The sequence below is a fragment of the Bacteroides sp. OM05-10AA genome (genome assembly GCF_003439055.1).
In the GTDB taxonomy this organism is placed as follows: domain Bacteria; phylum Bacteroidota; class Bacteroidia; order Bacteroidales; family Bacteroidaceae; genus Bacteroides; species Bacteroides intestinigallinarum.
In genome coordinates this window covers 1-57,671 of record NZ_QSUR01000003.1, presented here as the reverse complement: position 1 = coordinate 57,671, position 57,671 = coordinate 1, and the positions used below count along the sequence as shown (strand labels likewise).

At 43.6% G+C, this 57,671-nt stretch carries 47 protein-coding genes (1 of these 47 running past the window's edge); 14 read left to right on the top strand and 33 right to left on the bottom strand.

Annotation, left to right across the window (positions count from 1 at the left end):
* A protein-coding gene (locus tag DXB58_RS02915) for an Rne/Rng family ribonuclease (protein ID WP_099147022.1) crosses the window boundary here: on the top strand, nt 1–889 show its 3' portion. Its footprint begins 686 nt before the window's first position; the window shows 889 of its 1,575 coding nt (coding positions 687–1,575); its start codon lies off the left edge, out of view; its stop codon occupies nt 887–889.
* Nucleotides 890–940: 51 nt separating this feature from the next.
* On the opposite strand, the gene DXB58_RS02910 is transcribed toward DXB58_RS02915, so the two are convergent.
* From DXB58_RS02910 to DXB58_RS02895, 4 genes are all read right to left on the bottom strand, one after another.
* Nucleotides 941–1,483, bottom strand: a complete 543-nt coding sequence (locus tag DXB58_RS02910; RefSeq protein WP_122135861.1) for a GNAT family N-acetyltransferase — start codon at nt 1,481–1,483, stop codon at nt 941–943.
* A 7-nt stretch (nt 1,484–1,490) separates the two neighbouring features.
* Entirely contained in the window at nt 1,491–1,718 is a 228-nt protein-coding gene (locus DXB58_RS02905; RefSeq protein WP_122135860.1) for a hypothetical protein, read from the bottom strand.
* A gap of 422 nt (nt 1,719–2,140) precedes the next feature.
* Nucleotides 2,141–5,191 carry a hypothetical protein gene (locus DXB58_RS02900; RefSeq protein WP_147338714.1) on the bottom strand — a complete coding sequence of 1,017 codons (3,051 nt, stop codon included), beginning with the start codon at nt 5,189–5,191 and terminating at the stop codon, nt 2,141–2,143.
* A gap of 372 nt (nt 5,192–5,563) precedes the next feature.
* Nucleotides 5,564–6,508: a site-specific integrase gene (locus DXB58_RS02895; RefSeq protein WP_122135858.1), complete on the bottom strand. Its 945-nt coding sequence runs from the start codon at nt 6,506–6,508 to the stop codon at nt 5,564–5,566.
* 202 nt (nt 6,509–6,710) lie between these two features.
* On the opposite strand from DXB58_RS02895, the gene DXB58_RS02890 reads away from it, so the two are divergent.
* The 6 genes from DXB58_RS02890 (at nt 6,711) to DXB58_RS02865 (ending at nt 11,028) form a co-directional block, all read left to right on the top strand.
* Complete coding sequence (locus tag DXB58_RS02890) at nt 6,711–6,980, top strand: DUF4248 domain-containing protein (protein ID WP_004304199.1); 270 nt, start codon at nt 6,711–6,713, stop codon at nt 6,978–6,980.
* 462 nt (nt 6,981–7,442) lie between these two features.
* A complete protein-coding gene (locus DXB58_RS02885) occupies nt 7,443–8,066 on the top strand; it encodes a hypothetical protein (RefSeq protein ID WP_122135857.1) in 624 nt (207 codons plus the stop codon).
* A gap of 4 nt (nt 8,067–8,070) precedes the next feature.
* On the top strand, nt 8,071–9,450 hold the full coding sequence (gene dnaB, locus DXB58_RS02880) for a replicative DNA helicase (protein WP_122135856.1): 1,380 nt from the start codon (nt 8,071–8,073) through the stop codon (nt 9,448–9,450).
* A 188-nt stretch (nt 9,451–9,638) separates the two neighbouring features.
* Nucleotides 9,639–10,145: an HU family DNA-binding protein gene (locus DXB58_RS02875; protein ID WP_004304202.1), complete on the top strand. Its 507-nt coding sequence runs from the start codon at nt 9,639–9,641 to the stop codon at nt 10,143–10,145.
* A 121-nt stretch (nt 10,146–10,266) separates the two neighbouring features.
* A complete protein-coding gene (locus DXB58_RS02870) occupies nt 10,267–10,566 on the top strand; it encodes a hypothetical protein (RefSeq protein ID WP_122135855.1) in 300 nt (99 codons plus the stop codon).
* Between the two features lie 12 nt (nt 10,567–10,578).
* Entirely contained in the window at nt 10,579–11,028 is a 450-nt protein-coding gene (locus tag DXB58_RS02865) for an N-acetylmuramoyl-L-alanine amidase (protein ID WP_122135854.1), read from the top strand.
* Nucleotides 11,029–11,248: 220 nt separating this feature from the next.
* On the opposite strand, the gene DXB58_RS02860 is transcribed toward DXB58_RS02865, so the two are convergent.
* The 28 genes from DXB58_RS02860 to DXB58_RS02725 all read right to left on the bottom strand — a co-directional run bounded on the left by DXB58_RS02860 (nt 11,249) and on the right by DXB58_RS02725 (nt 49,589).
* Nucleotides 11,249–11,491, bottom strand: a complete 243-nt coding sequence (locus DXB58_RS02860; protein WP_122135853.1) for a hypothetical protein — start codon at nt 11,489–11,491, stop codon at nt 11,249–11,251.
* Between the two features lie 281 nt (nt 11,492–11,772).
* Nucleotides 11,773–14,340: a zinc-dependent metalloprotease gene (locus tag DXB58_RS02855; protein WP_122135973.1), complete on the bottom strand. Its 2,568-nt coding sequence runs from the start codon at nt 14,338–14,340 to the stop codon at nt 11,773–11,775.
* A 42-nt stretch (nt 14,341–14,382) separates the two neighbouring features.
* Nucleotides 14,383–15,357 carry a fimbrillin family protein gene (locus tag DXB58_RS02850; RefSeq protein WP_122135852.1) on the bottom strand — a complete coding sequence of 325 codons (975 nt, stop codon included), beginning with the start codon at nt 15,355–15,357 and terminating at the stop codon, nt 14,383–14,385.
* Nucleotides 15,358–15,409: 52 nt separating this feature from the next.
* Nucleotides 15,410–17,050, bottom strand: a complete 1,641-nt coding sequence (locus DXB58_RS02845; RefSeq protein WP_122135851.1) for a PKD-like family lipoprotein — start codon at nt 17,048–17,050, stop codon at nt 15,410–15,412.
* A 9-nt stretch (nt 17,051–17,059) separates the two neighbouring features.
* Nucleotides 17,060–17,785 (bottom strand): DUF4843 domain-containing protein, encoded by a 726-nt coding sequence (locus DXB58_RS02840; RefSeq protein WP_120079802.1) that lies wholly within the window; start codon nt 17,783–17,785, stop codon nt 17,060–17,062.
* Nucleotides 17,786–17,797: 12 nt separating this feature from the next.
* Nucleotides 17,798–19,357: a RagB/SusD family nutrient uptake outer membrane protein gene (locus tag DXB58_RS02835; RefSeq protein WP_122135850.1), complete on the bottom strand. Its 1,560-nt coding sequence runs from the start codon at nt 19,355–19,357 to the stop codon at nt 17,798–17,800.
* An 8-nt stretch (nt 19,358–19,365) separates the two neighbouring features.
* A complete protein-coding gene (locus DXB58_RS02830; protein ID WP_008999924.1) occupies nt 19,366–22,503 on the bottom strand; it encodes a SusC/RagA family TonB-linked outer membrane protein in 3,138 nt (1,045 codons plus the stop codon).
* A 219-nt stretch (nt 22,504–22,722) separates the two neighbouring features.
* Entirely contained in the window at nt 22,723–23,895 is a 1,173-nt protein-coding gene (locus DXB58_RS02825; RefSeq protein WP_122135849.1) for an iron-containing alcohol dehydrogenase, read from the bottom strand.
* Between the two features lie 62 nt (nt 23,896–23,957).
* Complete coding sequence (locus DXB58_RS02820; RefSeq protein ID WP_122135848.1) at nt 23,958–24,968, bottom strand: lysylphosphatidylglycerol synthase transmembrane domain-containing protein; 1,011 nt, start codon at nt 24,966–24,968, stop codon at nt 23,958–23,960.
* A 108-nt stretch (nt 24,969–25,076) separates the two neighbouring features.
* Nucleotides 25,077–25,994: a phosphatase PAP2 family protein gene (locus DXB58_RS02815; protein WP_122135972.1), complete on the bottom strand. Its 918-nt coding sequence runs from the start codon at nt 25,992–25,994 to the stop codon at nt 25,077–25,079.
* Nucleotides 25,995–26,117: 123 nt separating this feature from the next.
* A complete protein-coding gene (locus tag DXB58_RS02810) occupies nt 26,118–26,768 on the bottom strand; it encodes a CDP-alcohol phosphatidyltransferase family protein (RefSeq protein ID WP_004304216.1) in 651 nt (216 codons plus the stop codon).
* Nucleotides 26,769–26,855: 87 nt separating this feature from the next.
* On the bottom strand, nt 26,856–27,323 hold the full coding sequence (locus tag DXB58_RS02805; protein WP_008999919.1) for a GtrA family protein: 468 nt from the start codon (nt 27,321–27,323) through the stop codon (nt 26,856–26,858).
* A 14-nt stretch (nt 27,324–27,337) separates the two neighbouring features.
* The gene (locus DXB58_RS02800; protein WP_122135847.1) at nt 27,338–27,817 is read right to left on the bottom strand and encodes a phosphatidylglycerophosphatase A; all 480 of its coding nucleotides are present in this window, start codon (nt 27,815–27,817) and stop codon (nt 27,338–27,340) included.
* 162 nt (nt 27,818–27,979) lie between these two features.
* Entirely contained in the window at nt 27,980–29,269 is a 1,290-nt protein-coding gene (locus DXB58_RS02795; protein ID WP_008999917.1) for an inositol-3-phosphate synthase, read from the bottom strand.
* A gap of 108 nt (nt 29,270–29,377) precedes the next feature.
* A complete protein-coding gene (locus tag DXB58_RS02790) occupies nt 29,378–31,930 on the bottom strand; it encodes a DUF5686 and carboxypeptidase-like regulatory domain-containing protein (protein ID WP_122135846.1) in 2,553 nt (850 codons plus the stop codon).
* A gap of 97 nt (nt 31,931–32,027) precedes the next feature.
* Nucleotides 32,028–33,320: a PAS domain-containing sensor histidine kinase gene (locus DXB58_RS02785; RefSeq protein WP_117933962.1), complete on the bottom strand. Its 1,293-nt coding sequence runs from the start codon at nt 33,318–33,320 to the stop codon at nt 32,028–32,030.
* A 26-nt stretch (nt 33,321–33,346) separates the two neighbouring features.
* A complete protein-coding gene (locus DXB58_RS02780; protein ID WP_122135845.1) occupies nt 33,347–34,696 on the bottom strand; it encodes a sigma-54 dependent transcriptional regulator in 1,350 nt (449 codons plus the stop codon).
* A gap of 93 nt (nt 34,697–34,789) precedes the next feature.
* A complete protein-coding gene (locus tag DXB58_RS02775; protein ID WP_122135844.1) occupies nt 34,790–36,268 on the bottom strand; it encodes a TolC family protein in 1,479 nt (492 codons plus the stop codon).
* A gap of 129 nt (nt 36,269–36,397) precedes the next feature.
* A complete protein-coding gene (locus tag DXB58_RS02770) occupies nt 36,398–39,007 on the bottom strand; it encodes a PAS domain-containing sensor histidine kinase (RefSeq protein ID WP_122135843.1) in 2,610 nt (869 codons plus the stop codon).
* Nucleotides 39,008–39,091: 84 nt separating this feature from the next.
* A complete protein-coding gene (locus DXB58_RS02765; RefSeq protein WP_117933970.1) occupies nt 39,092–40,345 on the bottom strand; it encodes an ABC transporter permease in 1,254 nt (417 codons plus the stop codon).
* Between the two features lie 34 nt (nt 40,346–40,379).
* Nucleotides 40,380–41,669: an ABC transporter permease gene (locus DXB58_RS02760; protein ID WP_117934145.1), complete on the bottom strand. Its 1,290-nt coding sequence runs from the start codon at nt 41,667–41,669 to the stop codon at nt 40,380–40,382.
* A gap of 31 nt (nt 41,670–41,700) precedes the next feature.
* Nucleotides 41,701–42,969 carry an FtsX-like permease family protein gene (locus tag DXB58_RS02755; protein WP_122135842.1) on the bottom strand — a complete coding sequence of 423 codons (1,269 nt, stop codon included), beginning with the start codon at nt 42,967–42,969 and terminating at the stop codon, nt 41,701–41,703.
* Nucleotide 42,970: 1 nt separating this feature from the next.
* Nucleotides 42,971–44,248, bottom strand: a complete 1,278-nt coding sequence (locus DXB58_RS02750) for an ABC transporter permease (protein ID WP_117933974.1) — start codon at nt 44,246–44,248, stop codon at nt 42,971–42,973.
* Between the two features lie 56 nt (nt 44,249–44,304).
* The gene (locus tag DXB58_RS02745) at nt 44,305–44,931 is read right to left on the bottom strand and encodes a GIN domain-containing protein (protein ID WP_122135841.1); all 627 of its coding nucleotides are present in this window, start codon (nt 44,929–44,931) and stop codon (nt 44,305–44,307) included.
* A 67-nt stretch (nt 44,932–44,998) separates the two neighbouring features.
* Nucleotides 44,999–45,664, bottom strand: coding sequence for an ABC transporter ATP-binding protein (locus DXB58_RS02740; protein ID WP_008999908.1), 666 nt, complete (start codon nt 45,662–45,664; stop codon nt 44,999–45,001).
* A gap of 17 nt (nt 45,665–45,681) precedes the next feature.
* Nucleotides 45,682–46,929, bottom strand: a complete 1,248-nt coding sequence (locus DXB58_RS02735) for an efflux RND transporter periplasmic adaptor subunit (RefSeq protein ID WP_122135840.1) — start codon at nt 46,927–46,929, stop codon at nt 45,682–45,684.
* A 181-nt stretch (nt 46,930–47,110) separates the two neighbouring features.
* A complete protein-coding gene (locus tag DXB58_RS02730) occupies nt 47,111–48,487 on the bottom strand; it encodes an NAD(P)/FAD-dependent oxidoreductase (protein WP_008999907.1) in 1,377 nt (458 codons plus the stop codon).
* Between the two features lie 196 nt (nt 48,488–48,683).
* Nucleotides 48,684–49,589 (bottom strand): glucosaminidase domain-containing protein, encoded by a 906-nt coding sequence (locus DXB58_RS02725; RefSeq protein WP_122135839.1) that lies wholly within the window; start codon nt 49,587–49,589, stop codon nt 48,684–48,686.
* 110 nt (nt 49,590–49,699) lie between these two features.
* On the opposite strand from DXB58_RS02725, the gene cdd reads away from it, so the two are divergent.
* The 7 genes from cdd to DXB58_RS02690 all read left to right on the top strand — a co-directional run bounded on the left by cdd (nt 49,700) and on the right by DXB58_RS02690 (nt 57,364).
* Nucleotides 49,700–50,182 carry a cytidine deaminase gene (gene cdd, locus DXB58_RS02720; RefSeq protein ID WP_004300713.1) on the top strand — a complete coding sequence of 161 codons (483 nt, stop codon included), beginning with the start codon at nt 49,700–49,702 and terminating at the stop codon, nt 50,180–50,182.
* A gap of 2 nt (nt 50,183–50,184) precedes the next feature.
* Nucleotides 50,185–51,024, top strand: coding sequence for an AraC family transcriptional regulator (locus DXB58_RS02715; protein ID WP_004300715.1), 840 nt, complete (start codon nt 50,185–50,187; stop codon nt 51,022–51,024).
* A gap of 88 nt (nt 51,025–51,112) precedes the next feature.
* Nucleotides 51,113–51,694 (top strand): DUF417 family protein, encoded by a 582-nt coding sequence (locus DXB58_RS02710; protein WP_122135838.1) that lies wholly within the window; start codon nt 51,113–51,115, stop codon nt 51,692–51,694.
* A 100-nt stretch (nt 51,695–51,794) separates the two neighbouring features.
* Complete coding sequence (locus DXB58_RS02705) at nt 51,795–53,168, top strand: FAD-dependent oxidoreductase (RefSeq protein WP_122135837.1); 1,374 nt, start codon at nt 51,795–51,797, stop codon at nt 53,166–53,168.
* Nucleotides 53,169–53,585: 417 nt separating this feature from the next.
* Nucleotides 53,586–55,286 carry an ABC-F family ATP-binding cassette domain-containing protein gene (locus DXB58_RS02700; RefSeq protein ID WP_122135836.1) on the top strand — a complete coding sequence of 567 codons (1,701 nt, stop codon included), beginning with the start codon at nt 53,586–53,588 and terminating at the stop codon, nt 55,284–55,286.
* Nucleotides 55,287–55,333: 47 nt separating this feature from the next.
* The gene (gene nudC, locus DXB58_RS02695) at nt 55,334–56,170 is read left to right on the top strand and encodes an NAD(+) diphosphatase (RefSeq protein WP_255421130.1); all 837 of its coding nucleotides are present in this window, start codon (nt 55,334–55,336) and stop codon (nt 56,168–56,170) included.
* Between the two features lie 18 nt (nt 56,171–56,188).
* Nucleotides 56,189–57,364, top strand: a complete 1,176-nt coding sequence (locus DXB58_RS02690) for a DUF418 domain-containing protein (RefSeq protein WP_122135834.1) — start codon at nt 56,189–56,191, stop codon at nt 57,362–57,364.
* A 76-nt stretch (nt 57,365–57,440) separates the two neighbouring features.
* Here the strand turns inward: DXB58_RS02690 and DXB58_RS28085 are convergent.
* On the bottom strand, nt 57,441–57,671 hold a 231-nt coding region (locus DXB58_RS28085; RefSeq protein WP_233527222.1), incomplete at its 5' end, for a hypothetical protein.

The following is a 57,671-nucleotide window of genomic DNA, read 5'->3' as shown; positions in this document are numbered from 1 at the left end:
TTATGAAGAAACCAGCCGCGCCGTAGGTTTGTTGCGCGACCTCTTCAACCCATCATTTGAGAATATTCACGTCAACGACGAGGCTGTGTACAATGAAATTAGGGATTACGTATCACTGATTGCGCCCGACCGGGCTAATATCGTGAAACTGTACAAAGGCCAACTTCCCATTTACGACAATTTCGGTATCACCAAGCAGATTAAATCATCGTTTGGTAAAACAGTCTCTTACAAGAGTGGTGCCTATCTGATTATTGAGCACACTGAGGCGCTTCACGTAGTAGACGTGAACAGCGGTAACCGCACCAAGAATGCCAACGGGCAGGAAGGTAACGCACTCGAAGTAAATCTGGGAGCCGCCGACGAGCTGGCCCGCCAACTGCGATTAAGAGACATGGGTGGTATCATTGTCGTCGACTTCATCGATATGAATGAAGCCGAAAACCGTCAAAAGCTTTATGAACGAATGTGTGCCAATATGCAGAAAGACAGGGCACGGCATAATATTCTGCCGCTTAGCAAATTTGGGCTAATGCAGATTACACGCCAACGTGTGCGTCCGGCAATGGACGTCAACACGACCGAAATCTGTCCTACTTGCTTCGGCAAAGGCACTATCAAATCGTCCATTCTCTTTACGGACACTTTGGAGAGTAAAATTGATTACCTGGTCAATAAACTGAAGGTTAAGAAATTCTCGTTACACGTCCATCCGTATGTTGCCGCCTACATCAATCAGGGACTCGTTTCCCTGAAACGGAAGTGGCAAATGAAATATGGATTCGGTATTAAGATTATTCCAAGTCAGAAACTCGCATTCCTGCAATATGTGTTCTATGATACACATGGAGAGGAAATCGATATGAAGGAAGAAATCGAAATCAAATAGACAGAAAAGGCGGCTTGTTAGGTACGGGTCGCCTTTTTGTTTGATTATTGTCTATTCTTCTTTCAAATCATAATACAACAAACGAGTATGTTTATCATCATCATTTGGAAGCAGTAGACTAAAATTATTTTTCTCATAAAATGGAATAGCGTTTAAATATGCATCCACAGTAATGAAACGACATCCAGTTTTATTGTTCTCGATAAAATAGTCTTTTATAAAATCCATCAATACTGTACCGATACCTGTACCAGAATAAGCAATATCAACAGCAAAACGGCATATTTTCACAGCGGGATAACTTTTCAAACGCTTATCATTAACAAAACGATGCTTACGAAACCTATTAAATTCTGTCTTATTCTCAAAATCCCCTAACGAAACACGATCATTAGCCAAACTGAAATATGCTATTATTCTATCATCAACTTTAGCGATGTAAGACACTGCCAGTAATGCCTCCCGATAAAACGGAGCCTCATGCAAAATAAAATCGTTCAAGTCGGCATCACCGCAATTGAACGATTCTTCTATTTTTTCACCTTCTTCCATCCGACTAATGCGGAATTTAGAAAAGTCTATTTGTACACCCATTATCCAATTATTTAAAATTAGTTGCCGCTTTCATAACGAGCTCATAATTTTTGCGTCTACGTTCCCGCTCCTCTTTCGACACTTTACGTGGATTTTTCATCTTTTCTTCAAACCGACGAGCATCCTCTCCAAACAATATTGGGGTTTCTCTTATTGGTCTTGCCATCTTATTCCCTCCTTTCATTAATTGTAGATACAAAGGTAACACAATTTCTCCTCTATAGCAAATCATCATACATTTTCTTCTTCAGGAAGGATATGTCGATATTTTCATGGTGGTATGTGAGGAAGTAAAATAACAAGAATGGATATTAGGAAATTATCGTGCGATAATCTACAACTAAGATTTCTTCTTAAAGATTAAAAAGCCCAGACTTTCGCAAGCCCGGGCTTTCTGTATTCTCTCAAAGCATCTCCTTAATCTATAGGGAAATGGGGTACTAGTATTAAAGATTTTAGCATACTAGCATAATGTAAAGAGATACATTCAGAGTAAAGATAAAAGGGATGCCAGTGGGAAATTAGGGCGGCATCCCTTTCTAAAAGAAGTACAGATAGGGAAAGATTGACTTTCACAAGCTAATGCCTTCCATCTGTTGCTTCTCGGCATATTCTTCACCATAATGGTGAAGAAGGGTTTATCTTCAATCTCTATTATTATTTTGCACCTGCCTTAAAGGTTACCGTAAACTCTGTTGCATCACCAACTACAGCTCCCCATTTAGAAGTTGCTTGCAATTTAATCTTAGCAACAAGATCAGTACCGATAATTTCTTGTCCGGCAGTTGTAGTATTCAGTTTTACTTTATTATTAGTAAGAGTAAAATACTTGTCAAATTCTGCTTTATTACTAGGTACAAACTTAAGAGATAGACCATACATACTAAGAGCTTTTGCTGGAGTCATACCAGTACCAAAATGTTCAATAGCATTAGTCGCGTTAACTTCAAGCGTCGGCCACATTATAAAGCCTCTCTTGTCTTTCCAAACGAAGTTCTTAGCTGCTGGTTGACCTGCTGCTGGAATTGCAGGATTGAAAGCGGTAGACAAATCTATCTGATCATTTTTTTTGTCTGTTTCTACAGCTCTCTTATCAGGAAGAATCAATGTACCATTCAAGTCTGCTACAGGAATAAGAATATTCACTGTACTCTTATCAGCAGGGAATATTTCGACCTTATTAGATTTTGCAGAGAATTTCACTGAAATCGGATTTGGTTTACCTTCTTTCAGATAAGAATAGCTAACAGTACCGGCAGCAATGCTATATGTATAAGCATTATCAGTGGACATAGTTCCTGTAGTAGTCGGAGTTATTGTAGATCCCAATTCAAGTTCTCCAGCACTCTTCTTACTATTGAGCCACTCAAAAACAGTAGCATCATAAGCCTGTGTCAACTTTCTACTCAATGTTACTGTAGTTGGCTTATCATCATTATCCAACTTCATAAGCATCATTTCGTTACCAGGATTACTATTCAATGAATTCCAGTTCCAAGTATTGAAATCACCAGTCACAGTAGCAGTTACTGTAATAGCGACATTCACTGTTACGGTTTTGTTATTCAGCGTCAAAGCTATAGACAAGTTTTCAGCACCTGTTGTCACATAATCTGCCGGTACTACAATTTTAACGGCACTACTTTCTAGTTTCATGTAAGGTTTATCAGCACTTTGTGCAGGGTTAGCCACAGCAGTAGCACCTGTCAAGGCAGTTGCAGGTGTTGTTCCGTCACCAAGTGCTGCCAAGATTGCAGTCAGACCTTTCAACTCACCAGCATTGAGAGTAGCAGGAGCAACAGGATCAACAACGAGCGTATATGTCTTTTCACCAGTATTCCATTTCAAATCAGAGAATGCCAAGTTCACATCGCTACCCTTAGTTGCAAGAGTTACTGTAGCATAATCAGTACCTGTAATTGTTACAGTAGTTGGAGTACTACCATATTTTATTGTCACAGTAGGTTTAACACTACACTTGTTACCTTTTGCTGCTGCCTCCTTAGCAGACAATACACCGGCTTTACATTCGAAATTGTCCGGAGTAGCACCACCAGCAGTAGAACTATTTATTGCAAACGCCACATCAAATTGAGCCAGGTTAATGCCCAATTCATTCGGAGTCTTATCCTCTGTAACAGTAGCATTCTGCTTATCAGCTGCAACTTTAATTACATAAGCTCCATTTGCTTTATAATCAATAGTAGAGCTTTTGCCATCAGCTTCTCTTATAATACTAGTAGGTGCATTTCCCTCTTTCCAACTATATTCTACACCACGAATATAACTTATTGTTTTAGTAATAGCCAGATAATCAGAAGATATATCAGACAATTCTTTCTTTTCATCTTTGCCTTTCACAGTCAAAGCTACAGCATAACCATTAACACCGGTAGCAAAAGCATTTGCTTTAAGAGTTACTTCAATCAAATTGGAGTCATCACCGGGAGCTTTTGTTATCCCAGCAACAGTAAAGATACTAGCCGAACGAGTTAACGCCTGTGCATCTGCTGTAATCTCATACTTGCTGTTTGCTTTTATCAGTTCTTCTATTACTGAAGCCGGAGATACACGGAATTTTACTTTTCTCTCAAGAGTATTACCCATTTCAGCCCAAGTAGCAGAAGAAGGAGAAGTAACCGGATAAGAAGATGCTATATACAATGATGTAAATTCTACAGTTCTGTCTGCTGATTCCGGCACATACACGATGCTCTGAATCATACCTTTGATAGCGTCGATTTCTTTCTGAAGAGCATCTTGCATCTTCTTCAATTCGCTATCTGTTGCTTTCAACTCATCAGCAATAATGCTCTGCACCTTTTTAGTCAGAGAATTATCACCAGTGGGTGCAAGCAATGCAGCCAAGTCGTTCTTTGTATCATTAATTTGCTTGATAATGGCATCATAGTCTGCATATTTACCGTCTCCGGCGCCAACATAAGCATCAATAGCTTCCAGCAATTCGTCCAACTTGCCAAAGTTAGTTGCTACAGCATCACGGTCTTTATATATATCATTATATATGATAGTAATGATAGTCTCCAACGATTGTTCTGTACCGAACGGGAATTTGACAGTCTTAACCGTTGTGGCGATCTGTGACTTGATAGTTTCCGATACATACGTAGCTAACTCGCTCGGCGTACCCTCTGTACTGAAAACATCTCTTATCTGTTGGTTTACCAACTTTACCAAACCCGTCTCTTCATAACCGGCTAGTGACCCGTTTGCTGCAAATTGTTTTTCTGCAGTAATCAAATGATCCAATGTTGATTTAGCAGTTTCGAGGGCAGTAATCTTATCTTTCAGTCCTTTAATATAATCATCCCCTCCCAAAGCCTTTTTCAAAGCGGCCAAATCATTTTGAGCTGTAGCCAGTTGACCAGCCAAATCTTTTGCATTCTCGCCTACCGCATTTTTCAAAGCTTCCTGCAAATCAGCAATCTGCTGTGTCAACGAAGTTTCAGACGAAGGATCATTCACCAGTTTTTCCAGTTTAGCCAATTGATCTTTCAATTCCTTGCTCGCCTTATCAACAGCTGCATTCATGTCTTCCGTGCTTACAGGACTAGCAGATGTGATCTTATCAACCTGCTCCTGCAAGCCTTTAATGTCATCATCATAATCCTTACAGCTCGTTACTGCTGTACTGACTGTAAGCGTCAATGCCCCAAAAAGCATTACCCTAACAAATTTTTTCTTCATAACTACTTAAAAATTACATTAATAATATATTATTAAACACTAAGTTTCAATAATAGCCGCCCGTTACTTCGTAGGTAACGGATAAACCTTTGTACCTGCTCTTTTGGAGTAGTCAATACTGAAAAATAAGACGATAAGCAATGAAACATTTTTACCCCTGCTTCTGAAAGGCAGTAGAGGGAGGGAAATCTTTTGCAAAATTTAGAAGTTAACAAAGTCCTAATACAAAGAATCCGTGTGTTTTATTTGTTTAATTCCTCTTTTGAGTAGTTTATTAGAAAAAATGTATGATTTCGTTTGGTTGTTTTAAGAAATATGCTCATATTTGCACCGATATTTCAACCCGTTACCTACGAAGTAACAGAGTAAGAATCAAGCACTTGCACCCATCACCGAGCGTTTTACAAAGTCGAGCACCTGTTTATTTGCTTCATCAATTTTCTTACTTCGAAAAGGTTTCAAATAAGTTTCCGTTACAGTGATAGACGAATGTCCCATTGCTTCGGAAATAATGCCCGGATGAATTTCGCAATAATACGCAGTGGTCGCCCAAGTATGACGTGCGGTATATGAGCTCAACCGGTCTTTGAGTCCCAGCAGCTTTCCCACCAGTTCCAACTGATAGTTAAAATTGCGCAGAGCCAGTTGATATTCCTTATACGCCATTGGCGAACCTTCGTCACTGTGAAGAATCGGGAATAAATAGGGAGACTGCTCCTCGCGACTCATATACTTCCGTAAAAGAAACATTGCTTCCGAGGTCAACGTCACCGACAGCGGACGCCCCGTTTTACGACGACGATAACTAATCACATTCCCCCGGAGATCACTCTTACGCAAATAAGCCAAATCGACAAAAGGCAGCCCCCGGAGCAAGAACATAAGAATGAACAACTCCTGCGCACTCCTCATGGCAGGAGTAACCGCATCCGACTGCAACAGACGGGCAAATACCTTCTTCATATCCTCCGCATCCAATGCCCGACGACGGTCCGCCCGCGTACCTGTATATACGGAGCGAAACAAATGCGGCACATAAGGCGCTTTCCGAAGATCGACAGCACGATTGTAAACCGCGCGCAACGTGCGAAGATACGTAGACACCGTGTTCCAGCTACACCCACGAGCACGAAGGCTACCCTCAAAATGCTTCAACCACTCCGGAGTTATTTCCCGGAACGACAAACAACCGGAACCCTGAAAAGTAAGAATCGCATTCAAACTACTTCTATATACATGAGCAGTCCCTAAATTCCCACTCTGCTGCAAATCAACAGCCACTTGCTTCATAAACGAAGTAAAACTTTCCTTTTTCATTAAAAAATAATTTAATAATTAATATTTACTAATCTCACAATTTACTTTAGTAAAATACGAAAATATATATACAAAGATTTACATATATAAAATTATAATATTAAAAACTGAAATATTCACATTATCTATCAAATTTATTTTCATACATTTGCGCAGTTTTTTAAACAAATAATCATTTTAATTACTAAAAAACAACAAAGTTATGAACAACAATGAACCAGCTGCCGAACACTACAGCATCAATGGATTCAAGTATTTCTCCGAGTTGGCGAAAGAATATTTTCCAGATCTGGCAAACGCCTCTTCCGCCAGCAAAAAAATGCGCAAACGCATCAAAGCAGACAAGACGTTGAACGAACAACTGGCTGCCGCGTATTACACCTGTCAAACAATCGACATCAGTCCCGAAATGCAACTAATCCTTTACCGCCATTGGGGACCTCCCCACATCGACCTGCCGACAAACGTTTAATTACGTAGTAGAAAACGAAAACATCGACAAGGAATAAAAGGAAAATCGAACTATATATTTTTAAATATATCATTTATCTTTTTATTGTTTATTATGTATTCCACTTTGCGTTCACCACTTTTTTCAGAAAAGAAGATAACTATCATTTATACAGCTATTTACCGAAAGAAAAAAGCGTTCCACAAAGCGTTCGGCAAAATGACCGTTTTTTTCATTCCAAACAGAGCCTCCGAATCCCCCTAACGAAGGCTCTGTTTATCTCCGGCAGAAGCTCTATCAAACACAAACGGAGCATCTGTTTCATCTCCCGATCCTCTCTTCACTTCATGAAAGAAAACAAAAAACACAACAACTTACGTACCACAGCTATTCTTCTTCGTCCACACCCGTCCACAAACAGACACACCCCTTGCAAACCGCACGGGAATAGCGTACTTTTACAGAAAATTTAAATAACACTCAATGAAAAATTTCAATTTTCAAGCCATGCTGAAACATGGTTTTCTCATTATCCCTAAAGCCTTACTACAGCAGCAGATAGAAGACCGGCACATGCAAGAAGGAGAAATAGAAGCTCTCCTGAAAATTCTGATGAAAGTCAATTATTCGGATACACTCTACAACGACCGCCAAAATAAAAACTGCCTGTGTAAAAGAGGCGAAAGCCTGTTTAGTTATCGCGACTGGAGCCACATCTTCCACTGGTCTGTCGGAAAAGCCTTCAGGTTCATACACGAGCTTGCCACGCTGGGGATTATAGAAATCATCTCTCACCCCAACAATTCCTCCCTGCATATTCGTGTCGTCGAATACGATAAATGGATGGGAGTTCCCGATAGCGACAAGCAGAAAAAGAAAGTCGTCAACGAACAGTTTCACCTGTTCTGGAATGAATTCCACAGCATCACGCAGCTCCCCAAAGAGAATATCGCCAAAGCACAACGCGAATGGAAAAAGTTGAGCGACAAGGAACAACAACTCGCCATCGACAGGATAGAGGAATATTATTTCCACCAAACGAACATCAATTTCCTTCTCCATGCCGCCAGCTATTTATCCAACAAAGCTTTTCTTAACGAATACTGATAATATGAATACCGAAAACAGAGTTTCGCCACAGGCTCCCGAAATAGAAGAAGCCATCATCGGCGCCTGCCTGATAGAGCAGGGAGCCATACCACTGGTAGCCGACAAGCTGCGTCCCGAAATGTTCTATGTCCTGCGGCATCAGGTTATCTATGCCGCCATACTGGCCATGTACCACGCAGGAATGAAGATAGACATCCTCACCGTAAAAGAAGAGCTTTCCCACCGTGGAAAGCTCGAAGAGGCGGGCGGACCGTTCGGCATCACCCAATTGAGCAGCAAGGTGGCAACCTCCGCCCATCTTGAATATCATGCGCAGATCGTGCACGAGAAATACCTGCGACGCGAAATGATTCTGGGGTTCAACAAACTCCTCGCCTGTTCGCTAGACGAAACGATGGATATCGACGACTCACTGGTAGACGCACATAACCTGCTCGACCGTCTGGAAGGCGAATTCGGCCATAACAACCACATGCGCGACATGGATGAACTAATGACCGCCACCATGGTAGAAGCCGAAGGACGTATCGCCAACAACAAAAACGGAGTGACCGGCCTCCCTACCGGACTGGCGGATCTGGACCACATGACGTCCGGACTACAGAAAGGCGAGTTGGTGGTGGTCGCCGCCCGTCCCGGCGTAGGAAAAACGGCATTCGCACTACACATGGCACGAAGCGCAGCAATGGCAGGGTATGCCGTAGCTGTCTACAGCCTCGAGATGCAAGGGGAACGACTAGCAGACCGATGGCTGACAGCGGTCAGCGAAATCAGTGCCCGCCATTGGCGATCGGGAACCGTCAGCCAACAGGAACTCGTAGAGGCACGCACAACAGCCGCTGACCTCAAACGCCTGCCGATACACGTAGACGACAGCACATCGGTCAACATGGAACATATACGTTCCAGCGCGCGACTGCTGCAAAGCCAACATGCGTGCGATGCTATTATTATCGACTACCTGCAACTCTGCGACATGACGACCGGTCAAAACAACCGCAACCGCGAACAGGAAGTGGCACAAGCCACCCGCAAGGCAAAATTGCTAGCCAAAGAACTGAATGTACCAGTCGTATTGCTTAGCCAGCTAAACCGCGAATCGGAAAACCGCCCTGCCGGCCGTCCCGAACTGGCTCATCTCCGCGAGAGCGGAGCTATTGAACAGGATGCAGACGTCGTCATGCTGCTCTACCGTCCCGCCCTTGCAAGGGTGACGACCGACCGGGAAAGTGGTTATCCCACCGAAGGCCTGGGAGTAGTCATCATAGCCAAGCAACGCAACGGAGAGACAGGAAACGTCTATTTCAGACATAATCCGGAAATGACCAAGATCACCGAATATGTCCCTCCGTTAGAGTATATGCTGAAACATGCCAAATAAGAAACAGTTACACTAATAATATACAATTTTATATTACAATATATAGCATAAATCATTTTCTTATTTTATTTCATTATACATACAAAATATATAGCAAAATACTTGACTTTCCCTCTCATATTTCGTATATTTGTAATGTCGTAAGGACAGAGAAAATTTTATTACTTAAACCTTAACTTTTTAATTGTATGAATGTATTAGTGGAGCGCTATCAGCGCAGAAAGTATGTGAATCAACCGGATTCACAGATGTTGTATTATGTACGCCAGAAATCGGGCACAGTGAGAGTGATGGACATCAACAAGCTGGCGGATGCCATCGAAGCGAACTCCTCGCTCACTGCAGGAGACGTGAAGCATGCCATTGAGGCTTTTGTCGAGCAGTTACGCCTATCGCTTACCCAGGGCGACAAGGTGAAGGTTGACGGATTGGGTACGTTCCATATCACATTGAGCAGCGAAGGAGCAGAAAAGGAGAAAGATTGCACGGTGCGCAGCATCCGCAAAGTAAATGTCCGTTTCGTGGCGGACAAGGCGCTTCAATTGGTCAACACGAGCCATGCCACTACCCGAGGCGAAAATAATGTCGATTTTATCCTGGCAGCAAAGGGCGACGGAGAAGGTGACGATGACGGAAATAGCGGTAGCGGTGGAAACAGCGGCGGAAGCGGAGAAGCTCCGGATCCGGCAGCCTAATCTTTAAAAACAGTGCCGCATGGATATTACGGAATGATTTCTACAGTTATTCTCCATGCGGTTTCTGTTTTTTTCTACATTTATTTTTTAATTCTCAATTCTCAATTTTCAATTTATTAAAATGCTCGATAAAATCATAGAGATCATTATGACAATCCTGCCCTTTCTGGGCAGTAACCGCAAAAAGCGCAAAGTAATGGCGCAAGAAGTAAAAGAGTTCAGCGAACTAGTGAAAGACCAATATACTTTTCTGATGCAGCAGTTGGAAAAAGTGTTGAAGGATTATTTCGACCTTAGCTCGAAAGTAAAAGAGATGCATACGGAGATATTCTCATTAAGAGGTCAGCTGGCGCAGTCTGCCACCTTACAATGCATCCATAAAGAGTGCTCGCAACGTAGCGTGGCGGAAACCAGACAATGAACGGTCTTATCCATGAGAACTATCAATCTAATAGTAATCCATTGCTCCGCCACGCGCGAGGACAAGAGCTTCACGGAATATGATCTGGATATCTGCCACCGCAGGCGTGGATTCAACGGAACGGGGTATCATTTTTATATCCGCAAGAACGGGGATATAAAGTCTACCCGTCCGATAGAAAAGGTCGGTGCGCATTGTCGCGGTTTCAACAAGGAAAGTATAGGTATCTGCTACGAAGGAGGGCTCGACTGCATGGGACAACCGAAGGACACACGCACCTGTTGGCAAAAACACTCTCTGCGTGTATTAATTCTCACTTTATTGAAAGAGTATCCCGATTGCCGGATATGTGGACACCGGGATCTTAGCCCCGACCTGAACGGAAATGGCGAGATTGAACCGGAAGAATGGATCAAAGCCTGTCCTTGCTTTAATGCTGAAAAGGATTGGGATAAAGTCTAAAAAAAATTAGCTTTATTACAATTTAGGCACGGATAACACGGATTTCACGGTTGCTTTGGTAAGCATAACACTAACCGTGTAATCTGTGTAATCCGTGCCTAATCTTTATTTAATCTTTAACTTATAATTTTGCAAGACTACTCGTTATTAAAGGTTGTTATATTTTCCACGTAGAAGAAAGACGCAAATATTTGTATCAAGCAAATACTTCTGTACCATTTCAAAAAGCTTCTATATCATTCTTAAACTTACGAGAGGCCTTTATTTCTTCATTCAAGCAATCAACGTCTCCTTCATCTTCCCATACTCCATAAAAGCTACTGGCCGAGGTCTTTTTTTCTTCTTCCTTATTAAGCAACGAATTACTAAGACGGGCAATTAACTCTAATTTAGCTTCATTGCTCAAATCCTTCAACACATTCCAATAGCTGTTCGCATTGGGCAAATTTAATGCATTATCCATATTACCTCCAATCTTTATATAACACAAAGATATGCTTTTCCATTCAAAAAACACAAAGACTTATAGAAAAGTTCATAGCAAATAAGTTTAGAACCGGCGTAATATGTTGTCTAATTTTCCAACGAGGTAAAAGCTGCCTCCCGTTTCTCCAAATTCAAATACAGGTGAATGTATATATTTACAATCAGTAATCTACAAATTAGACGACTTACCATGTACTAACTCCAATCGTACATCGTAAATCGTCTAATCGTAAATGAACTTAGTCGTAAATTATTTTTCTACTTCACCTCAAATGCAGCGTCAATCAATGCTTTCAAGTTCAGATAATGGCTTTTGTATATTCCGCTGGAAGCATTTGCAGCATTGGTCAACTCTCTTTTAAGATCAGTCAGCTGTCCGCGTGCTATTGTCGGTGCTTCGGAAGGAAAATCGAAAGCTACCAGAGAATAACCACCCAGACTTCCGAGCGAACCGGAGCTGTTCTTCGGTTTATCAAGCATTCCGATCAGCGCATTAACATAAGTTTTCTGCAAACTACGCTGGGAAGCATTCGGTTTCTTTCCTCCCTGCATATCGCTCCAGATACTCTTTTTCAAATCACGGAACAGATCATTGGCCGTATATGCTTTCGCACCGTTGACCAGTTCGTTATCCATCATCTTATCGAGCGTGCGGCTGCTAAGCAGCTGTTTCAATGTACTGCTCTGCACACGATAGATCGAATTGAAAGTATTGATACCTGTTCTTTCGGACAATTTATCATCCATCAGCCAAGTCGGTGTAGTAAACAGTTCCTTGTTCAGGAAGTCGACTGCTTTCTTCTGAATATCTTTCGGAACATATTCCACCGCTTTCATGTCTGTCTGTTCCACAGAAATCGGATTGTGGTAGATACCGGCCACATTGGTAGCCACATGCCCCATGTACAAGTCGAATTGTCCCACCACATTCTGATACAAACGGACAGCTTTCATATAACCTTCGTTCGGTTCATAAGTCCAGTTCATGATTTCAGGCATCACGCGTTTCAGGTTTTTGATACCATACGAACTTGCCAGCATGGCATCGTCTCCCAAATCCTCACTCTGATTGCGGGGATCGTTTCTGTCGAGTTCCGTTCCGAACGTATAGCGTTTGTCCTCCCGCAGCTTCTCAATGATCCACTTATTCAAATGAGGTATTTCGGCTTCCGCCGTTTCATATTCAGGCATCCAACGATAGCCCCATTCAATCGCCCATTTATCATACATACCGATACGGGGGAATATTCCCGAACGTGAAACGTTGTCTTCCGGCTGTGCCACATAGTTGAAACGTGCATAGTCCATGATAGACGGTGTATGACCGTTGGCTTCCACCCAAGCTTTGTCTCTAAGTTTCTCTACCGGGACGGTATTGGAAGAACCGAAGTTATGACGTAATCCTAATGTATGTCCCACCTCATGGGAAGATACAAAGCGCACCAGTTCGCCCATCAGCTCATCGTCAAACATCGGTTTGCGTGCTCCCGGATCAATGGCTCCCGCCTGCACGATGTACCAGTTGTAAAGCAGGCTCATCACATTGTGATACCAGTTGATATGCGTTTCAAGAATTTCACCGCTGCGAGGGTCGTGCACGTGAGGTCCGCTTGCGTTCGGAATATCGGAAGGCTTATACACGATAGCCGAATGGCGGGCGTCTTCCAAGCTCCAGGTAGGATCGTCCGTCGGTGCTTCTTTGCCGAAGATTGCATTTTTGAATCCTGCTTTCTCAAAAGCGGCTTGCCAGTCGTTCACTCCCTGAATAAGGTACGGAACCCATTTCTTCGGAGTGGCAGGGTCGATATAAATGATAATCGGTTTCTTGGGTTCCACCAATTCGCCACGCAGGTATTTCTCGCGGTCTTCGTCTTTGGGTTCGAGACGCCAGCGGGTGATATTCGCTTTATACTTCACTCCTTGCGGATTCTCGTCAAAGTCCTTATAGCTCACAGCAAAGTAACCTACCCGGTCGTCGTGCAATCTCGGTTTCATCGGTTCCTTGGGAAGTAATAGCATAGAGCTGTTCAGTTCGTAAGTCAACGGAGTGGTAGAGGTGGCAAAGAAAGCTGCCAGCAGTTTCTCAAGTCCACTGCCTCCTCCTTTCTTCCGCTGGAAGGTACGCACGGTACGTATTTCGATGTTTTGCGGGAAGGCTTTCAGTGTGTCGATATAACTGGCGTCGTCTACCATGCTGCTCGCTCCGATGTTGTCTTTCACCCGGCTGGTGAATGAAAACATTTCGTTGTCCTTACGGATATAGTCGGTCATGTCGATCACATAGTTGGTAGTTTCTCCTTCTTTACGGACAGTTTTCAGCGGGAAGGTGGCCACAATGGGTTGAACATTGGAGTTCAATACGGCCTGATACATACCCAGTGTGTCAGCAGAATGTTCGAGATAAGAGATTTCACGCACGAACAGTTTGTCGCCGCGTCCTTTCTCGAAACGGATCACTTCGTCGCTGATGTAATCTCCCGGATAGCCTACTTTACGTTTCTGCGCGTCTACCGGTGCTTTCACAACTCTGTTCACAATCAAAATATCACGTCCGAAAAGAGAATCGGCTATTTCGAAGAAATATTTACCATCTACGTAATGCACTTTGAAAAAGCCGTCCATTGTTTTGGCTTTGCCGGTGATTACTTTTGCGTAAGGTTGCAGAGCATCTTTCTTACTCTTGGCAATGGAGTCAGCCTTGGCTTTATCCACCGCTTCCGTCTTGCTCTTCTTTTTCTTCTTTTTCTTGAAGATGTCCGTCGATTGTGCTCCGGCCAATGGGATAATCATTGCCAGAATCATCAGAATTGAAACTAATTTCTTCATGCTTTCTTTTTTAATATTTATATACAGATACAAAGATAATAATTATTCGATACCGGCAATATCTTTCATATTCAGGTTATTATCCGTCGACCAGAAACCTGTTTTAGGTTTGCCTGAAGTCGTATATTCCTGTCCGCCGATTGTCAGCGTAAATTTATAGGTATAATTCATTCCCTCTTCAAAGGGAACGGCAACCATCATGTAAGCAGTTTCCAGTGAGGCCGGAAGCCCGAAAGCCGGAAATCCGGCATTTACCACCAGTCCGTCGGGAATGTTATAAGTGACGCTGTTCAAAGGAGTACCACTGATTTCACCGGTAGCCAGATTAACGGTAGCTCCGTCTGCATAAGACAGGGGATGTTCGTCGCAGGTTACCACAATTTTAGTGCAGGTTTTTCCAGCTAAAGCATCGGGACATTCCAGTGCGGGCAAGGTGAGCTGTGAAAACAGAGATTTGAATTCTCCCAAAGCAACCGTAGCTGCCGAATAACTGGAAGTGGTGGCCGAAGCGTATGCAAAGCTATATTTACGATTAGGCATAAATTCGGATGCATAGTATTCCTGCACTGAAATGTTTGGCAAGGCTACCGTTTTGTAATCTTGTGAAGCTGCACTATAAGGGGTATATGCATAAATCGTGTGATCGCCACTTTTAAATCCTGCAGACAGTTCGGAAGAAGGATTCAAAGTCACTTCATCAGTTACATAATCCTCTTTGTCATAGGTGATGTAAGTCTTGCCCTCATATTCCATTATAGTAGCTTTGGCTACTTCCGACGGAGCATACGGCAAGTTTTCCTGCGGCTTGCCGTCAGACAATACGTATATTCCTATCTTGTCCGCTTCAATCCATCCCTGGCTTCCATGAGAGTACACATTATAGGCACCGGAAACAGCTATTTTTCCTACTACAGGAATGTCTATATCTTCTTCTTCACCATCATCATCGCTGCTGCAACTTACTGAAGACAACGCCAAAGCCACACAAGTGGCAAAATAAAACAGTCTATTTTTCATACTTTTCTCGTTTTAAATGATTAATTATTTACTGATAGGTTATTTTCTTTTTCTAATATTCTCCTTCATAGTTCGTGCACCACACCATCCCTTTCACATCGCCAAAACCGGTGAAAGTCTGTAACTTCAGATCGGGTGAGAAACCTTCGAAAAGGCGTACCATCTGACTCTTGTTTACGTCAATGACGGTGATATTTCCATTTTCTTGCGAAAGCGCCAGCCGGAAGTTAGGATCAGTGCTATTCCCTCCGTAGCCATAGAACTCGCAAACAACGGGGCTTCCGCTGATGCCGGTGATACGGCTGTCCGCTGTGTAAGCCAATACGTGATTGCGCATCTGCATACTGTACACATAGAGGTTCTTATCTCCATCGGTAAAGTAGAAATAGGGATTCTTCTCAAAGTTGGAGGACATCTTGATTATGCTTTGCGGAGTCAACAAAGAGCCGCCACTGAATCCGTATTGGTCTGTACCGGTGATAAGGTGGGAGTTATTATCCATTCCTTTCACGGCAAACTCATGCAGATTATAATTCCCGGTTCCCTGCACGTCGATCAATGACACATAGTTTGCCCAAAAAGTCAATCCGCCATTGGAGGCAACATCTATTTTTTCGTAAGCACCTATGGCAAGGCAGCGGGTTCCCGCTCCCATATCGTTCACCCGCAACACTCCGGAGGGTACTTCCAAATCCTGATCGTATGTTTTGAAGTAGACAATGGCGGGAGTATAAACTGCGCCCCATTGTGAATAATGTGCAATACCGATGAAACGGGCATTCTGCTCATCATACAAGATGCAACGTTCTTCATCGGCACACCAATAAGTGACATTGTGGAACGGTGCGAAGCAAGTGATGCGGCTGCCTCCCTCAAACTCATACGGCATGGCACCGTACTTCCCGTAATAAGGAATCGCTTTATTGTCACTGCCTACGGTACGGATATATACTTCTCCCTGTTCGGAACAAATCACGTAATATTCTTCTTTGAAAGCGAAGTCCATTATCTTCAAGTCATCCGGTTCTTTACGGTTCTCGAATTCGTCGGCAAGCCACATATCCTTTTGCAACGAATTACCGTCCAGCGTGACACTTCCACTGCCCTGATTTATCAGGACTTTCGGTAAGCCCGAAACGTAGGAACCGGAGATAGAGCCTAATACATAATAGTAGTAGATTCCCCGCGGATCCGTACCTAAACCGCCTTCGATGGTGCTCTCCACATTGTGCGTCACCCGAAAGGCCGGATTGATGAAAGACAAGGCAGATTTTCCGTCTCCCTTATCAGAGAGAATCATCCAGCCCCAGTCGAAACTATTCTTTCCCGTCAGGGTGTATTTATTGCTGATATACGTTTCATTCGTTTCCTTATTGATTACTTTCAGTATCAGTTCGTATGTTCCGCCTTTCTCGAACTGGTATTTCAGATGATAGCCAGTGTAGATCAGTTCACGGTTCAAGTACCATTGGACGGTGAAAAGTTCGTCTACGTTTCCGATGTCGGTTGAGAAGTTGATGGGAGCATCCATCTCGAAAAGGTCGCCTACCATAAATGTGTAGTCCGACGAAGCGGAGTTCACAAAAGAGACTTTGGTAGAGTTTGTATAGTCATAGTTTCCCAAATCGTCATAACAGCCGGTTATCACGAGAAGCTGCAGGATTGAAATGAATAGTATTGTTTTTCGCTTCATAGTTTATTGTCAGTTATCGAGAATGGTTTCATACAGCGGTGTCACTCCATCTGTATCATAATATTGGTAATTGCCTTGCTGCCACTGGTCTTTCCACCAAGCCTTGAAGTCGGCTATCAGATTGACAAACTCAATGCCGGTGTATTTATCCAATGATTCGAGTATCTCGCCATCCATGAAAATGATAAAAACACGGTATTTCATATCCGAGTATACTCCCAGATTGGCCGCTGAACTCTGGCTCCACCACACAGGGCAGGAAATCCGGTCGGTCACTTGAATCGTGACGTATTGATATTCTGCTGGGCCTACCAGACAGTTTTCCACTGCATCCAGCGAAAGGGTAAGTGTATATTCTGTGTTGAGCAGTGCTTCATTACGATAGACGGTGACTTCGTAGGTGTCTTCTGCCAGTCCTCTATGGAAGATGCCGGAAGTCAAAGGGGCATAATCGATGCCGGAACGGGCGGTGCTCTTCTCTCCCACTGCGGAAATATCACAGGTAGCATTTTCTTCGAGCAGGTAGCCAAGAAGTGTCATTTTCACTTTCACGGTTCCTTCCCGAAGCAAGGGTGCATCCGTAGCAAAATTGAATGTTATTTTCTGGGGAGACTTATCGTTCATGTAAGTAAAATAGACGTAGTTGTCTCCATGATAAACTTCCAGTTGCTCTTCGCTGCAGGAGGCGAAAACAAGCAGCAGGCAGAAGGTGGTATATGTCAATATTCGTTTCATCTTATCCGGGCATTAGTTGGTTGTTTCACTGGTAGGCAATGGAAGTACATAAGAACCTGTCATGTTGATTTCTCCTTCCTCGTCGGAATCGGGCACGGTGGAGAGGTTCATCCGTTTGTAGGTGTAGAAGGTTCCACCTTCGCCTATCATTTCTTTCCGTATATCGAGCAGTATTTCGGCATCCAGTTGTTCACGGGTGCTGACTGTCAGACTAAGGGTACGTTCAGCTCCACGGGCTTTTCGAACTGTTTCGAGGTAGTTGATTCCTTCGGTTATCTTGCCATTATAGCTACTGATCTCCGCCAGGATATGACAGATTTCACTGAACCGGATCACTGGTATCATCGGATTCTCCATTGCTTCTACTACTGATTCTACGGAAGGGTTATACTTCAGTGTGTAATACTTCGACTGGGTTTCATTGGTAGTCCCGATCAGGTAGGTGAGCCGATAGTCGGTATATACACCCGTGTTGTCCGAAGCAAACAGGGAAGGGATATTTGCCAACGGCAAACGGGTGGTTGACGAAGAAGAGGAAGAGCCCCATACGGCCTGTTCATAATCCGTAGCCAGCTGTTTCTTGTACAAGCCGAACAATATGTCGTGGGAGACTTTTGTATATCGGGAATTGAGATTGCAGGTAATGTTCTCTCCTTCTGTAAAGCCTATCCACCGTTTCTGCTGATAATAGGTGTTGTAAAGTTCTTTGGCGGCTGTCTCGGCATTCTTGTAGTAGGCAGGACCGGCATAGATGCAGACACGGGCTTTCAACCCCAGCAATGCCAGATAGTTGAAGCGGATGCCACGATACCAGAAGAATGCTCCCATATCGTCTATATAGGAACCGGAGTTGAAGCGGTAGCGGGCATTCCATTCGGGAGTAGGTTCGTACATTTGTGAAGCGTACATCGCTTCGGGATGGTATTCGGTGTCAAACTTACGCAGAATGTCTTCCGCTTCGAGCAGGTCTTTCAGGACTTTCTCAATAAAATCGGTAACGGTGCATTTTTCTACCACTGCAGCTTCGTATTTATCGCGGTAAGGAAGATAGGTGCCCGAAGGATTGGTTGCCGTTGCAGGAGCAAACAAGCGAAGCAGGTCAAAATGCATCATGGCTCTTAATGACAAGGCTTCGGCGTAAATGAGGTTTTTCTCTTCTTCTCCGTATTCGAACAAAGAGATGTCCGTGGGCCGGATGTTCTCGATGAGCTTGTTCAGGTTGGCTATCACTTTATAGCCTTTTTCCCAGATAGCTGTCACGACGGGTTCGGTGTCGACCGTGTTATAGATAAGTTCGGAAGCGTCGGCATACATCGGAGAGATGGTTCCGGCCTTTTGATTGTATTGCTGGGAGATGGCACTAAGGAATCCCCAGCTTAGTTGCTTACCGTAAAGTTCGTCGGACGCCAGATTGGTGTAGATACCATTCAGGGCATTCCGGTAGCCGAAACCGGTGGAAAACAGATCGTCGTCGGCTATCGCATTTTCTGGTGTTACGTCCAGCCAGGCATTGCAGGAAACGGCTAACATTCCTGTCAGGGCTATTAGTATATGGCTGATTAGTTTCTTCATTTGTATGGTTAGAATATGATGTTAGTAGTCAGATTGAATGAACGCGAATAAGGATAATCCAGTCCCCGTTCCTGACGGATGGTAGACCAATAGAACAGGTCGTTCATCGTGAACGAAAGACGCAGGCCGGACAGATGGAGTTTCTTTAATTGTTCGGGACGGAAATTGTAGCTCATTGTTAATGAACTCCATTGCAGGGTATTGTTTTTCTGTACAAAACGCGAAGATGCGCCGGTGGTGACATTACGGTCACGAATATCTTTCATGGTGGTTATGTCTCCCGGTTTCTGCCAACGGTCGAGCAATACCCGCTTATCTACATTGTCATTTTTAATGTCGGCATTCTCTACATAGGAGACGAGGGTATTGTTGTAAGCATCTCCACCAAAAGTATAGAGGAAAGAAGCAAACATGGATAACTGTTTATAGGACAGGGTATAACCGAATGAGCCTTGTCCCTTGGGAGCTGTATCGCCAATAATGGTCCATTCGTCGGCAGACCATACATCGGTAACGTCACCATTCCGGCGAAGGTAGATTTCTTTGCCGTTTGTGGGGCTGATTCCCAATGACTTCATCCCGTAGATAGAGGTCAGAGAGGCTCCTTCGTAATATTTCAGGTATGTTTTAGCATATTTTGAATCGGAGCTGCTTTCGGGGTTATATCCGCTGAACAGTTCTTCCACTCTTTTATTATAGTCGCGCATTGCCTGGGAGATTTCAACAATCGTGTTTTTGTTTCTTGCAAAGCTGCCGTAGAGCTGGAAGAGCCAGTTTCTGTCACTGTAAAGTCGTGCCCGCAGTTCCAGTTCGACGCCGGTGTTTTTCACCTTTCCCATGTTTTCTTTGTAGGAGGTGAATCCGGTAGAGGAAGGGATGGTATAATCGGTTATCAGGTCGATGGTACGCTCGTCGTAGGCAGAGGCTTTCAGATAGATTTTATCGTGCCACAGTCCGATTTCAACTCCATAGTCGAGGGTGTATTTACGTTCCCATTTCAGGTTCGGATTTCCCATCTGATAGAGGAATACACCGTAGCCTGTGGGATACCAGCTGTCTGTTTGCAGCTGATACATATCTTTGGCCGAATAGAGGGAGAAGTTGGTCTTTCCGGTCAGTCCGTAGGAGGCACGGAACTTCAACATGGAAAAGAGTTCATTCGACTTCATAAAATCATAATTATGAATGTTGATTCCTGCTCCTGTTGACCAGAACATGGACCATCTTTTATCGGAACCGAATTCGGAAGAACCGTCGATACGTCCTGTAAGGTCGGCGAGATAGATATTGTTGTAGGTGTAGTTGGAAGTGAGCAAGGCTCCTACCAAGCGGGTGGTATTATCGGAGCTGCTGGGCTTTCCGTATACTTCTGCCGCATAGTTTGAAGAGACAAGGTCGCCACCCGGAAATCCCCGGTAACGTGTTTCGGAAGCAGTGCTCTGCGTTTGTCTCATGTTGGAGGACAAGCAGATATTGAGATTGTGTCCCTTGAAGGTATTGTTGTACATGAGTGACAGGCTTCCGTCTATCACTGTTCTCTTTTGTGTGGATTCTGTTTTTTCACCATTGATGTTGCCTGTACTGGCTGAATAACTGGCCGATGCGGGATCTTTGTACAGATCACCGGTAGAATTTCTCATCAGGACGGAAAACTGACCGCGCAGACGCAGACCGTCGGTGATACGCCAATTCAGACTAAGATCATCGGTTACTTCATCATAACCCGAATGGTCGAAGCTGTTGTAGAAGTTGATTTCGTACAGTGGATTTACTTGTGTGCCGCTAGCCCCGTCGAACTTTTCGAGACGGCGGACATAATCGCCATTTTCATCATACAGACGCATATAAGGAAGTAAATGGGAGTAATCGCTGAATGAATTGAAGGGGACATCTGTACTTTTGTTATAAGTGTAGGTCACTTTGTTCTTTATTTGTAGTCCGCCAATGCGGTAGTCTACATAAAAAGCGGCATTGGCATTCTTACGGGAAGAGTGTTTCATCACTCCTTCTGTTCCTCTGAATCCCAGTTCCACTCCCCAGCGCACGTCGTTTTCTCCACCGTCTATGAAAACGGAATGTTTATGGTTCAGAGCCGTACGCAGTCCTTGAGAAAGCCAATAGGTATCGACACCTGTCAGTACATTATTGAGTCGTTGGTAGTAACCGTTGGTATAGGGGTCTATTTCCGGGGTGTTGCTGTCATATAGTCCTGCCAGGCGTTCGGTTTCCAGCTTCTCACGGGCGTTCATCAGATTGTAGGAGGATAAATCCGGCAGTTCGGCAGAAAGTACTCCGGAATACTGTACACGGAACTTTCCGGCTTCGGGTGCACGCCGTTCAATGACAATTACTCCGTTGGCCGCACGTGAACCGTACATGGCAGTGGCGGCAGCATCTTTCAGGATATTGATGCTGTGGATGCTATTCATATCGAGGTCGTATATCTTTTCTACATCGACTTCAAAGCCGTCCAGGATAAAGATGGGCAGGTTGGAATTACCGCTTAGCACTTCCCGCGAAATAGAGGAGGTGGAGGTCTGCCCGAGTGTCGTTTCTCCAATACCGGTCTGACCACGCAAGACGAATTGAGGCAGGCTATTGGGATCGGAACCTGCTGCCAGATTCTCTTGTATTCGGAAAGAGGGATCGAAAGTCTGGATGGCCGAAATCAGGTTGTTCGGGTTGACTTTTAGCAGGTCTTCTTTCTCTATCTTTGTGGTATTTCCTGTGAAACTTTCTTTCTGTATGGAGTTATAGCCGGTTACAATCACTTCCTGAATACTTTCGGTAGCTTCTACCATCTGCACATCGACTTTCTGCCGGGAAGTGACTTTGATTTTACGGGTTTCGAAACCGATGTAGGAATAGATAACCAGACCGCCTTTTTCGGGCAGGGTCAATACATAGCAACCGTTTATATCGGTAATTACACCAGTAGAATGACCATCCAAACGAATCGTCACTCCTACCATCGGTTCTTTAGAGAGTTTCTCAATCACCCGGCCATAAACATAATTTCCGTGTGGAGGAAGAAGATATGTCTCTTTTGAATTATTTTTGTTTTGGGCTATTGCATTAGTAGATAGTGATAAAATGTATACAAACAGTAAGATTCTATTCAAAGCCCCGGAATTTAGCTTTTGCATAACGGATATATATAGTTATTACACCCGCAAAAGTATTCTTATATAATAGACGGAGCAATCACGAATTTTAGGTATTTTACACAACTATTATACCAAAATATAATTAAAGCAAAATCTTTTTGCTTCTGTTTAGGTATTAATCAATAGCAAAAAGAATAACTGCATCATTTATCCTCTATCAAAAGGCAAATGATGCAGCTGTCGGTTATATCTGTTTTTTTATAATGCCAGACGGTATATCTCTTTGCTGTCCTGTTTCGCTAATTTGACATAGTTGCCTACCAATTCACCTTTATTCCGGTGCAGACTATCTGCAAGGCGGTCGATGTCGGGATTCTCAATGCCAAGTTCTTTGAAGGTCACAGGCAGGCCGATGGAAGTAAAGAAAGATTTCAGACGGGAAATTCCTTCAAGGGCTACCGCTTTTTTATCGTCTGATTCTGCCACTCCCCACACTCGGATGGCGTATTGGGCTATCTTATCCACATTGTGTTCTGTCATCCATGTCATCCAGGCAGGGAAGATTACGGAGAGTCCGGCACCATGAGTCACGTTATAGATGGCGCTGATTTCATGTTCGAGGAAGTGGGAAGCCCAGTCCTCTTCACAACCTACACCACAGGTTCCATTGTGGGCGATCGTTCCGCACCACATCAGATTGGCACGGGCTCCGTAGTTTTCAGGTTCTTTCATGACGGTAGTTGCCTCTTTGATGATGGCAAGCAGGGTACCTTCGCACAGGCGATCGCCTATTTCTACATCTTTCGTGTTGGTGAAATAGCGTTCCATGATGTGTGCCATCATATCGGCAATGCCGCAGGCGGTTTGGAAAGGAGGAAGTGTGTAGGTCAGCTCGGGGTTCATCACGGCAAAAACAGGACGTAGTACACCGGGAGCACGGAGGCTTAATTTCTGTAAGCCATCGACTTTCGTGATGACGGTGTTACCGGAACCTTCGCTTCCGGCAGCAGGAATCGTTAACACAACGGCTACTTTCAATGCTTTCGTCACAATGGCTTTTCCGATGTAGAAATCCCAGAAATCTCCGTTGTAAGGAACTCCGGCTGCAATGGCTTTCGCCGTATCAATCACAGAGCCACCACCAACGGCGAGCATCATGTCTACGTTTTCTTTCCGGCAGAGGTCGATTCCTTCATACACTTTCGTGTCTATCGGGTTAGGCTGTACACCGCCCAGCATACAATAGGGAATACCTATTTCCTGCAATGATTTCTCAACACGGGCCAATAATCCGCTGCGTATCACAGAGCCACCACCATAAACAATCATTATTTTGCGTGCACCGTATTTCTGTACTAACACTCCGGTCTGCGCTTCCGTATCCCGACCGAACACGAATTCAGTAGGGCTGTAAAAGATAAAATTATTCATTGTCGTTTTCTTTATAGGTCTTTTTATATAGATCCTTTTATAAGTCAGACAAAGTTATAAATTTAAGCAGAATATTTTTCTTTTGATTGTTTAAAGTTTCCTACTTTCATCAGTGCAAGTCCGATAACAATCCAGACCATTTCGCGTACACGGGTAATCAAAGCGGCATAGACTCCGTAAGCTCCGGAAAGGGAAAGGCCGCCTACGGCGAGGGCAAAGCCACCTTCACGACCTCCCAATTGCATAGGCAGGAAAAACAGCAGATTAGCAAGTAAAGAAGAGAAAGCCGCAATCAAGCAGCAGTCGGCAAAGCTGACATGGGTGGTCAGCACGTTCAGTATCAGCCATATTTCAAGACAACTGACTACACGGGCGGTATATTCCAGTAAGAGGGCGCTATAAAAGGTTTGTTTCTTTTGTTGGTGGAGAAGGGCAATTTGTTTGTCTATATTCTCCAACTTCTCTTTATGCGCGTTTGCAAAATGAAATACTTTCTTTTTCAGAAAAGGAATACGACCACCCATACGGACAAAAGCCACAGCCATCCCCTGCCGATAGCCTTTCATAAAAAGAATAACAATCAGCAAGCAAAAGACAGTAATAGCTCCTAAGATTATCCCCATCATCCACCCCACCGGATAGAGACAAACGTAAAGCAACACTGAACTTAACCAAAAGCAAAAGTGGGAAAAGATATGCATCATCACATAAAGAATCACGGAAGAGGTGGCGCGTTCTATTCCTATATAGGGTTTCAGCTCCATAATGCGATATGGTTCGCCTCCCATCAGCCCAACAGGAGTCACGTAATTAAGCGCAAAACCTGTTACCGTGAATTTGTAGAGCCGGACAAATGAAAACCCCGTCTTACCACCACTACGGATGATGATGTACCACGATACTGTATTAATAAGGTAGACAAACAGCCATAGCAACAAAACCAAAGGTAAATATACCCCTGCACGCTTCAAATTCAGCCAAAGCTCCTGATAATCCATATCAAAAGTGAATATCATTATCAGAACGGCAATGATACCAAAAGCGAGAAATATATTACGGTACTTGTTCTTCACTATTTGTGAGACTTATATCTATTTTTTATATGGGTATATATCTGCTTTTATATGAGTATATACTTGCTTTTTGTATGGGTATATATCTCACTTTATTCACATATAATCTTACTTTATATACGTATAATATCTTTCGAAGAATCTTTTGAACGCCGGGATTCTCATCAATATGTATTCGAATATCAGCCAACCGATTAACGCGCAAGAGATGCCAAGTAATACATCAATGATATAATGATGGCATGAATAAATAGCTGTTCCCCAAATGCCGACCATGATAATAGAGAAAAGAGTAACCACATACCACCTGCATTTACCAATAATGGCATACACCAATGCAACTACCATATAGGCCGCATGCAGTGAAGGCACTGCCGCAAAAACATTAGCATTACGCCCGTAGATAGAATCAAAGATGGTTACTCCGAAGAATGCATCAAAGCGTCCCAATCCTGCAACATTACCCGGTGTGTTTAATATCGGTTCGAAACCGTAGTTGATGGCATACCAAGGCGGAGCGGCCGGATGAATATAATAACCGGCAAAACCAATCAAATTGACAAACAAGAATACTAACGCAAAGCGAAGGTAGGTTTTTCTTTCCTTCTTGAAATACAGGCAAAGACCGAACAGGATGGGAACGGGAACCCAACAAAGGTAGAAGATTCCGGCAAAAACGTCCGCTATCGGCCAGTTGTGTGCAGCGAAGTATTCGCAAGGAGTAACCAGAAGACCATTATCCATTACTCCGAAAAGAGACTTTTCGAGATTATACAGTCCAGCCACATCAATCGGGTTCACTTCGTAGTTGGGGCAAATACGCATCCAGTCATACGAGATTCCAAAAATGGCGAAAGGTAACAGGGCCACAGCCAACTTACGAGTAGGTAATCCGGCAAAAAATAAAACTAAATAGAGTACCGCCATTAACAGGTGCTCGGAACGAAGCCCGATGAAGATACTTGTCAGCAAAAGGAAAAGAGCCATAATGACTGTCACAGTCAGGGCTTCTCTCTTCGACGGCATTTGAATATTCTTTATCATTATAATGTTTTGATTAGACAACTAGACTATTTACTATTGGACTATTTACGATGTACTATTTAGGATGTACGATGTAAATAGTAAATCGTCCAACAATAAATTAATTCATTCTTTCATCGCTTTGTAGCAATGTCTCACACGAGCAAATGCCGTGATATTGGCAAACAGGGCAACAAAAGCCAGAGGAACAATCATAATCAGGATTGGTTCGAAAACGGTGATATCTTTGAAAACGCCACAGAACAAAGCTCCGAGACTGGTCAGCACTACGCGTTCCGGACGTTGCATGAATCCGACTTTACATTCAATTCCTAAGCCTTCGGCACGGGCACGCACGTAGCTTACCATCAGTGAGCCGATTAGTGCCACAAATGCAATGAGTGCATAAAGGAAATAATCTTTCATTGATAAATAGTAACAGATACCAAAGAAAGTCATCAATTCACTGTAACGGTCGAGTACTGAATCGTAAAGCGCACCGAACTTGGAACTCATGTTGCCTAGGCGAGCTACACGTCCGTCCATCATATCGAACAGTCCGGCAAACAAAATCACACCTCCTGCCCAGCCGATAATGGCCAAATCGTTCTGTCCGCCATATATGCCGGCATATACAAACATACCTGCCGCTACTACATTCAGGATAAATCCGGTAGTGGTGATAAAGTTAGGAGTGATTCCTATTTTAATCATTCCGCGTATCAGGGGATTGATAATCTTATAAATCAACTGTTGTAAATAATCTCTGTAATTCATCTGTTTAAATCTGTTTATAGCTATTTTTATCTAAATCTTCTGTTTTCTCAATCAGTTCTTTCAATCGATTTTTTCAATCTGTTTTTTTCAGTTTCTTTTTCCGAATAAACTTCTTATATCTATATTCCGGTAAACAAAGACACGCTGCATATTATAGTTCCAGAACAATGCCACGATGATTGCTACTACCACTTTAGGAATAATGAAGAAATCTCCGAAATACAGGCTAAGCGTATCACGTACCCAGGGAATCTTTGCTAATGATTCTGTCAGTGCATACGTGCCCCACGTGTTTAGCCAAACGCTACAAATCCATACAAGGATAAACTTTGCAGCGACATTCGTTTTCTTTCCTTTCGATTTAAAGGTCCATTTATAGTTGATAACACAATTGACGATTCCTCCATAGATAGCCCCCGCCAGGGTGGCATATACATAGTAGACTTCAAATAGCCTGACCAGAAGAATCGTAACGAGAAAGTCTGCAATAGTTGCCATTTGAGCAGAAAGCTGCGCCCTCAAGAACATGAAGATGCCACCTTTCTGGGAAATCATCCGTGCAACTCTTTTCAGCCAATCACCCATCTTGCTCCCACTAACAAAATAAAACTATACACTCCCGCCAAAACGTCGTCCATCATCACACCTACTCCACCTTTCAGGCTTTCCATACGGCGTATGCCCAATGGCTTGGCTATATCAAAGATACGGAACAGGGCAAAAGCCGCAATCACGTACCAGAACCAACGATCGTCATTGGGAACGGCCAATAACGGTATCCATACTCCTACCATCTCGTCCACTACCACACGCGAAGGATCTTCCCCCCAATAAGTTTCCAGTTTATTGGCAGCCCAAATGCCGGCGAATGTAAATACAATCACCAAAGCGGCGGTCAGCCATAATACAATAGGGAAAGGAAGGAGGAAATAAAATGCAATCCAAATGATAGAAGCCAGTAACGCCCCAGCCGTGCCGGGAGCAAAAGGAGAAAAACCGGAGCCAAAGCCCGTGCCTATAAAAACAGGTAGAAAGGGAGGACGCTTCATTTATTACTAATTACTAATTACAAACTACGAGTCGGTTATGCCATGAATTCCCGAATGTGATCGGGAATTTGTACAATAAAAAAGTAAAAGTTGAGGTTGAGCATCCACCAGTCTTTATAGGATGGTAAATCTCAATCTCAACTTATTATTTGGGGTTACTGATTAAGCTAAGTAATCAGGTTCTTTTTCACCAATCATGTTACGCAATGTCTGTTTTACCATTCTCCATTGTGTAAACAAGTCGTGTTCGGGCTGATGTTCGAAATCGTGCATCGGGCTCTTGCAGAAGAATGACAACCAAGTCTGGATGCCGCACATGCCTGCACGCATAGCCAAGTCACTGAACAACACAAGGTCAAGAGCGATAGGAGCTGCAAGGATAGAGTCGCGGCAAAGGAAGTTCACCTTGATTTCCATCGGGTAGCCCATCCATCCGAAGATGTCGATATTGTCCCATGCTTCTTTGTTGTCTTTGCGAGGAGGATAGTAGTTGATACGTACTTTATGATAAACGTCTCCGTAGAGATCCGGATATTTTTCGGGTTCGAAGATAGTATCGATTACAGACAGCTTGCTGACTTCTTTTGTCTTGAAGTTATCCGGATCATCGAGTACTTCACCGTCACGGTTACCGAGGATATTGGTAGAGAACCAACCGTTCACACCCAGCATACGGGTCTTGAACATCGGAGCCAATACGGTTTTCATCAGTGTCTGACCACTCTTGAAGTCTTTACCAGAGATAGGTACATTCTTTTGTTTAGAGAATTCCCACATAGCAGGAGTATCTACACACAAGTTAGGAGCACCCATTACGAACGGAGCGTCTTCTGCAATCGCAGCATACGCATAACACATACTCGGAGAAATCACTTCAGTGTTGTTTTCCTTCATTGCTTTCTCTAAAGCAGCGAGTGACATGTGTTCGTCAGACAACGGAATGTAAATTTCAGTACTTGCAGCCCAGAGTACAACTACACGTTCGCAGTTGTTAGCAGCTTTGAAGTCGCGGATATCCTGGCGAAGTTGTTCTACCATTTCCCAACGGGTAGCGGCCTTCTTAATGTGCGTACCATTCAGACGTTTTGCCCAGTTGTGATCGAAAGCAGCCGGCATCGGTTTGATAGCTTCCAATTCTTCTTTCACTCCGTTGAGGTCTTTTTCTTTCAAAACCTCGGCGTACATAGCAGCTTCGTATGCGTTGTCCGGGAAAATATCCCATCCTCCGAAAACAATGTCTTCCAAATTCGTCAAAGGCACAACGTCCTTGATGAGTTTTTCTTCGTTGTTCTCCATGCGCATTGTGGCTAACTGGGTAATAGATCCTATCGGTTTTGCCAGTCCCTTGCGAGAGGCTAGTGTACCTACAATCATCGTGGTAGCTACCGCACCACCCACTCCAACTACCAGTACGCCAAGACGCCCGGTAGCGGGTTTAATTTCTTGTTTCATTTCTATTCTATTAAAATTAAACTAAAATTGATGCAAAAATAAGATTAATTAATTACTAATACGGTCTTTATTTGTCATATAAACATTGCAATTAGCAGGATTTAACTTTTAAAAGGTCATGTGGAGACTTATTCTCAAGCCTGATTTGTCAATCCCAGGAGAATCACGATAAGTGAGCCTCCAGACATAGTCTAAACGTAACACCTTGAAAATGTTTTCGATACCGACACCCGCCTCCACGTAAGGTGTTTTTCCCATTGTTTGCGTATTTTCTATCGGAAAAGCGAACAAACCGTCACTCAAAGCTGGGTTGTTTTTATCGCTCAAATGCCCATATAGTCCCCGACAGGAAACTATTTCCCTCCATTTGAGTTTTTTCAACAACGGAACGCGGTTGAACAGCCATCCGTTGAGGAAATACGTAACATCCCACGAGAAATATTCATCGTTCATGAACTCCATCGCATTCATCAACGAGTAGGATTCAGGTTGGATGGTATAAGAAAGGTTGGCATTAGGCATGATTAGCAACGGAAAAGGAACTTTGTCCCACACTTTTCCGGCTTTCAGGATAATATCCGTATAGCCGAATGCGGAAAACCAGAAGCGTTTCTGAATACCGGCCTCGGTATGATTGTAGGTGTAATCGCTACCCAACACGCCTTTTCCGGCAAGGGTATGAGACAGGGTAAACACCGGTGCATCCAATGACACAGGGAAACGGTTCCATTGGGTCTGGAAGAATTTCTCGTTCGGAGCATAACGCAGTTTTAACTCTGCCGCACTGATAGAGAAATCTTTGACCGGAGTGTACGCATCTCCTTCCTTTTTTAAGAAAGGGATCAGGTAAGAGGACTCATCTTTTCGTGTACGTGCCGTTAACTGGAAAGAAAAGCCGGAGTAGAATTCATTGGTATAGGTCATCTCCGCTTGCCGGAAATAGCCGATACGGTCGTCTTTCTCACGTTTCAAGGCTAGGAACACGTTGTCTTTGCTTGTGTACAGGTAGTTTTGCCCGTACTGGTTCACATCTGATTCGTAACGCAATTTCAGAGAATGGATGGGAAATTCATTGGCGTATTCTTTTTTCTTCTTGAACGAATATTCCAGTTCCGCCAATCCTTTCACTCTTTCATCTTTAAAACCGTAAGCCACATATCCTTTGCCAAAGAGGTGCGGATTGAGCCAGGCGGTTGTCATACCTCCGGCACGAATGCGGGGACCTTCCAATGTATTGCCGCTGATGGTTGCATTCATCGGGCCGATATAGAAAAGGGGGGCTTCTTTGGAGGTAGGGATATATCCCGTGAAGAGAATGGAAAGTACTTTTTCCGTCCAGTAATATACCGGATAGCTGCGTAATTGCGTCATCAGGCGGTCTACCGAGTTCTCCTGTTGGGAAATGGCGGCTTGCGGACGGTTCTCCGCCCAGAATGTTTCGGGGCGAGACAAGGCTTCGGTTTCTTCGATGATGCGTTCGGGCTTGGTGAAAGCTTTATCGGCTTCAGCAGTCGGGGTAAAGGTATAGTTGCTGTAATCTGCCACACGGCGGGCAAAAATACCATCCTGCCCTTCGGTCAGTTTAAACTCAACAGTGATGCTTTCGTGGTCGAGCAAGCGGGTACCGTCTTCGGCACGCTTGAATTCCTGCTCGAGCAACATATAATCCACAAAGTTCAGGTTTATCTTTTTGGGGAAGTTGAATACGGCACGTTTGACAAAATAAGTAGAGTCGAGCACCACATAGAGATGTCCGTTGAAACCGAAAGACTCGGAATTGAATGGTGTAAAAGCTAGGTCTACACAGGGTTCTCCGGCAATCTGTAAGGTATCCATCAGGTAATATTTGTAGAAGCCTGTGCCGATACGGGACAATGGACTGACAAACTTATTCGTGAACAAGGAGATATTATTTTCGTAGATGTCCACGTCTTTAAAAACTTCATTGATGGCAGCCTGCATCCCCTGTTTGGAGAGAAATTCATCGACACCGGCCTGTTTACGCCCTTTCACCCATTGCTTCTCGGAACGGGGAGATTTCCGGTAATAGTCTGTGGCAAGCAGTTCGCGGGCTGATACTGTCAGAATCGGTTTACCGGTGACGGCAGAAGTGTCTACGTATTCGGTAAGGAAATCAAATTTGCGATATAGCCATTTCTTCTGTTTCTCTTCATCGAAATTGTTCAATGCGAAAGTGGTCTTTTCATAACGTTCGCGTTGCCAGAAGTCTTTTTCGTAGGGGGAATGGTTGTCACGGCTTTCAATCATGCGGCGCACAAACTCTACGGCCGGATTATCTTTCTTCCGGTAGTGCTCGCGCTTAGGTTTTACCACTACTTCGCCGAGGGCATATTCGGTAGGCGAAAGCGTCACTTTATACGATGCGTTACGGGCAGGACGGATGGAACGGATATAGTCATTATAACCGATTACAGAGATGACAAGCACTGCTTCGGAACGGTTGGTTTTGAAATAGAAACGTCCGTCGCTTCCGGTAGTAGTTCCTTCTGTCGTGTCTTTTAAGCGTACAGATGCATAAGGCAAAGGCTCTTTGGTCAGAGAATCAGTCACCACCCCTTGTACCACATACTGCGCACTTAGCGGAATACTGATAGCCAATAAAAGAAAGAGCGTCAATGTGCCTTTTTTCATTAATCTCATACCTTAAATCCTATTGAATTGAGCGGGGCAAAGGTATGAGTGATTTTAAGACAAAAAAAGGTCTATTTGATGGAAGAAATGTTCTTATTTGACACAATTAGGGGAAAATAATGCGGAATCGGGTCAGGCCGTCGGCATAGGTTCGCAAAGAGAATGTGCATCCATGGCGCATCAGGACTTCACGAATAAAGATAAGTCCGATTCCCTGGCCGTTCGGTTTGGTGGAGAAGAAAGGGCTGAACAGTTTAGCTTCTGTTTCCTTGCTGATTCCCTGGCCGTTATCTATCACTTCAACAGTGGCGGGAGAGATAGTACGGACTATTATTTCTCCATCGGCTTCAATGCTCTCCGCTGCATTTTTGATAATGTTTACGAGTACTTGTTCAAACAGAGCAGCATCCAGCATAACGTCTTTCAGGCTTTCATCTATTTCCATGCGAAGGGCGATATGACGGTCATTACACATTCCTTCCATAAAGCGTTTGCAGGTGAAAACCAAATCATTTAGATTGACAGAAGAAAGTGTCGGTTCGGGGATTTTCACAACGTCGGCAAAACGGGTGATGAAACGACTCATCGAGAAACAACGGTCGGTACACACACGCATTACATCGCAAATGTCATCCATTCCTTCTTCGCTGGAAAGGGCTTGTTCTACCGTATCCAGTGTAGAAGTGATGCCGGCAGTCGTGTTGTTCACTTCGTGAGCAATCATGCGGATTACTTTCTCATAGGCTTTCTTTTCCGCTTTCATCACTTCGTCGGTAAGGGTTTCCACCAAATAGAAAGGGTGCTGGAATCCACGGTCGATGAAAGAGGAATGAGTGCACCGGTAGATATTCGAGTCGTTCAGACGGACGGTAACCGTCTCTCCTTTCGGAAGGCTGGACAGTTCCACCGCCAACGGAGAATCAATCTCTTTCATCTTCTTGCCTTGTACATCTTCCAGACGAACGCCCAGCATCTTCAAAGCCATCGGGTTCAGTTCCGCAAGGTCTTCATCAAGGGAGGTGATGATAACTCCCATCGGAGAAGCCTTAATCAGCAGATCAAGAAAGTTATTCTGCTCACGCAAGCGAAGACGTTCATTCTTGAGCTGTTCCATCATGCGGTTGAAGATATTCACCACACGATCGGCTTCATATTGTCCTACAGGACTAAGACGGCTACTGAAATCCTGCTCACGCAGCAGTTCCATACCACTTCCGATGGTATTCAACGGTTTCACTATCTTACGATAGAAGAAGGTCAGATAAAGCAGGATAAAAAGCACCAGTCCCTCTCCTATGTAGAAAAAGAGCGCGTTCATCTGACTGGAGAGATAGAGCAATATACTACCCAATGCCAGCAACAGAATGACAAGTATGTAAAAAAGTCCTTTTATACGCACGTTTATCTGTAATTAACGGTTTGTTTTTATACTGTAATATTATATTTTTCGAGGCGTCGGTAAAGGGCGGCACGACTGATGCCTAATGCCGTAGCTACCTGGCTAAGGTTTCCTTTGCAGCGTTCCAAAGCCTGAAGAATGGTCTGACGTTCTATTTCGTCTAAAGTCATGCCTGCGAGTGCTGCACCTTCGGCTACTCTTGCATCATCGTGGCGGATGTACTGGGCGTCAAAATCGGAAGCATCGAGAAGCGGTTTACCACTTACCAAAATGGTGCGTTCCACCAGATTCTTCAATTCACGGATATTCCCCGGATAAGGTAAACGGCTCAAGAATTGCAGGGCATCGGCAGAAAACTCCGTACGGGGCAATCCATTGGTTACAGCCTGGCGGTCGGCAAAATGACGTGCCAGCAAAGGAATATCTTCACGACGTTCGCGCAAAGCCGGCAGTTTCACCGTTATCAGATTGATACGATAGAACAGGTCTTCACGGAAAGTACGTTCGCCCACCATCTTACGCAAATCGGCATTAGTGGCTGATACCACCCGGATATCTGTCTTACGGGGACGGCTGTCACCGAGCACTTCAAATGTTTGATCCTGCAATACGCGTAATAACTTCACCTGACACGAAGGATCGAGATCACCGATCTCATCCAGAAAAATCGTTCCTTTGTTTGCCATCTCGAAACGTCCGATACGATCTGCGGAAGCATCGGTAAAAGCTCCTTTCTTATGCCCGAACATTTCACTTTCAAACAAGCTTTGGGAAATCCCTCCGAGGTTCACTTTCACAAAAGGATATTTGGCACGCTGACTGTTGATATGAATGGCTTCGGCTATCAGCTCTTTACCTGTTCCGCTTTCTCCTGTTATCAGTACAGAAGCATTGGTCTTTGCTATGCGGGCAATCGTGTTCAACACATCCATTAATCCCTGGCTACGCCCGATAATGTGGCTGCGGTCGAAAGACTCGCTCTGTTCCTGGGTTGTCTCCTGTGAAGTGGCGGAAAGTTCGAGTGCTGTTTCGATGCGTTGCAACAAGGCGGCATTATTCCATGGCTTCGTAATGAAGTCAAAGGCTCCTGCCTGCATTCCTTGCACGGCAAGTTGGATACTTCCCCAAGCGGTCATTAAGATCACTGGCACTTCGGGACGGAATATTTTTACTTGTTTGAGCAGGGTTAAACCTTCCTCACCCGTTGTGGAAAGAGTGAAGTTCATATCCATCAGAATCAAATCCGGTGCTACGGAACGTACTACTTCCATTGCTTCCCGTGGACCGGGAACGGTCTGTGCTTCGTAGCCTGCTCGCTTCAACATGAAGCTAAGCGAAGAACGCACTGCGCTGTCGTCGTCAATTATCAGAATCATAGTTTATGTTTCTTTTTAATCAAAGGTATTGTTTTACTGCTATGACTGTACAAAGCTACAAAAAAATAGCAACCGACATCACTCTTCTCTTTTTTATTGCCGGATAATTTCATCAAAATCAGCTTCAAGTTCGGAGTTCGAACGAAAATCCCATAGCGTCAGACTGCGAATCTGATAATAGTAATACCAATAATAATAGAGTTCGGAAATATGTTTCTGTCTTGCCTCATCTTTAGAGTTCTGCGCATCATTCAGATCTAAGGTATTAATTTTGCCTATCAGGAAAGTTTCAATACTGGTCTTATAACGCTGCTGTGCAATTGCATCGGCTTCCTTCGCTATGTCCAACTGCTGCGCCTGATTATTGAAATGTTCCACCAACAAAAAGATATCCTGGTTGAAGTTGATCTGTTCCTGGCGGATCTTTGAAAGCACCACATCCCGGTTGCTCTTGGCTACCCGGACTTTTCCACGACGTTTTCCCCAATCGAGAATCGGAATCTTAACACCTACCTGAACAATCTGATTATCCTGCAAGTTACGGTAAACGGCAGGGAAGTTCCGGTTCTCGCCAGTATATCCGACGCTTGCAAACAAATCGACGCTACGCAGGTTTCCGCGGGCGGTGGCTACTTCATAATCGGCTTCCAACTGGCGACGACGGATATTCTGTGCAAACGAGTTACGTTCCAATGCCTTATTTAAAACCAGATTGTACTCCATCTTCGGACGATCCACCGCTTCGGGGAGAACAGGACTTAAGATTTCATCCTCTCCCACTCCTAGAAAAGCACGGAGCTGGAACATCTTGGCATTGAGATCACTCTCCGCCTCCGTTAACGCAGCTTTCGCATTCAAGGCGGAAAGTTTGAGCTGTAAGAGTTCATTCTCGGAAATCTGTCCCATTTTACGTTTGGCAAGAGCCACTTCATAAAGGTGATCGGCATTTGTCAGGTTCTGCTTGGCTGTGCCGAGATTTTCTCTTGCCAGCAAGAGATTGAAGTAGTAAGTGATGGCACGCATTGTCACTTCTTCGGTAGCGGTGATAAAAGCTGCTTTTGCTTCGGCATAACGCACCGGTTCGATGCGCCTGTTCCATTTTATATTATTCACTCCAAAGATGGGTTGCGTGAGTTGCAAGGTGACAGGGACGGACATAAAGTGACGGTCACCTCCGGCTCCCAATTGTTTGATATAGTCGAGTGAAGAGGTCAACGAAAGTTTACCACCGGTGAGCCAGATATTCTGATCGATGGAAAGATCGCCTGTCAGTCCTAAGGTGTTGTTACGGACGAAGCCGTAAGAGCCGTCCGAATTTTGATAAGAACTATATGATTTATTATAATTGGGCAGAGTTCCGGTCAGATTGACTTCCGGCAGCAGGTCGGCACGAAAAGTGCGATATTCCCAATAGGCCGTTTTCAACTCGTTTAAAGCAACGGCAGCATCCACAGATTGAGCACGTGCCATCGCAATGGCTTCATTCAAGGTTATCTCCCTTTCTTTCTGTGCCGACAATACCAATGGCAGACAAGCGGCAACAAGAACAAACAATATACTTTTCTTTTTCATTATGCACAGTATTTTCCTCCGACAAAGGATCAAACGATGTGCCAAAAAAGTAATGTTTTTATTTTCAACAGATTACAGAATAAGAAAAGTGTTCATTTTCGGACACTATGCCCAGAAATGAACGTTCGATCATTCGCAGTAGTTAGGAAGGCGCACAGTGAACCGGGTCCCTTTACCTACTTCGGAAGTGACGGAAATAACGCCATTCAGCCGTTCGATAATGGTTTGGCAAATACTTAATCCCAAACCTGCTCCTTGTGTGAAGTTATCGACTTTATAGAATCGTTCGAATATATGGCGGATACCTTCTTCCGAAATACCTACTCCGGTATCCTCTACAAAGATACGGGTGTATCCGGGATCTTCATCGTCTTCATAGCCGAAAGTGATGAAACCGCTACTCGTAAATTTGGCAGCGTTATTAATCAGATTATTCACCACTTGCTGCAAACGAACGTTGTCCGTTGTCAGGTATTTCTTATCGCTTTCGGGCATACGTAACATCAGTTCTACTCCCGGAGGCATATTCAGTCGTTGAGAATCGTGGACGGTCTTTAACAACAAAGACAGGTTATGTTCTGCAAACATAAATTCCATGGTTCCCGATTCGATACGTGACAAATCAAGAATATCATTAATTAAAGCCAACAACAGGCCGCAATTCTTATTGATCGTTCCAATAAACTGGGCGATTTCTTCTCCCGTAAAGCCACTCGTATCGCTTAACAAATCGGAGAAACCTACGATTGCATTCAACGGAGTCCGAATCTCATGACTCATGTTTGCAAGGAAGGCCGATTTCAGTTTGTCGGCTTGGAGAGCTTTATCACGGGCCTCTCTCATCTCTTGCTCGGCAGTCTTATATCGTTGGATACTCTGACAAACGCCTAGTATATTGTACAATGAGTCTTGTGTCAGTCCTGTGATTACAGAAGAACGGTATTCCCACCATTCATACTCTCCGTTGACATTTCGCTGACGGAAGTTCAGGCGGGTATTGGAATCTTCTCCTGTCAATGCCCTGTCAAACAATGGTCTTATTTCTTTCAAATCTTCAGGATGGATGGTACGATCCATTTCATCACGGGAAATCGTAGTAACCGTTTCATCATATCCAAGACGTTTCAGGAAACCTTGCGGGAAAATGAAACAGTTGGTTTCCATATCAAACTGCCACGGATAGATGGAGCTTTCGTCTACTGCCATATCAAAGAAACGCTTCTGCATTTCTTCATTCGAAATATTCCGTGCGGAAAGTGCCATACCGGTAATCGTATCCTTTGAACGGATCGGGACTATTTCCCCCGACACCGGGAAGTATTTATCACTATGCACTTCTTTCATGAAAGCTCCCTGGGGTATCTTCACACTTTCTCCTTTAGCAGCTACCTGCTTCAGCATAGAATGAAGAATATCCTGACCGTTATAATATATCTTGAAGATGCTGCCTGCCATCATTCCTTCATAAAAACGGCCCCCTGACTCATACGGCAAATGCAGCATTTGCAATAAAGAGCGGTTTGTGAAATGAATGTGCAAATCGGTATCATACGTTATCACACCATCACGGATGGAATGAAATACATTATCAAACTCATTACGCTGTTCCACAAGTTTATTCTGCACGAGCAGACGGGTCTGTGCCTGAATCCGTCGTTTGGACTCACGCCGGTTGGCACGCATCAACCACACGATAGAAGCTATCAGCAACGCCAGGATAGACGGATAGAGCAGTATAAAAAGGTATTTATATTTCTCCCAATACGGTTCGTTGACGATGGTTCCGCTAGAGGATACTTTATCAGGGTCAATATGAAAATAATCCAACTGTTTATAGTCATAGATGAATCCCTGCGTGATTTCTGTCACTCCTATCTCTTGAGGGGACGTACCTTTTAATACTAAAGCAGCCCTTTGGGCCGCCGATAACGCTGAAGTATAACTGTCTGAATCGTATGCGCAGAATACGCCATTGGTGAGCCCCACATTCTGACTCGAAAATACGGGAGCTTTTGAGTTTTTGCCAACGAATGAAAGGAAAGGCGACCATTTAGGAGCCACTACCAGACGTTCGTAGCTGTTACGAGGGTAACAAATAGCGGAAATGATGTGACTCGTTGTATGATTTTGGGTATTATAGACTTTCATCCTATAATCCGGATTGTCTTTTTGAAAGATTTTCCACTCTTCTTCAAAATCTTCAAGGCCTTTGTTACTCAAAAAGCTGTTATCTATCACACATACCACTTCTTTCTGCCGGGGAAATATCTTTTGCGCCTGACGCAATATGACATCAAAATCCGGATTGGCAGTGAACCCGCAAACATTGGGATGAGTAGCAATCAGCTCCATATCGGGATACTTAATGCCGAAAAACACGACCGGTATCTGCAAAGGCAACGAATCTCCACAGGCAAAAAGAGTATAGAAAGCTTCATCACTTGCTGTTATAATCAAATCGGTCTGCCTGTCACGGGCACGCTGACAAAAACGACGCATAATTACTTTCTCGGAGTTGAATGCCCAAAAATCGGCATCAAGATACTCCGTTGTTATATTCACCTTCAGGCCACTCTCTTTAAATCCTTTGACCAACCCCTGATTAAGATCGCTATGCCAAGGAGTTTGTGAGGTGTATGACTGTATAAACAGGATATTGTATGTACGTTCCGCTGCTGCCGCCTGAATAAGAACAGCAAAAAACAGAACGATAAGCAAACAATAGTAGCGTCGATTCATATAATTAAAGCCTGCGGTGTTTTCAATATTATGCCGACAAAGATACGTTAATTATATTGAAAACAAACAGATAGCCCAAGTTTTTTATTCTTCGCGCAACGCCTCGGCAGGGTGTATGCGAATTGCCTGACGAGCAGGGAACCAAATGCCTATGAGAATCATTAAAGTCATCAAGAAATAGGTAATGGCAAATGTGATAAGAAAACGTACCACTCCCCATTCCAAATACCCTTCCGTCAAATCCAGGTAGCCGATATTATAGCATAGCACAGCAGCAGGCAAAGCGGCCAGCGTCAACAGTAATAATCCTTCTTTATTCAGCCGTTGCCAAAGCTGCATCCGGCTGGACCCAACTGCTATACGAAGTGCCGATTCAGCACGACGGTGTTGTGTACGGAACCAGAATGTGCCAACAATACCCAACAGGATATTGAGCAGTAAGAATCCCATCATCCAGAAACGTACCTGTACCTGATTGTAACTCCCTTGCTGGAAATCATTGCGTATATCTTCGTAATCATGCACTTTCAGAATGAATAGGTTACCGACACTCAACTGACTGGCGGATAATTTCATCAAACGTTCCGGAAAGTCTGTGGAAGTTCCCGGTTTCACCCGCAAACAAACTTCCACATTGGAAGGATAAAACTCATCATCAAGTTCGGCCATTTCTTTTTCTGTAATGGCAACAGCTACATACCGGTCGCTATAATTAGCCCAGAAATCATTGTAACGCACTTTTGCCGATACACCTCCTATCTTGTACACTTCTGTAGAATCATCCACACTTACCAGATTCTTACCCAGTAGTGTACGGTCTCCTTTATAATCAGGCCGCCAGAAGTTTTCACCCACTACGACATTACCATTCTTCAAAGCCTGTACCAATGGTTCATATCCACGTCCATCGGCACTCTGATAACGGAATACCTGAAAGAAGTCAGGAGTCATCGCACGGTTCAGCGGATTACTAACCAGTGTGTCAAGGCGCACCATCATGCCGGAATTACTACCAATATAGGGACGTGCATTATTGGATATGGAAACAGCTTCCACCTCCGGCAACCGACGGAGACGATTGGCTAATTCGGTGATATCCTGTCCCAGCGTGGTATTCTTTTGTTCTTTCGAAAGATACGAATCGCTCTTGTTGTTTTTCAGACTAAGTTCCAGATAGTAAGTATCAGTTATATCAAATCCTACCGGTTCGTAATATGTACGAGCCGTCACATACGTCCAGTCGACCACATACCACAGGACCACAAAAACAATTAATAGCTCCGACCATAACCATCCGTTTGACCGGCGTTCATTCCATATTTGTTTTAATAGTTGCATTTTCTTCAGAATTAATAAGTTGAATGTGATTGGATTATCTTTCGTTTATGGCATCCACAATATTGGTGCGGGTTACTTTCCATGCCGGAATAGCCGCACTTAGCAGATTGAGCAGGAAGCAGGCAAGGAATGCCAACAGGAAGACGACAGGATCGAATAATAAGTCGATACACATAGTCTGCAAATCTTCCACGCCATTGGATACGAAATCTACAGAGAACAGCATTCCTCCCAAAAGGAAAGCGGCAACATAACTTAATACCAGTCCGAGAATACCTCCGAAGAGAGAATAAAGCATATTTTCGGAAAGCACTTGCATCATGAGTTCCCGTCTGGGTGCGCCAAAGGCTTTTCGCACGCCTATTTCAGAGATACGCTTACGCATACGTGACAAGGTTAGCCCGGACAAATTGACGGCAGGGACAAGTAATAAAACAAGCAGCGTCAAGATATATTGCCGGACGGCTTCTTTCACAGCTGGAGGATTATTGGCGGAATAACGTTGTGCAGCTACAAAATAGGTGTCGGGTTGTCCACGATAAAGCAGGTCAAAGTTGGGATGCCCGGCCATGAAAATGGCTCTTAGTCGATCTGCCTCCTGGTGAATCGCCGGAAAATCTTCTTTTGATTTAGCCAGAATATAGACAGCAGTCATTCCCATGATATTTTCATCCCCCCAAGTGCTTGTGAAAGCATTTGTCGAACTTAAAGGAATCCAAACCTGTGCATAAGCATAATTTGCTAATTTGGACACCGGGTGCACTACTCCACAAATAACATAAGCTGAATGATTCAGAAGAAAAGTTTTCCCAACCACTTCTGATGTGCCGAACAAACGGCGTGCCATGTCTTCGGAGATGACGGCTTTTGCCGCACCCGCATCAAAATCGGCATTATCATACGGTTTACCGGATATAAAATCAAACTCGAACACTTTCCAGAAAGCATCGTCTGTTTGCAACACACTACAACTTTCCATTTCACCAGCCGGTTTGGCTGCCAGCATTGTTTCCCGGAAAGAACTGGTGATAGAAACAACTTCAGGGGTTGTCATTTCTTTAAAACAGGCTTTCGCTGTATTGTATCCGATAGGGCCGTTACTCTGCCAGTTCACATTGGCTTTGTTCTGAAGTCCGGCATACCGGAAAATGAGCATCCGGTCACGATGGGTCTCCGGTGCAAAAGGAGCGATTGTTGCACGTAAAGTGATGACAATTACCATAATCATAGCAATAGCCAAAGCTGTACCTATAATGGAAATAGAAGAAAGCAGTTTATTTTCCCTCAACAGATGGAATGCTTGTTTAAAGTAGAGTTTTATCATTATCATTTCAGTATAAAGTTCAGTATATTTCTTACTCATCTCTTAGTGCTTCGGCCGGTTGCACTTTCATTGATTGCAGAGCCGGATACAACACGCCAAGAATAATCATTATCGCCATCAAGAGATATGTCAGTAAAATGGCTATCAGGAAACGGGGTACTGTAAATGCCATTTGTGATATATCCACCAGTTCAGTATATCCAATATTGAATGCAATCAATACGGCAGGAAGAGCTGACATGCTTAACAGTAACAAACCTTCCGTAATCAAACGATAGAATATGTTTTTCCGGTTAGCTCCCATCGCCATGCGTAAAGCAACTTCTCCCCGGCGTTGCTGGGTACGGAACCAGAAAGTGCCGATCACTCCCAGAAAGATATTCAACAACAGGAAAAAGAGAATACAGAACTGGGTACGCAATTCATTATCATTGTCTATCTCACTGGCTGTCCGGACTTTGCTTAATGGAGTGACATCAAGTATATAAATATTCCCTACCTGATAGATACGGTCGGCATCATTCATAAGACGTTCCACAAAGCCATCGTCTACACCTTCGCGAACACGCAGGCTTAATTCGAGATAGGCTACGTTTTCGACTGTTTCCATTTGTTCGTCAGAAAGGTAAGTGCCGATATAGGTTCCGGTAAAAGGTTTTCCGGCAATGTTATAATGATCGTAGCGAACGGGCTCCGTTAAAGCTGCAATACGAAGGTTGGTATCACTCATGCGAACTTCTTTACCCAAAAGGTCTTTTCCGTGGAAAGTGGCATCCGGATAATAGTCTGCAACATCGACAGGAACGATTATTGTATTTTTCTCCAGAGCTTTCACCAGACTTTCATGACCGGAACCATCGATATTCCGGAAACGAAACACCTTATAATATTCAGGAGTCGTCCAACGATCCATCGTACTTATCCAAACCGTGTCGTTATCCGGGAAACGGAAACTCGCTCCACTGCACCCTTCATTGTATGGAATACTGTTTTGAGAGATACAAACAGATTCAACTTCCGGATGACGGGACAAATGTCCGGCTATTTCCCTTAAAGCAGTCATATCATCTTTAACAGTCAGATCCGGATTGAAATCGGTAGACTTATCGGTAAGACGGTTCATACGTAATACATACGTATTTTCTATATTAAAGCCCATTGGCTGATAATAGATATGCAAAGTGACATAAACCAAATCAACGATATACCACAATACGACAAACACCAACAATAGCTCAATCCATAGAAAAGCATTGCTCCGGCGCTCATTATATATTTGTTTCAATAACTGTTTCATCATTTTATCTTTGGTTTATTGCATCTACAATGTTCATTCTCGACACTCTCCAAGCCGGAATTCCGGCACTTAATAGATTTAATAACAGGCAGAAACAGAATGCAACGAGGAACGTCAACGGACTGAACAACATATCAGTAGAGAGAGAAGTTTCCCCGGCAAGACCTGCATTCTCACTGTTACCAAAAAGGAATGAGTTTAACAGGAAAGTAGCTGAATAGCTCAATATCAGTCCCAGTACTCCCGCAAGCAGTGTCAATATCAGATTCTCCCAGAATACCTGTCGCAACAATTCGTTGGCAGTAGCACCGAATGCTTTCCGGACACCGATTTCCGTCATACGCTTCCGCATACGGGATAAAGTCATACTACTTAGGTTGATAGCTGGAACCAAGAGGAGAATCACAATGATAAGAATGAATCGTCTGACAATGTGTTTCATATCCAGGTCTGTCCCCCAATGGCGGTAAAGGTAGGCAAATTGAGTATCCGGCTGACCACGATAAATCAATTCCATATCCTTCAGCTTACTATTGTAGACCTGACGATATTTTTCGACTTCAGCACGAATAGCCGGAAAATCGTCAGACGAACGTGCAAGGATGACCGCCCGCATAGGCCCCATCAGATTTTCTCTCCACGAGAAAGAAGCCAAATCTGTCGATGTATAGGGAATCCAGACCTGTGCATAAGAAGCTGTCGCCAACTTTGATACGTCTTTCACTACTCCTGTAATGGTATAATCCGCTTTATTTAATTGGATGGTACGCCCTACCACGTCAGTTGTACCGAACAGGCGGCGTGCCACACTGGCAGAAACCACTGCCTTGGACAGCCCACTCTCAAAATCGGCTTTCGTATATGGTTTGCCACACAAGAATTCAAAGCAAAAGACTTGCCAGAACGCTTCATCCGTTTCCATTTCATCTACACTCATCCTGCCCCCTCCGGGAAGAGAAGCACGCATCTTATTATTAACGGAAGTAATGGTAACCGCTTCAGGTATTGTCAACGTCTTAAAGCATTCACGGGCAGTCGTGACGGACATCTGGCTGCTGGCAGCATTATTGTGTTGCTCTTTATGCCGGGACGTCATTGCCTTGACATACAATGATCGTGAACGGTTAACTTCCGGCACGCAGTCTTTTATCCGTATCTGCAATGTCAGCACGATCACCATTATCATGCAAATAGCCAAAGCTGTACCTACCATACAGACAATACTAATAAGCCGGTTCTCCTTCAACTGGTAAAGAGCTTGCTTTATGTATTGCTTCCACATCTTCTTATTCTTTTTTTGATTTGATTCTACAGGAGTTCACAGAAGAATGTTCTACATTAGAAATTCCAACCTTTCTTTGTTACATCTTTACATTTCAGGTTTTTGGAGTTGATTTTACCAACGCCATCCCGCTTAAAGAAAGCTGCATCCGCTTTACCGGATACGGTGATATTTCCTACTCCATCCACTTTAGCCTTGATAGTGCTGCAATCAACATTCAGCTTCATATTGCCTACTCCGTCAACATCTAGTTTCAACTCATCGCAATAAAGACTTTTCACGTTGCAGTTGCCTACTCCATCAAGTTCGAAAGCTATATTTTTAAGTTTTAGTTCTCCTTTTGCATCGAAGTTTCCTACTCCGTCTATTTTCACTTTACTCAAATCAGGAGCAGTGATATAGAAAGTCAGATTCTTGACATTCTTGGCATTTTTATCTTTATAAGAGATAACCAGAGTTCCATTTTTCACTGTCACCCTTGTTTTCTCTACAAATTCAGAAGGACCTTCCAGACGGCAGGAGCATCCTGCCGATTGAGTAAAGATAATATTCCCGACAGATTGCAGGTTTATGGCAGAAAACTCGTCCACATTATAATCTTTACTCACATTTTGTGCCGATAGCGAACAGAAAGCAACACTTAACAGGACAGCTATCGCAACGATGAAAATATTCTTTGTCATGGTGATTTTTAATTTAGAGATACATTAATCTATTTTTCCATTTAGTTCTAATTGTGAAAGGTCGTTTCTATTGTACCTGGCGTCCATCGAAGAAACGAATAGTGCGCGAAGTCTGCTTCGCTTGTTCTTCATTATGGGTGACCATCACGATGGTACGTCCGTCTTCCTTATTCAACCGGTGAAGCAGTTCCATTACTTCAGCTCCCATCTTTGAATCCAGGTTACCGGTCGGTTCATCGGCAAGGATGATTTCGGGATTACCGATAATAGCACGGGCAATGGCTACACGCTGACACTGACCACCGGAAAGTTGCGTAGGAAAATGATTCATGCGATGACTCAACCCAACCTTCTCCAATACTTCTTGTGCCAACCGTTTTCGTTCACTGCCAGCCATGCGTCGATAAAGCAAAGGAAGTTCTACATTATCCATCACATTCAACGAATTAATCAAATGAAAAGACTGAAATACAAAACCGAGCGTTTTATTACGAAAAACCGCCAGTTCCTTGTCTTTCATTCCTTCGGTACGTATTCCGTTGATTTCCACCATTCCCATTGTAGGTGCATCAAGCAATCCCATTATGTTCAGCAGGGTGGATTTTCCGCATCCGGAAGGTCCCATTATACTTAGAAATTCTCCACGTTCTACCGTCAGATTCACATTCTCCAATGCTACCGTTTCAATCTCGTCCGTACGATAAATCTTAGAAAGAGAGTTCAATGTTATCATAACTTCTAGTATTTAGTTTATTTAATTTTCAACTTATTCTTGTTCTTATAAGCACTCATATCGCTTACTACTACTTTATCACCCGGCTGCAATCCGCTCAACACTTCTACATATTCAAAATTAGAATCACCTAACTGTATTTTACGTTTTACCAGTTCATTATCAGAGTTGCAGACAAAAAGTTCATATTCACCGCGTCCCACATAGAAAGAGCCATTGGCTACGCGCATTACATCTTCCTTCACAGCATTCATCACATAAACATCAGTCTTTAGTCCGGAACGTAAGCGGCGGTGATTATCCTCTTTCAGTTGAACGGTAAATGATATCACACCATTCTTGGATAGTGGTGTAACACTGCTAACTGTCCCTTCCAGTTTGTCACTCCCTATCTTAACAATTGCTTTTCCTCCGGCTGCTACACGGTCACCGTACGTATCCGCAATCTCACCTTCCACTTTAAAATGGCTCAAATCAGAAATGATAGCCACCTGTCCGCCTTCGGAAATCTGTGCACCGATCTGGTTATTAATATAGGTAAGAATAGCTTTACGCGGAGAACGGATTTGTGCATCATCCAACGTACGTTTCTTTTCGGAAAGGCTCTTGCGGAAGATATTAAAGTCAAGCTCCTGAACTTTCAGTTCGGCAGCAGCTACTTCCTTCTCATTTTTATATTGTTGCTGAAGTTGTTCGTACTCTAATTGAGCCACATTATAGCTCAATTCAGCCTGGCGTACCTTATCCGTTGTTCCTGCACCGAGACTGTCCAAATAGTGCTCATTTCTCAGCTCTACTTTCATCCGGCTCAATTTCATTGCCGAAACTTTAATCTGCATTGCCATATCGGAAAGCTTTGTCTGATTATTGACGCGAAGCTGATCGAGCTTATACTGACGCATTTGTTCCTCGTCCAGCAACTTCTTATATTCAATTTCCGTACTCTGAAGGTCCAGTTTCAGAATCGGAGTACCTACGTCTACGCTATCTCCCCCTTTTTTATAGACTTCAATAATACGACTGTTGATCGGAGAATTGATAATTTCTTCAAAAGCAGGGACAACCTTACCGGAAGCACTGACACTTACCTCAATCACCCCTTTATCGACTGTGGAAAAGACAAGATCCTTTGCCTCCACTCCTGCCCTTAACACAGATATAAGTACACCGATGGCAATCATACTTGCCACTCCAATGGATGAATAACGAATTATCTTCTTATTACGTTCTTTTTGACGTACCTCTTTAGGAATTTCTCTGTCCATATCCGATCATTTACTATTTTATGATGTATCAATTCGGTACTTCATATACCAAATCTGTGCCAAAATCGTAAATGGTTGATAAATAGAAGATAACAAAAAACAAAGGGTGTCCGATATCGGACACCCTGTACGAATTTACCGTTCAGAATAGAATCTATCATCCTGCCAGCAGGAAACCTGTCTATTTGGATGATGACGTAGTAGAGGGGTTCTTTTCCTCTTGTATCAGTTCTTTCCCCCAATGGGTAGTCTCCTCCACCTTTTCACGATCACGAATCTCTTTTGCTTTACGGGCATAGACAATCATACGCATAGACTGATCGTAAGTGAAATAATTCCATACCCAATTCAAGAGTACAATGACCTTATTACGCACCCCAAGAATAGAGCGCAGATGAACAACCAGCCACATCACCCAGGCAAACCATCCCTGCATTTTTACTTTACTAAACTCTGCCACGGCACGATTACGACCTACAGTCGCCATCGAACCCAGATTACGGTAATGGAAAGGTTTCATCTCCCGTCCTTTCTCCATACGTATCAGATTCTTTGCCAGCAATTCTCCTTGCTGGATAGCCACTTGTGCCAATTGAGGATGTCCGTTCGGGTAATCTTCATCAGCAACCTGAATACATTGGTCACCAATAGCAAACACATTACTCATTCCCTCTACACGATTGAACGAATCGACCTTAATACGTCCACCACGTCCTATCAACGAAGGATCCATGTTGCCGATAGTCACTCCGGTAACACCGCTCACCCAAATAAAAGTACGCGTAGCAATCTCCGTACCATCTTCAAGTACCACTTTATGGTCACGATAATCCACAACACGTTTATTCAACAGGATATTTACCCCCATTTCACGAAGAAACTGTTCAGCATGAGCGGAAGAATCTTCCGACATTCCGGCAAGCAGTCGCGGCCCGGCTTCAATCAGATATATATGCATCAAGCTACTCGGCATATCAGGATAATCTTTTGGCAGGACAAATTTCTTCATTTCGGAAAGTATTCCGGCTACCTCTATTCCGGTTGCTCCACCTCCTACAATGACGATATTCATCAACTCTTGTTGTTCCTGTTTGGTTGAGCAAGTTAAGGCACGTTCCAGATTGGCAAGAAGAGCATTTCTCAATCCCATTGCTTCCGAAACATTTTTCATCGGCATGGCTTCTTCTTCAATATGTTTATTACCGAAAAAGTTGGTTGTAGTTCCTGCGGCCAACACCAGATAGTCATATTCTGCTTTTCCGATGGAAGTCTGTATCATATTCTTTTCCGGGAAAATGGCACGTACTTCCGCCATACGGAAATAGAAATCTTTCCGGCGCTGGAATATTTTACGAAAGGGGAAAGAGATGGAAGTCGGTTCCATACCGGCCGAAGCCACCTGATAAATCAAAGGGGGAAACTGATGATAGTTGTTCTTATCTATCAATACGACTTGAAAACCTGACTTTTTCAGCTTGTTAGCCAATTTTAAGCCACCGAAACCACCGCCTACTATAACGACACGTTTCTTATTACTTTTTGCAATGTTAAGACTCATATTCTAATCATGTTTTATCAAGAATAATAACACATGAATGAGTCATTAAGTTTTCGAAATCCGGAACTATTATGAAGAAAGAAACCGGATTCGTTCATCGGTGGCGAGACACCCGTTCCCCGGTGCCAAAGGATATCCTCCCCGGTGCCGGAGAGGATGTTCATCGGTGCCGAACAAAAGAACGTTCTACGAGTCTCTACCGCAGGCGCAATCTATCTCCGATTTCAGGGACATATTCACCATCTTTACGATTCATCTTATACAGATTCTTAAGGCGAATACCATATTTTTGAGAGATACCATGCATGGAATCTCCATCTTTTACAATATATACGGTATAAGGTTTGGAAGCCTTTTTCTTCTTGCTCTTCAGGTAGATAATATCTCCCTCTACTAACGTATAATCACGCTGCAGGTCGTTGTATTTCACAAGTTTCTTCCAACTAATATCGAATTCGTTGCCTAAGTCTTTAAAAGTATCACCGTTGCGGGCTACAACATAGGCTATATCATTAGCAATATATACCTGATGCGGACTCATCAACCAAGGATTCTTTTTCAGTTTCCGTTCCGAGTATACACCTTTACGGTCATATTTATACAGATCATAATCTTCGATAATCGTAATCAGACGGTTAGCATAGGATGGATCGGTGGCATATCCGGCTTTTTTCAGTCCGCGGGCCCATCCTTTATAGTCGGTGATATCCAGTTTGAAAAGAAAGGCGTAACGGGCACCTCTTCTAAGGAAGTCGGAATGATCTTCGTAAGAATCACGAGGATGGCTATAAGCACGGAAACATTCGTTGCGTGCATCATCATCGTGACGAACGGTACGCCCCCGCCAACTACTTCCACACTTAATACCAAAATGATTATTACTCTTTCGTGCCAACTGACTGTATCCGGCACCACTTTCCAGCAATCCTTGCGCCAGTGTGATACTGGCCGGAATTTTATGAAGCTTCATCTGTTCAACAGCCAAATCACTATACTTATTTATATATTCGATGTAACGGGCATTCCGTTTCTGTGCCTGCACTCCTACGGCAAAGAAGAAAACAACGGTTAAAAAGATAAGTCTATACAGTTTATTCTCCATTTTAGTTCAGATGTGGATTAGATGGCACAAAAATCCGAAAAATAATTGGGATTATCAATCTCTTTCCTAACTTTGTAACATTAATTGTAGAAACCAATACCCTAACGTATATGAGAGACCTCACAATTACCGCTATTATTAAAGTATATCAATATGATGAGTTGAATGAGGCCGATCGGGCACTTATGCAGACTGCCATGGAGGCAACAGCTCGTAGTTATTCTCCGTATTCCCATTTCTCCGTAGGTGCCGCTGCGCTATTGGGCAACGGAACTGTTGTGACAGGAACCAATCAGGAGAATGCCGCCTACCCGTCGGGACTTTGTGCGGAACGCACTACCTTATTCTATGCCAATTCTCAATATCCCGACCAGCCGGTTGTCACTCTTGCCATTGCGGCACGAACGGAAAAAGATTTCATCGACCAACCGATTCCTCCCTGCGGCGCTTGCCGACAAGTGATTCTGGAAACGGAAAAGCGTTACAAACAACCCATCCGTATCCTATTATATGGCAAAGAATGTATCTACGAAGTAAAAAGTATAGGCGACCTACTGCCGCTATCATTTGACGCATCAGCAATGGAGGACTAACTATGTTACAACAATATCACACGAAACTAAAAGGAACACTCGCACTTACAGACTCTTATCTGACAGAAAAAGCACTGCAAAAAGAAAAGGGGCTTTATAAATTTATATGGGTACGCAGCGGAAGTATCACGGTAGAAATCGACCATCAGGAAATGATGCTTACCAAGGATGAAGTGATTTCACTCACCCATCTGCAACACCTCGAATTTAAATCGATTGACGGCGAATACCTGACTTTGCTGTTCAACAGTAACTTCTATTGCATTTATGGGAATGACCATGAAGTGTCGTGTAGCGGTTTCCTGTTCAACGGTTCTTCTCACCTGATCCGTTTTACCCTGAATGAAAAAGAACGTAAAGAGCTCGACACCATTACCGAAGCACTGGAAAACGAGTTTACCGTTTCCGACAGCCTGCAGGAGGAAATGCTACGCATCCTGCTGAAACGCTTCATCATTCAATGTACCCGTATTGCACGTCATCGCATGAATATCACCCGCGAAAAAGAATCAGGTTTCGAGATTGTCCGCCAATACTACAACTTGGTTGACGAACATTATCGGACGAAAAAGCAGGTACAGGACTATGCCGATATGCTACACAAATCTCCCAAGACACTATCGAACATCTTTTCAACCTGCAAACTGCCTTCGCCACTCCGGGTAATTCACGAACGGGTGGAAGCGGAAGCCAAACGCCTTTTGCTTTACAGCAACAAAAGTGCTAAAGAGATTGCCGATATTCTTGGATTTGAAGACCAGGCTTCTTTCAGCCGTTTCTTCAAAAATATGACCGGACAGAGCGCCGTACAATTCAGAAATACACAGGAAGGGAAAAATTGATAAGGCATACGGAAGTATTGCTATTTGGGGAGTATGGGGAATGAACGACCTTTGCAACGTTAGATAAACCCATTAAAACCCCAACAAAATGAAAGAGAAATTTATCGCTTTACTGACCTTCACTTCAAGTCTGAAAAGTTTCGGTATTCAATTTATCCGTGTAGCCATTCTGGTAGTATTTGTATGGATAGGCGGATTGAAGTATTTCCATTATGAAGCCGACGGGATTGTTCCGTTTGTAGCCAACAGTCCTTTCATGAGCTTCTTCTACGCTAAAGATGCGCCCGAATACAAAGAACACAAAAATGCAGAGGGTGCTTTCGTCCCGGAAAATCGAGCATGGCACGAAGCAAACCGTACCTATACTTTCTCCTACGGACTGGGAGCTCTCATTATGAGCATCGGCATACTGGTATTTCTAGGCATCTTTTTCCCGAAAGTGGGATTGGCAGGTGACGCCCTTGCCATTATCATGACGCTCGGAACACTTTCTTTTCTCGTCACTACCCCGGAAGTCTGGGTTCCCGACCTGGGAAGCGGAGAGTTCGGCTTCCCGTTACTATCAGGTGCAGGGCGATTGGTGATTAAAGATATTGTGATCTTAGCCAGTGCCGTAGTGTTACTATCCGACTCGTCACAACGAGTACTCAAAGCACTTAAAAAAGACTAATCCCCCCTTTACAGAAAGTGCTGACTTCTTGAGATTGCGGAACAAATCGTATTTTCAGACTGTTATATAGTCTCATACGAATCGTTAATAAAAAGAAGTTATGAAACAATATGATGCAATAATAATAGGATTCGGCAAGGCAGGAAAGACCCTGGCTGCCGAACTTTCCAACCGCGGATGGCAAGTTGCCATCGTGGAACGTTCCAACATGATGTATGGAGGAACCTGCCCTAACGTAGCCTGTATTCCAACCAAAACGCTGGTGCATGAAGCAGAGGTTTCCGCCTTGCTTTACCATGACGATTTTCCCAAACAGGCGAATATGTACAAACAAGCCATCAGTCGAAAGAACCGTCTCACCTCTTTTCTTAGAAATGATAATTACGATAGACTAAACAAACGTCCTAATGTGACTATTTACACCGGGACGGGGTCTTTCGTATCTTCCAATACCATAAAAGTAGCGCTTCCGAAAGGGGACATCGAACTGCAAGGTAAAGAGATATTTATCAATACAGGCTCTACTCCTATCATTCCGGCAATAGACGGCATTCAGCAAAGCCAGCATGTATATACCAGTAGTACGCTTCTGGATTTAAGCGTCCTTCCCCATCACTTGATTATTGTAGGCGGGGGATATATAGGACTGGAATTTGCTTCTATGTATGCCGGATTTGGCAGTAAAGTGACGATACTCGAAGGAGGAAATAAATTTATGCCTCGTGAAGATCGGGATATTGCAAACAGCGTCAAAGAAGTAATGGATAAGAAAGGTATTGAAATCCATTTGAACGCGCGTGCACAGTCTATCCATGACACCAATGATGGAGTGACACTGACTTACTCGGACGTATCCGACGGCACTCCTTATTATGTGGATGGAGATGCCATTCTCATCGCAACGGGACGTAAACCGATGATTGAGGAATTAAACCTGTCAGCAGCAGGCGTAGGAGTTGATGCGCACGGAGCTATCATAGTAAACGATCAGTTACGTACCACCGTTCCCCATGTATGGGCAATGGGAGATGTAAAAGGCGGAGCACAATTCACCTATCTCTCACTGGATGATTTCCGGATTATCCGCGATCAGCTCTTCGGTGACAAGAAGCGTGATATCGGAGACCGTGATCCTGTTCAATATGCAGTGTTTATTGATCCGCCATTAGCACATATCGGAATCAGTGAAGAAGAAGCTCTGAAAAGGGGATATTCATTTAAGGTTTCCCGGTTACCGGCATCTTCCGTTGTCCGTGCCCGTACATTGCGACAGACAGATGGTATGCTAAAAGCCATCATCAATAATCATAACGGGAAGATTATGGGCTGTACACTATTCTGTGCCGATGCTTCAGAAATCATCAATATCGTAGCTATGGCTATGAAAACGGGGCAACCGTCTACATTCTTACGCGATTTTATCTTCACGCATCCCAGCATGAGCGAGGGACTCAATCAATTATTTGACGTATAAGATAAATAGGCTGTTTACTTGCAAAAAACAGAAAAAACAAGGTACTTCGTATCATGATTAGTTGAATACATAACACAGCCTCTAAATAGGACAAACAGAGGCTGTATTTGGAGTAATCAGAGGCTCTGAATGAGATAAACAGAGCCTCTAAATAAATGAATCTTATTCTTTTTCCATCTCCATAGAGTGAAATCTAACAGAAAGTATTATCTTTGCAATCAAGTTAAACTATATACCTACCGCAATGAGAATTAGTAAGTAAGACAACACTTCTAAGTAAACATCACTTTTCTTATGCTTTTTCTATTTTGTTAAGCATCACGAAATCCGTGTTGTTTAGCCAGTATTGTGTTTGTCGTTCCCCTATCCTGTGATTTTCTTTCACTCTATTATCAACCTCAAACCCAATAGATCATCATGTCTATAAGTATTCAACAAATCAGCTATATCCATCCGGATAAAGAAGTATTATTCAGTGATCTCAATTTCGCCATCAGTAAGGGGAAGAAACTGGGATTAGTCGGTAACAATGGTTGCGGTAAATCTACTTTGCTGCAAATTATTGCCGGGCAACTTTCACCCTCTTCCGGTGTCATTGTCCGTCCGGACGATCTGTATTATATCCCGCAACATTTCGGGCAATATGATTCATTGACTATCGCCCAGGCACTCCGGATAGAACGTAAGCAACAAGCCTTACATGCTATCCTGTCAGGAGATGCCTCAAACGAAAATTTCGTCGTCCTGGATGATGACTGGAATATTGAAGAACGCTCCATTGCCGCTCTCGATTTATGGGGGCTAGGACAGTTTACTCTATCCTACCCGATGAATTTGCTTAGCGGTGGTGAAAAGACCCGTGTATTTCTGGCAGGGATGGACATCCATCACCCATCCGTCATACTTATGGATGAACCGACCAATCATCTTGATTCTTCCGGCAGACAACGTTTATATGACTGGGTAGAGAAATGTCGCTCCACGCTGTTAGTGGTGAGTCATGACCGCACTCTGCTTAATCTTCTCCCCGAAATATGCGAACTGGAAAAGCATCAAATCAATTACTATGGAGGAAATTACGAATTCTACAAAGAACAAAAAACGCTGATGCAGGAAGCATTGCAGCAACGTATCGAAGAAAAAGAGAAAGCACTGCGCATTGCCCGCAAAGTGGCACGCGAAACGGCCGAACGCAGGGACAAACAAAATGTGCGCGGAGAAAAGAATAATATAAAAAAGGGAGTTCCTCGTATTGTACTCAACGCGCTTCAAGGAAAATCGGAAAAAAGTACCAGCAAACTTAACAGTGCTCATCAGGAAAAAGCCGAGAAGTTAACAGACGAACGCAACCAGCTTCAAGGTTCGCTCTCCCCAACCGCTACACTAAAAACCGATTTTAATAGTTCCTCGCTCCACACCGGAAAGATATTGGTGACAGCAAAAGAGATTAACTTCGGTTATTATTCCCATTCAATCAACAGTCATATTCAGATGAATAATGAAGCAAATATTGCTGATACAGGTAATCATTCCGGTCCAGACAGTCATGATATTCAGGATAATGGTGACTTCAAACAGCAACTTTGGCAAACACCCATCAGCTTCCAACTAAAGAGTGGAGACCGCCTCCGTATAGAAGGAGCCAACGGCAGTGGGAAAACAACTCTTTTGAAGCTAATCACCGGACAGCTTCAGCCACAGGAAGGAAACCTGACACGAATGGAATTCACCTATGTCTATCTGAATCAGGAATATTCTATCATCGACGACCGGAACAGTATTCTGGAACAGGCTTACGCTTTTAATAACCGGAACCTGCCGGAGCATGAAATAAAGATTATTCTGAACCGTTATTTATTCCCCGCTTCCGAATGGGACAAATCCTGCCGGAAACTTAGCGGTGGCGAGAAAATGCGCCTTGCTTTCTGCTGTCTGATGATTAGCAATAATACTCCCGATATGTTTATTCTGGATGAACCGACCAACAATCTGGATATACAGAGCATTGAAATCATCACTGCTACCATCAAGAACTATACGGGTACTGTAATTGCAATCTCACACGACGATTATTTTATTCAGGAAATCGGTATCGAGCAACGTATTTTATTAAGCTAGCCTATTGATATTTTATCCGGTAAGTCTAAATATCAACCTAGTTTTTTATAACTTCGCAGCGCGAAGAAAAGAATTGGAATAAAATGGATCAGACAACACAATCATGGTGGTTTATCTTTTATAAAGATCAACTGCTTCTTGAGAAAAAAGGGGATGGTAAATATGCCGTCCCATGTGGAGAAAGTTCTCCTATCATTATTAAAGAAAAAACAACAGTACACAATATCACAACACTGGAAGGGAGAAACTGCAAAGCTTTCTCTCTCTCCTCTCCCATTGAAGAATCGGAGCAATGGGCAATGACAGGACTTCGTGCCTCTTACGATTATCTTCCTTTATCTCATTACCAGACTGCAGGAAAAGCGCATGAGATTCTACATTGGGATAGAAACAGCCGTTTCTGTTCCGCCTGTGGCACGCTGATGGAACAGAAAGAGTCTATCATGAAACGTTGCCCCAAATGCGGTCGGGAGGTATATCCTTCCATATCCACAGCGATTCTTGTATTAGTGAGAAAAAAAGACTCACTGCTCTTAGTGCATGCCCGCAATTTTAAAGGAACATTCAACAGTCTCGTTGCCGGTTTCCTGGAAACCGGAGAAACATTAGAAGAATGTGTAGCACGTGAAGTGAAAGAAGAAACCGGACTGGACGTAAAGAATATCACTTATTTTGGTAACCAGCCCTGGCCTTATCCCAGCGGTCTGATGGTTGGCTTTATAGCTGATTATGCCGGAGGGGAAATCACACTCCAAGATGAAGAGTTGAGTTCGGGAGACTTTTACACAAGGGATTATTTGCCCGAACTTCCCAGGAAACTTAGTCTTGCACGAAAGATGATTGATTGGTGGATTGAGCATCCAAATGAACATGTAGCAAACTAATAATCATAAATCAACCCCATGGAATTATCAACAAAAACACCCCGAATTGAAGTAGTAGATGCTCTTAGAGGGTTTGCTGTAATGGCGATCCTCTTAGTACATAACCTGGAACATTTCATTTTCCCTGTTTATCCGGAAAGCTCTCCCGAATGGCTCACCATTTTGGATGCGGGAGTATTGAATGCAACCTTCTCGCTGCTTGCCGGAAAATCTTATGCCATATTCGCTCTGCTTTTTGGATTCACTTTCTTTATCCAGTCGCACAACCAGCAATTAAAAGGAAAAGATTTCGGTTACCGTTTTTTATGGAGAATGGTATTACTTGCAGGATTTGCCACTCTTAATGCCGCTTTCTTTCCCGCAGGAGATGTCCTGTTGCTGTTCGTTGTAGTCAGTCTCGTACTGTTTATCGTACGCAAGTGGAGCGACAAAGCTATTCTAATCACCGCCATCCTGTTTTCATTGCAACCGATTGAATGGTTCCATTACATAATGAGTCTTTTCAATCCTGCCTATACCCTGCCCGATTTGAATGTCGGAGCAATGTATGCTGAAGTAGCAGATTACACCAAAGCCGGAAACTTCTGGGATTTTCTGATAGGCAACATCACTTTGGGACAGAAAGCAAGCCTGTTCTGGGCCATCGGTGCGGGACGCTTTTTGCAAACTGCCGGACTATTCCTGTTTGGCTTGTATATCGGACGCAAAGAATTGTTTGTAGCCACCGAATCTCATCTGAAATTCTGGACGAAAGCGCTCATTATCGCAGCTATCAGTTTTGCACCACTATATTCTTTAAAAGAACAGATCATGCAAAGTGACAGCAGTCTGATTCAGCAAACAGTAGGTACTGCTTTTGATATGTGGCAGAAGTTTGCATTCACGATTGTACTTGTTTCTTCTTTCATGTTGCTTTATCAGAAGGATAAATTCAAGAAAGCCGTATCCAACCTACGATTCTACGGAAAAATGAGTTTGACCAACTATATTTCCCAATCTATTTTAGGAGCTATTATCTATTTCCCATTCGGGCTTTATCTTGCTCCTTACTGTGGATATACTCTTAGCTTGATTATAGGTATCGTTCTTTTCCTGTTACAGGTTAAGTTCTGCAAATGGTGGCTATCTAAACATAAACAAGGCCCATTGGAAACAATATGGCATAAATGGACTTGGATAGGAACCAAGAAATAACAGGAAGAAAAGCAGGCTACGAAATATGCACAACTACAAACGAACAACTTACGAATATGAAACTGAACGTATCACTCTAAAGCATCAACAACACATGTGTATATCCGCAGCCTGCCTGTTGAAATTGAGATGATGCCAATACAACAAGATTCTCGCAAGAAGGATTTGCAAGTGGACTTAAAGAATGCAAAGGAAATGAAAGAACTGTACCAAGTGAGGGAAAATACCCGAAAATAGGCAGAATCAGGGCTATGTACAGAGAAAATCGAGTAGGAGGAAAACGAAGTAGTTTTCTTCCTACTTTCGC

What these genes read in the sequence shown, in the direction of transcription:
- DXB58_RS02910 (WP_122135861.1), bottom strand. Translation starts at nt 1,483, where the DNA reads ATGGGTGTACAAATAGACTTTTCTAAATTCCGCATTAGTCGGATGGAA.
- DXB58_RS02905 (WP_122135860.1), bottom strand. Translation starts at nt 1,718, where the DNA reads ATGATGATTTGCTATAGAGGAGAAATTGTGTTACCTTTGTATCTACAA.
- DXB58_RS02900 (WP_147338714.1), bottom strand. Translation starts at nt 5,191, where the DNA reads ATGAAGAAAAAATTTGTTAGGGTAATGCTTTTTGGGGCATTGACGCTT.
- DXB58_RS02895 (WP_122135858.1), bottom strand. Translation starts at nt 6,508, where the DNA reads ATGAAAAAGGAAAGTTTTACTTCGTTTATGAAGCAAGTGGCTGTTGAT.
- DXB58_RS02890 (WP_004304199.1), top strand. Translation starts at nt 6,711, where the DNA reads ATGAACAACAATGAACCAGCTGCCGAACACTACAGCATCAATGGATTC.
- DXB58_RS02885 (WP_122135857.1), top strand. Translation starts at nt 7,443, where the DNA reads ATGAAAAATTTCAATTTTCAAGCCATGCTGAAACATGGTTTTCTCATT.
- dnaB (WP_122135856.1), top strand. Translation starts at nt 8,071, where the DNA reads ATGAATACCGAAAACAGAGTTTCGCCACAGGCTCCCGAAATAGAAGAA.
- DXB58_RS02875 (WP_004304202.1), top strand. Translation starts at nt 9,639, where the DNA reads ATGAATGTATTAGTGGAGCGCTATCAGCGCAGAAAGTATGTGAATCAA.
- DXB58_RS02870 (WP_122135855.1), top strand. Translation starts at nt 10,267, where the DNA reads ATGCTCGATAAAATCATAGAGATCATTATGACAATCCTGCCCTTTCTG.
- DXB58_RS02865 (WP_122135854.1), top strand. Translation starts at nt 10,579, where the DNA reads ATGAGAACTATCAATCTAATAGTAATCCATTGCTCCGCCACGCGCGAG.
- DXB58_RS02860 (WP_122135853.1), bottom strand. Translation starts at nt 11,491, where the DNA reads ATGGATAATGCATTAAATTTGCCCAATGCGAACAGCTATTGGAATGTG.
- DXB58_RS02855 (WP_122135973.1), bottom strand. Translation starts at nt 14,340, where the DNA reads ATGAAGAAATTAGTTTCAATTCTGATGATTCTGGCAATGATTATCCCA.
- DXB58_RS02850 (WP_122135852.1), bottom strand. Translation starts at nt 15,357, where the DNA reads ATGAAAAATAGACTGTTTTATTTTGCCACTTGTGTGGCTTTGGCGTTG.
- DXB58_RS02845 (WP_122135851.1), bottom strand. Translation starts at nt 17,050, where the DNA reads ATGAAGCGAAAAACAATACTATTCATTTCAATCCTGCAGCTTCTCGTG.
- DXB58_RS02840 (WP_120079802.1), bottom strand. Translation starts at nt 17,785, where the DNA reads ATGAAACGAATATTGACATATACCACCTTCTGCCTGCTGCTTGTTTTC.
- DXB58_RS02835 (WP_122135850.1), bottom strand. Translation starts at nt 19,357, where the DNA reads ATGAAGAAACTAATCAGCCATATACTAATAGCCCTGACAGGAATGTTA.
- DXB58_RS02830 (WP_008999924.1), bottom strand. Translation starts at nt 22,503, where the DNA reads ATGCAAAAGCTAAATTCCGGGGCTTTGAATAGAATCTTACTGTTTGTA.
- DXB58_RS02825 (WP_122135849.1), bottom strand. Translation starts at nt 23,895, where the DNA reads ATGAATAATTTTATCTTTTACAGCCCTACTGAATTCGTGTTCGGTCGG.
- DXB58_RS02815 (WP_122135972.1), bottom strand. Translation starts at nt 25,994, where the DNA reads ATGCCGTCGAAGAGAGAAGCCCTGACTGTGACAGTCATTATGGCTCTT.
- DXB58_RS02810 (WP_004304216.1), bottom strand. Translation starts at nt 26,768, where the DNA reads ATGAATTACAGAGATTATTTACAACAGTTGATTTATAAGATTATCAAT.
- DXB58_RS02805 (WP_008999919.1), bottom strand. Translation starts at nt 27,323, where the DNA reads ATGATTTCCCAGAAAGGTGGCATCTTCATGTTCTTGAGGGCGCAGCTT.
- DXB58_RS02800 (WP_122135847.1), bottom strand. Translation starts at nt 27,817, where the DNA reads ATGAAGCGTCCTCCCTTTCTACCTGTTTTTATAGGCACGGGCTTTGGC.
- DXB58_RS02795 (WP_008999917.1), bottom strand. Translation starts at nt 29,269, where the DNA reads ATGAAACAAGAAATTAAACCCGCTACCGGGCGTCTTGGCGTACTGGTA.
- DXB58_RS02790 (WP_122135846.1), bottom strand. Translation starts at nt 31,930, where the DNA reads ATGAGATTAATGAAAAAAGGCACATTGACGCTCTTTCTTTTATTGGCT.
- DXB58_RS02780 (WP_122135845.1), bottom strand. Translation starts at nt 34,696, where the DNA reads ATGATTCTGATAATTGACGACGACAGCGCAGTGCGTTCTTCGCTTAGC.
- DXB58_RS02775 (WP_122135844.1), bottom strand. Translation starts at nt 36,268, where the DNA reads ATGAAAAAGAAAAGTATATTGTTTGTTCTTGTTGCCGCTTGTCTGCCA.
- DXB58_RS02770 (WP_122135843.1), bottom strand. Translation starts at nt 39,007, where the DNA reads ATGAATCGACGCTACTATTGTTTGCTTATCGTTCTGTTTTTTGCTGTT.
- DXB58_RS02765 (WP_117933970.1), bottom strand. Translation starts at nt 40,345, where the DNA reads ATGCAACTATTAAAACAAATATGGAATGAACGCCGGTCAAACGGATGG.
- DXB58_RS02760 (WP_117934145.1), bottom strand. Translation starts at nt 41,669, where the DNA reads ATGATAAAACTCTACTTTAAACAAGCATTCCATCTGTTGAGGGAAAAT.
- DXB58_RS02755 (WP_122135842.1), bottom strand. Translation starts at nt 42,969, where the DNA reads ATGATGAAACAGTTATTGAAACAAATATATAATGAGCGCCGGAGCAAT.
- DXB58_RS02750 (WP_117933974.1), bottom strand. Translation starts at nt 44,248, where the DNA reads ATGTGGAAGCAATACATAAAGCAAGCTCTTTACCAGTTGAAGGAGAAC.
- DXB58_RS02745 (WP_122135841.1), bottom strand. Translation starts at nt 44,931, where the DNA reads ATGACAAAGAATATTTTCATCGTTGCGATAGCTGTCCTGTTAAGTGTT.
- DXB58_RS02740 (WP_008999908.1), bottom strand. Translation starts at nt 45,664, where the DNA reads ATGATAACATTGAACTCTCTTTCTAAGATTTATCGTACGGACGAGATT.
- DXB58_RS02735 (WP_122135840.1), bottom strand. Translation starts at nt 46,929, where the DNA reads ATGGACAGAGAAATTCCTAAAGAGGTACGTCAAAAAGAACGTAATAAG.
- DXB58_RS02730 (WP_008999907.1), bottom strand. Translation starts at nt 48,487, where the DNA reads ATGAGTCTTAACATTGCAAAAAGTAATAAGAAACGTGTCGTTATAGTA.
- DXB58_RS02725 (WP_122135839.1), bottom strand. Translation starts at nt 49,589, where the DNA reads ATGGAGAATAAACTGTATAGACTTATCTTTTTAACCGTTGTTTTCTTC.
- cdd (WP_004300713.1), top strand. Translation starts at nt 49,700, where the DNA reads ATGAGAGACCTCACAATTACCGCTATTATTAAAGTATATCAATATGAT.
- DXB58_RS02715 (WP_004300715.1), top strand. Translation starts at nt 50,185, where the DNA reads ATGTTACAACAATATCACACGAAACTAAAAGGAACACTCGCACTTACA.
- DXB58_RS02710 (WP_122135838.1), top strand. Translation starts at nt 51,113, where the DNA reads ATGAAAGAGAAATTTATCGCTTTACTGACCTTCACTTCAAGTCTGAAA.
- DXB58_RS02705 (WP_122135837.1), top strand. Translation starts at nt 51,795, where the DNA reads ATGAAACAATATGATGCAATAATAATAGGATTCGGCAAGGCAGGAAAG.
- DXB58_RS02700 (WP_122135836.1), top strand. Translation starts at nt 53,586, where the DNA reads ATGTCTATAAGTATTCAACAAATCAGCTATATCCATCCGGATAAAGAA.
- DXB58_RS02690 (WP_122135834.1), top strand. Translation starts at nt 56,189, where the DNA reads ATGGAATTATCAACAAAAACACCCCGAATTGAAGTAGTAGATGCTCTT.